Below are 56,847 nucleotides of genomic sequence, written 5' to 3' on the forward strand. Positions count from 1 at the left end.
CCGTTCGACTTGCATGTGTTAAGCATACCGCCAGCGTTCATCCTGAGCCAGGATCAAACTCTCCGTTTTGATTCTGGAGTAGATCCGTTCCACCGGAACAGATCTACTGTCTTGATTTCTTTCTTGGTTTAACCCAATTTAAGTTTCTTGACGAGGATTTCTTTCGTAAAAGCTTTCAAACTATTGATTTTTCTCGGTTCGGTTGCCGTCTTTCTTGTCGGCACTTATCTAAGATAACTATTCCTTAGCGAAGTGTCAAGGGTTTGGCAAAAATTTTTTCGTTTTTTTTTGAATAAGTAATTATGCTCAAGGTAAACTAGATCTACAAACTACCTAAAATGATTGCTATGAGACGCTTTCAAACTAATTCTTTGTCTTTTTTCGCTTTGGCTTAGTCGTTGAGTCCATATATATTATAGTATTTCAAAATTTACTTAATCCATATACTCAATCAATAGGAGGATGGATATGGGTAATTGAGTTTCTAGTCAATGGCAGTAACAGAACAAGAGTGCCTCCAGATGATTCAAGCTTGCCGCGATCGCAATGTCAACTTGATGATTGCCTACCGTCTGGTGCCCAAAGGTGGGCAGATATTCGCATTATCAGTGCAATTTATTCAGTCAGCGCAAACAGGTAAGCCCGTGCAACTAGGTGAATTCAAGCAGCAGCATCGACTTGGAACTGAGCAGGTAATTGAGCGCCTAGCAACTGAACAGCCAGAAGAATTGATCCACGCTACAGATCCTTCAGGTAAGGTACGTACGCGAGATTTAGCAAACAAATACCAACAAATAATAGGTCTTCTTCAATGGAAGACCTATTATTTTCAGTTATTTACATGACTAAGTTAACTACAAGCCAGTAACCAACAAGCAATGTAAATACGCCCAACCACAAAGTGGTTATGTTCAATTTCAGTCTATTCATAAGCTGATAATTAAAGTCAGTTTTTCAAGTTAAGTGAGTGGGGAAGTCAATTCCAACGCAACATCTCCTCACAAAAGTGCCAGTAATTAAGGTGCTTAACCTTTAGTTCCGATACCACAATGCACTTTATCTTTAACACTATTCTAGCGATTGAAGTAAATTTTTGCAGGTTACAAGTATCTGTCTAACCCGTATTAATTAAGTTGCATTCTGCATTTTCATACAACTTTGGTCGTATTCTTATGGGAATATTCAATCTATTTAAGCCTATTTTAAGTTATTTGTCATCATTCACTAGAGAGAGCTAAAAAGTATATTTAATAGAAAATATTTAAAATCTATTAGTTTTATTAATCATAATTTACCATCTTAAGGTAGAAGAAAACTATATAGAGAACAAACTAAAGTATTAAGTAACAAAGACTTAATAAAGTCATCGCAAAAATTAACACGCCCTTAGTGTTAGTGATGAGAATTAATTCGTTAGTCAGAAAGTAAACACTTTTAGTTTAAAACTTACTTCTTGGGAGGTTTTTTATGCGGATTGCTCAGGTAGCTCCCCTATGGGAGAGAGTACCGCCTCCAGCTTACGGTGGCATAGAGCTAGTAGTGGGGTTACTGACTGATGAACTAGTCCGGCGTGGGCATGAAGTAACGCTATTTGCATCGGGTGATTCTATCAGTTTGGCTAAACTTGAATCAGTTCATCCCTGTGCGCTAAGGCTCGACTCTACTGTGAAGGAGTACGGCGTTTATGAAATGTTGCACCTGAGTCGGGTGTATCAGTATGCAGACGAGTTTGATATTATTCACTCGCACATGGGGATTGCCGCATTGCCCTATGCCAACTTGGTAAAAACACCCACTGTTCACACCTTGCACGGGATTTTTACCCCTGACAATGAAAAGATGTTTAAATACCATAAACATCAACCCTATGTCAGTATTTCCGATGCACAGCGGGAACCAAGGTTAGAACTAAATTGTGTAGCAACAGTCTACAACGGTATTGACATCAGCAGTTATGAGTTTTATGCCCAACCTGAAAATCCGCCATACTTAGCGTTTCTGGGTAGAATCTCGCCAGAGAAGGGAACGCACAAGGCGATCGCCATTGCTAAAAAAGCAGGTTGGCACTTGAAAATGGCAGGTAAAGTAGACGTAGTTGATGTAGAGTATTTTGAACAGGAAATCAAGCCGCACATTGATGGTAAGCAGATTGAGTATCTCGGTGAAGCAAACCACGAGCAAAAAAATGCATTAATGGGTGGCGCAGTAGCAACTTTATTCCCCATCACTTGGCGAGAACCTTTTGGATTAGTAATGGCTGAATCAATGGCTGCGGGTACACCAGTTATTGCTATGAATCTAGGCTCGACAAAAGAAGTAATCCTTCACGAAAAAACAGGTTTCCTTTGCAGTAACGTTGACGAATGTGTTGAAGCAGTTAGCAAAGTTGCCGAACTTGATCGCTATACTTGTCGCAAGCATGTCTCTAACCTTTTTGGTGTTGCGCACATGACAGATGGTTATGAAGCTGTTTACCGACAAATTTTAGCCGAGCGATTTGCTAAAACTAATGGACACCTGCGCAGTGGAGTTGTTCTCAGCAATAGCCGCAACTAAGTAGAGCTAAGCACGTTTTTCAAATCCAATATACTTTTGGGGGCGAACAACAGTTTGCCCTTACAATAGTATTAGCTCATGATTCTCTCTCATTGCTTACCCGTTCCGCTCGGTTTTGCTCACCCTGCCTAATTTCGCGCTCTAAAAAGTAATTCAGTAAAGTTCGTAACAAGACGATCGCCCCCAAGTTTAAAATATCCTGACGATTAGGCGCAACCGCTGTACGCAGAATATCACTAGCAACGGTAAATTCTAATCCCAATGCCAGCCCCCGTCCCAATTTGAGGCGGATTAATTCGGTAGAATCAAAATGTTGTTTAGCGCGAGAGAATAATTGACGTACATAGGCAGTAATTCCACGGATCACAGCACCAGCAACTACTACTGCGGCGGCAATTTCTGTTGCAGCAGCTAAATAACCAGCAATCAACCTGAGCCATAATTCCAAAGGACTTTCAAACGTTGCGGCTTCGTTGCTTTGCCCAACGTTAAGATTTAACAGTAGAATTAAACCGAAAATTAAGGCTACAGGTAGCAGAATATCGGCTAGAGAATCACGCAATGGCTCTCGTTTCATATTAGTTTTGTCAGACTCAATCAAAAACTTTACGGCGATCGCTGCTTCTCTCTACAAAAAGAGTAATTTACTTTTGACCAAGTATAAAGTTTTATAAACAAAATCAATTTCTACTTCATCACTGCCTAGTGGTTCAAAATCGTATTCAATCGGTTTGAGTTCTTGACGCTGTTGAAAAGCTGCGTAAGCACGAACCATAGATATAACCTCTGTTGTGGAAATAAATGCCTGGTGATTAATTCTTTAATTATGATCGCGATCGCCCTATTTTATACTGGGACTGAGTGTAGGGGACGACATAACAACTGTGACAAGACGCTTTTGAATATGAAGATTTGTTTCCATCTCCTCCAAATAAATCTTATCCGAAGTCATATCGAGTATAGGTTAAAAACAAACTCATAACGACTACAAGTAAAACAACGATCTGTAAGTTCATGCTCAATCGGCTGAACGGAAGTGTAAAAGGAGAGAAAAAGCACCCACTATGGCTAATCCTAAAATACTAACAACCGCTGAAGGTATTCCAGTTTCAGATAATTAGAACTCGTTAACGGCGGGTGATCGCGGTCGTGTGCAGCAGGTTTAGGGATTGCGATCGATCCATCTATGATTCCAACTTCTGCTCAGCCAATTGGGGTATAGCAAGCTGAGGAAACATCGTTTTTCTCTTGCTTAGAGGAATAAGTTGCCCGTTAGAATAAATGTCAAACTGGCAACTTGTTCCTTCAAAATAAAACCGATCATAGCTTTTTAACTCAACTGCCGTCGGAATTGACGAATACTAAGAGTCATCAAAACTGTGGCGAAAAGTAGTAAAATTAGTACTTGAGGCCAAAGCGTTTCGATGCCAACTCCCTTAAGTAACATCCCGCGACAGACTTCGATAAAATAGCGCAGGGGATCAAGATAAGAGAGCCATTGGATAAAGGTGGGCATAGAGGAAATAGGGGTAGCAACTACTGTGGTCATGCCGGATGTTGCTGCTAGCTGTGCTAAAATGTCCCAAAATTCACGCCGTGATACTGGATCTACGCCTGTGGTAGGCTCGTCTAAGAGTAAGATTTTCGGTTGGTGAATTAGCGCACAGCATAAGGCGAGTTTCTGTTTCATTCTCCGGATAGTTTTCCGGCTAGGCGTTGTTTGAATTGTGCTAGGTCTAGTAAGTTTAGGTAATGTTGGCTACGGGTTGTGAAGGTGGTTTCGCTAACTTCGTGTAATCCTGCTGCATAGCGCAAGTTTTCCCAGATGCTCATGTCTTGGTAGAGACTAAAGCGTTGGGTTAGGTAGCCCATTTGCAGACGCACGTTTGCTGGTTGGGAGTTGAGAACTTCGACTATGCCGCTTTTTTGTAGCATTACGCCTGAAAGGATTTGGAATGTTGTGGTTTTGCCGGCTCCATCTGGTCCGACTAGTCCGAATATTTCGCCAGCGTATATGTCTAGGTTGATTCCTGCTACGGCTTCGGTTGTTTGTTTGTTGTAGGTGTGATGTAAATCTCGGATGGAGATTACGGGGGGGTTTGTGTGTTTTTGTTGGGTGAGCGTTTGGGGTGAGACTTTCATTTTTTATGAATCGCGAAGACGCGAAGTACGCCAAGAAAGAGTAAATCAGAGTTTATCTGTTTGATTTGAATGGTGGATGTAGAGAAGGAAGAATTTTTCTGCCCTACTCCCCTACTCCCCTACTCCGTTGCTCCTCTGCTATGAGGATTCTGCCATCTGCTGGCATTCCTGGTTTGGCTAATCCTTGGGGGTTTTTGAGGGTGAGTTCTACGCCGAATACTTGGGTGACTCGGTCTTTTTTGAAGTAGGTGTTTTCTGGGGTGAAGCTGGCTTTGGGATCTACACGGGTGACTGTTGCTTGTAGTGGTTGTTTGGGAAAGGCGTCTAGGTATACTAGTCCTGGTTGTCCTAGTTTGACTTTACCTATTTCTCCTTCTGGTATAAAGCCTCGAAGGTAGAGGTTGTCTAGGTTTACTATTGTGATTAAGGGCGCACCTGCTGCTACTACTTCGCCTGGTTCTACTGAACGGGTGATGACGTTGCCTGTGAGGGGGCTGTTGATTTTTAGGTAGTTTAAGTTTGCTTGGACTTGTGCCTGTGTTGCTTGGGCATCGCGCACGTCTTGTTGTGCTACTGTAATATCGGTGCGGGCTTGTGCTATTTGTTTTTCAATTTGTAGGGCTGCTGCGGCACGAATTGGTGGATTGCGCAGTGTGGCTTGCGCTTGTGTTAGTCTTCCTTGAGCAGATTTAACTTGCTGTTGTGCAGCATTTACACGGGCTTGGGCTGTGTTTAATGCTGCATTATCTTCGTCTATTTGTTGGGCAGCGATCGCACCTTGGTTATATAAGTAACTACTGCGTCTTTGTCTGATCTTGGCTAGGCTTAAGCTTTCCCTGGCTTCTGCTAGTTGGGCGCGGGTTGTTGCTACAGCGTTTTCTGCTTCTAATACTCTACCTTGGCTTTCTTGATATGCTTGTTGGGTGATGAGATTGGCTTGCTGTAGTTGTGCTTCGAGTACGGGTAATTGCTGACGGGCACGTTCTAATCTTTCTTGTGCTGCTTTGACTCTGGCGGCTGCTCCCTGAAGTTGGGCGCGTAGTTCAGAGTCGTCTATTTGTACTAAGGGCTGATTTGGTTTTACTACATCTCCTTCTCTAACGGCTACGTTAGTAACCCTACCGCCAATTTTGGCGGATATATCGGTTTCGTAACCTTCTATCCGCCCGCTTAAAAACAAGCCATCGGGTTCGTGGTAAAAAAATCCCCGGTAGATGCCGTATCCACTGCCAGCAAGAAGTGCGATCGCTCCTAAAATCACTACTGGTTTAGGAATACGTCGCTTCTTGGGTTTTTCTGGTTCGGGCTGGGGTGGGGATTGCTGAGAATCACTAACAGAATTAATGGGAGCCTCTTTCGAGACGCGATTCATAGCGTCTGTATTGGTTGGTTCGGTCGGCGTTTGTGTCATAACGACCTGTAGTAATGAAATTTAATCACATGTTTGATTGACTAATTAATCAACTTGATTTAACACAAAAGAATGCTTTTCAGCTTGTTGATAAAAGGTTGGTGTGGGAACCTGCATACCTTGAAGGAAAATCTCCACGGCTCCTGCTACCATCGTATCAATACTAATATCTTGAGAATCAGATTGTAGGAATACTTCACGGGTAAGCATATATACAACTAAAGGACCGATGAAACAGCGTGCTGCTACTCTTGGGTCCATAGGTTTAAGTACTCCAGCTGACATTTGCACAGCCAAATAGCGAGTTAAGAAAGCAATGGAACGACTAGGTCCAATAGTGTTAAACATCTGAGCTATTTGGGGTTGTCGGAACGCTTCAGAAAGTAGGAGTTTCATTAGCGCAACTGATTGTGGATTCTCTGCGACTTTAAGAAACGCTTTAGCAAAGATGAACAGTACCTCTTGGGGAGGTTTACTCATCATTTCCTCTTCACTGTGCGTTAGCAATTGCAGTACAGGTAAGCGTTGCTCAACTACTTGCTGAAATAAGTCACTTTTATCTTTAAAGTAGTGGTAAATCAAACCAGGTGAGCCAATTCCTGACGCCGCTGCAATATCTTTGTTAGTCGCTTTCTCAAAACCCTTGCTGGCAAACACCTGCAATGCACCGTCAATAATCTGCTGTCGCCGACCTTCAAAGTCTTGCTCGTCGCGTTGAGGCATAAACTTCTTGATTGATTGGTTAATCAATAATTTAACATCAGGAGTAAACAAAAGTCAAAGCTATAACAATAATTTGTTATAAATTTACATTTACGCCTAATACAAAATCTACATTTTGACTTATGCCTTTAGAGGTAAGCATAGTATATAGCCATAATTAAACCTTTAATGATAAACTTCAAATTATTCAAATGTTTAGACGATGAAAACTATGCCTTGGCAACCTCGCAACAAGTATTGCTGGGATTTTTGGTTTGCGCAAAAAGAGAAAACACTACACATTTTTTTTCTCCAAGCTTCACAACTTGGTTGTGCTTACAATCCTGAAAAACGACACGATCAAACATCAGTTGGTCATGCTATATTAACAGAACACGGCTGGAAAGAAATAGACGTAAACGAACCAGCGCTACAAAGAAGAGAGGCAAATGTCTGGGATAATCATGTAATTTGGACAGGGAGTATCCTTCACAATGACGGTCTTTACTATCTGTTTTACACAGGTAAACGTAAAGAAGATTTATTAGTGGAAACTCCTCAGGAACGACGTACACCACAAAACATTGGTATCGCCACTTCTTCAGATTTAGAAAACTGGACAAGGACAGCCGCTAGTTTGGAAAAACCTGTGATTCCTAATCCTGGAATTGATAGTGAATTTGATGGTAGTAACTGGCGTGACCCTTATGTTATAAAAGATGATATCAACGGACAGTATTATGCTTTTATTTGCGCACGTCCTAAAGATTCTGCTCCCGATGCGGGGGGTGTGGTAGCAGTAGCCACCTCATCAAATTTGTCTGATTGGCAAGATGAACCTTATAAAATTTTGTATAGAAGTGATGAGTTTTATCTTTTAGAGGTTCCGCAGGTTTTCTGGCGCAAGACGAACGATGGTAATTACTGGCGTTTGTATCTTTTATTTGGTCCTCACTGGAGCCATTTCTTTACACATAAAATACCTATAGGAGTAACTTGTTATGTTCGCTCTCAGCCCATAAAAGATCGAAGTAAGGTTAGTTACGATCGCATTCCTTGGGAGAACGAACCAGCAAACCTACTCTGTCAATACTTATATGCTGGTAAACTTGTTAACCCAGAAACAGAACTTCACCCTGTATTCTATGGGTTTCAAAAAGAAGACGAAGGCGGACATTTTGTCGGCGGAATATCCGATCCACAATGGGCAATTTTTGCTGATGATGGCAAGATTAGCTTAACCGACGCTCAACCAAAATAGCTTTCATTAACCTATGCAGCAAAACCTAAAAAACTTTCACACAAAAGTAAGTCCACTGTATCAAAAAATTATCAGTACCATCGAACCACTACCCCTAAAAAATCCAGTTTTAGATACAGCAAGCTTAGTAGAGCGGAGTCAAATAAAAATAGCAGAAACAGTTACAAAAATATTACGCTTTTTTCGCCAAGGTGAACCAATGAATTGGGATCCTTGGATTTTAAAAGATGGGGATATATATCGCCTATTCTACTTGCGAGGGGTAGAAGGAGCAAATCCTTGGTGGGCAACTAGTAAAATCTGTGGTGCTATTTCTAATGATTTACATAATTGGCAAGATTTAGGAACTATTTTAGAACCAGATCCTAACAATGACTGGGAATCAGGAAGAATATTAGCAGGTTGTGCTTATAAAGAGAAAGATATATACTACTTGTTTTATTCAGCTGGGGGTAAAGAATTTCCTCACAACAAAAATGAAGCAATTGGGTTAGCAATTTCTCAAGATGGTTTGCACTATTCTCGCTATTCTCAAAATTATTTATTAAAAGCAGAAGATGATGACCCTTGGTATGGAAGGAGTAGTTGGACACAACATTATCATTGGCGCGACCCGTATATCTTTAAAGATGAGAATACTGGCAAATATTACATGTTTATTTGTGCATCCTCAAAAGTATCTGGGAACTTTCAAGGATGTGTTGGTTTAGCTTCTGCTTCGGAAATTTCCGGTCCTTATAAATTGCTACCGCCAGTTATAGAAGCACCAACCGATACAGCAGAGCATTGGCCTTACTATCATCTGGAAAGACCACAGGTTATATATAAAGAGGGCAAGTATCACTTATTTTTTTCGTGCTTCAAAATGTTGATGAATCCAAAATGGTTACAACAAGTGAAGCATAAGAGAGTTACAAGTTCGTCACTGTACTGGTATATATCTGATCATATTACTGGTCCCTATCAACCGATTGATAAAGATGAATGTATTGTCAAAGGTAGTGAAAAAACAGGAATGTATGGCACAAATTTTCTTCAAGTGTCCACTAACCCGGATAAATACATTGCTTATGGCTGGTATCATAGATTGCACACGCTAGAAATTTCTCCTACTTTTAGTGTAGTTTGGAAGAATACTGATTACACACACTCGTCTGGTGACCAACAAAAATCTTATTTAGACAGCTTGATTATTGCACGAAACGTAATAAATTATACCAAAAATTTATTATAAATACACAAAAGTAGTAGGTACTATGCTGTACACATCTAGGTTTTGGTGGGCATTGCCTACAAGTATTTCAAAAATTAAATAGTAGCCCTATATCTATCTATTGGTAGAAGAAAGGGACGAGGTGCTTTTATATGCTAATTCAAATGACGGAGATCACCATCGAAAGCTAAATCAATTACGGATTGTGCAAAACCTTGATAATTTAGAGCTTACAGAAGCTAAGCCTTTACCATACAAAAGCACGCAGTTGCGATAATATTTGCAAAATTTAATCTACCGTAACATAACAACCATAATATATTTAAATCTACAAGTCAGAGTTTACAACTATATACCAGATATTGATAATTGTTTTACAGGAAAATAATGCTTGAGCTAATTATGAAAGATGGTTGAAAGCATTAACCTATATACCTTGCAGAAGTTAGTTGTGAAAAAGATTGACATCTGGTATTTTTACAAGTAGAATCTGGAAAAAGTATAAAAGCAGTCTGCCTAATCCTAAGCTTGTTACCAAAACATAACTATGTTCAAGCATGCTGGGAACGGAGGAACCATATATGGGGCGTATCTCTAATATCTATTAGAGAAGGACATCTCTCAGTCCTAGCCCGTCAGCTAACTTCGTCGGCATTGAGGGGAGACTGAACGAGCAGCATTCTTAAAAGTAATGTCTTGTTCTCGTCAGTGTCCTTGGCTGGTTTGTCCGCGCTTCGCTATACCTGCCTTTGATCTAGAAAAAACAATATTGAAGACGTTACATTAACGTCTTTAAAAATCTGGTGTCGGAGGCAGGAAAACTTGCCTAGAGGTGAAGTAAAACTATGCTCCTGACTCAAAAATATCGTATCGCACTCCTGTCTGTTGATGGTGATCCCGCTGCAGAGATTGGTCAAGAAGAGGCTGGGGGTCAAAATGTTTATGTGCGTCAAGTCGGCTACGCATTGGCGCAACAAGGTTGGCAAGTGGATATGTTCACTCGCCGGAGTAATCCTGAGCAAGCAGCCATCATTCAACATAGCCCGAACTGTCGTACTATCAGATTAAAGACTGGACCTGCCGAGTTTATAGGACGAGATGATTTATTTGAATATTTACCAGAGTTTATTGCAGAATTCCAAAAATTCCAGCAAAAACAAGGATTTTATTACCCCCTAATTCACACAAATTACTGGTTGTCCTCTTGGGTGGGTATGGAACTGAAAAAGCACCAGCCGCTGATTCAGGTGCATACATACCATTCTTTAGGAACAGTCAAATATAGAAGTATCAGCGCTATTCCAGCGATCGCCACTCTCAGATTAGCAGTGGAAAAAGCCTGTCTAGAAACTGTAGATCGAGTAGTAGCTACTAGCCCGCAAGAACAAAGTCATATGCGAGGACTTGTCTCTACCCAAGGAAAAATAGAAGTGATCCCTTGTGGTACAGATATTGAAAAGTTTGGCGGAATTCAACGTTCCGACGCACGACAAAAGCTAGGAATTGCCGCAGATGCAAAGATGGTTCTCTACGTCGGACGTTTTGATCCACGTAAAGGAATTGAGACACTAGTGCGAGCGATCGCAAAGTCCAATTTACGCGGACGCACTAACCTACAGTTAGTGATTGGCGGTGGTAGTCGCCCTGGATGTAGTGATGGAATTGAACGCGATCGCATTGCCGCAATTGTGTCTCAATTAGGACTCTTAAATTGCACCACGTTTCCTGGTCGTTTAGATGAGACAGTTCTTCCCTTTTACTATGCTGCTGCTGATGTTTGTGTTGTACCCAGTCATTACGAACCATTTGGCTTAGTCACCATCGAAGCAATGGCTAGTCAAACTCCGGTCATAGCCAGTGACGTAGGTGGGTTACAGTTTACAGTCGTACCTGAAATTACTGGGTTACTCGTACCGCCAAAAGATGAAGTAGCTTTTGCAGCTGCAATTGACCGTATTCTCACCAATACAGCATGGCGAGACGAATTAGGACAAGCAGGTAGGCAAAGAGTAGAAATCGCCTTCAGTTGGCAGAGTGTCGCATCGCGATTGAGTGTACTCTACACTCAACTGCTATCTCAATCTAGAGCTATGGAGCCGTTTATTGCCGCTTAATCTCAAAACACGAATAACTAAAATCAATCAGGGAGCCAGACTATGTTAAAGATCGGAGATTATGCTCATCATCAAACAACTGGACAGGTTGGTCAAGTTGTTGCCTATGGACACCAAGTACTGGACGGAGTTTATCAAACCACTCTGACAGTGCGAATGAACGACAACAAGGATCTTATCCGTCGCAGCACATTTATCGAAGATGTTTACTCGGTATGGGTACTAGCAAATAAAACAGAAATTGCGCAGATACTCTTCCCACAGGCAGCATAAGTGGCTAGATTTTGATTAGAATATAAAAGTTAGAGGGGCAAATTTCACTCATGGTTTGCCCTTCTTGCTGTGTTTTTACAACTCATCCGTTGAGCAGATTTGAAAATTGAGTAGTACCCTACTAAAGTCAGAGGAAAGAAAAGTATTCGCGGTATAATATAGATAACAAAAGAAAACACAGTAAAGGAAAAATACGTGTTAATACTGAGAAAAAAATTTCTTTGACGCTATCAGGAGCGCAACACCATGCAATTTAAAAATCGAAGGTCAGCAGGTCAACATTTGGCTAAAGATTTAGCAGTATATGCTGACAGAGCGGATGTACTGGTGTTAGCTCTACCGAGGGGTGGTGTACCTGTAGCTTTTGAAGTAGCAAAAGCACTCAATGTTCCTTTAGATGTGTTTGTAGTACGTAAACTGGGTGTTCCAGGGCGTGAAGAACTGGCAATGGGAGCGATCGCATCAGGAGGGGTGCAGGTATTAAATGACGACATTGTGCGATCAATACCCGATTTTAATCAAGTTATCACTCTTGTAGCAGCAAAAGAAACAAAGGAACTAGAGCGAAGAGAAACTCTTTATCGAGGGGATCGCCCCTTTCCCACCATACAGGGACGCATTGTGATTTTGGTAGATGATGGTTTAGCAACAGGTGCAACTATGCGTGCTGCCGTAGAAGCATTGCGTAATTACCAACCTGCCTCCATTGTGATTGCTGTACCAGTATCTGCACCAGAAACTTACCAACAACTTCAAGCAAAAGTAGAAGAAATTGTCTGTGCAGTAATACCAAAAAGATTTTACAGTGTTGGTTTGTGGTATGAAGACTTTCCACAAACAACAGATGAAGAAGTCCGTAACCTCCTGACAACAGCGGCAAATGGCAGTCAGTCAGCAGTTGGCGGTGAGAAAACTTAATTAATTTGTGTTATTGGGGTGCTTGAGTTTAAATTTTTTGGATGTCACCAAACTATTTCCCGATGAAGGTTATAGTTCAAAACTTTAGACGCTCAAGAAGTTTATTACCATCCTAACAGCCCACACGAATAGGGTGCAGGTAATCTTGTGTTACCTTAGTATTAATTGCAAAGCCAACTGTTGAAAAATTGAGAGGAAACCATTATCGTCATCCAAAAGCAACTGATTAACTCCCAAATCAAATCACCTCAAGTCTTCTTGATTGATCATGAAAATAACAATCGTGGTCTGATTGATACCCGTGAGGCTCTACAGCTAGCAGAGAGCGTAGATCTTGACTTAGTTGTAGTCTCCGAAAGCAAAGACGCTCCAGTAGCGAAGATTCTCAACTATGGTAAGCTTCAGTATCAAAAGAAAAAACGTCAGAACCAGAGTGCTAGATCCACAGTCAAGGAAGTTCGGTTCCGTCCAAACGTGGGTGTAGCTGATTATCAACTACGCATCGATCAAGCTACCCAGTGGTTGAGTAAAGGCGACTCAGTTAAGTTTGTCATTCGTCTACGAGGTAGAGAAAATCAATATCGAGGTCAAGCGGGAGACATGCTAGATCGTATTGTCACTGACCTCAGTTCAGTCGGTAAAGTCCAATCGCTTGATAAACGTTCACTAATTGTTCAAGTTAATCCCGCATAAATGAAACACTAAAAGCCTCTAATAATTAGAGGCTTTTGGTAAAAGCTGTAGCGTCTTTTATAGTGGGTAACTTGACAACAAAAGTGCTACCTTGGTTGATAGCACTCTCAAAACTAATTGTGCCTTTGTGTAACTCGACACATTGCTTAACTATTGCTAGTCCTAAACCCGTACCTTGAATGTGACCGACGTTACCAGCACGTTGAAAAGGTTCAAAGAGCTTTGCTTGAGATTCTTTTGGAATTCCAATTCCCCAATCTTGTACCTGGAAACAAATAGTATCTTCTTCCCAAAAGAGTGTTAGCGATACTACACCTCCCTTGGGCGAATATTTAATTGCATTAGAAAGTAAATTGTTGAGCAAATGCCATAATAATTTTTCATCAAGATAGGCAATACTACAGTTACCAAGTCTGACAAATCTGATCTGGTATTGCTCGGTAGTACTCAACTGCAAAGCTTCAATCATTTCTGTGCAGAAAGATACTATATCCATTGGTGCAGGATTACACTCAAGTTTACCAGATTCAGCTTGCCCTAATGTTAGTACGTCGTCTAACAAATATTTCAAGCTATTTGTGGCAGATTCAATCCGCTCAATTTGCTTTTGTTTTTTATCTTCTGACATGCGCTCGCCATAGTGTTTTAGCAATTCAGATCCCAGTTTAATTGCTGCTAAGGGATTACGAAACTCATGAACTGCCATACACAAATACTGAGACTTTAATTGATTTTGAGACTCGGCTTCAGCTAAAGCTTTATGCACTCCGACTTCTGCTTGATGACGAGAGAAGGCAATCTCAATTGTGGTAGCAAGTGTTCTTTCATCAAATGGCTTTATGACGTACCCAAAAGGGTGTGTAGCTTTCACTCGCTCTAAAGTTGCCCGATCGGCATTAGCAGTTAAGTAAACCACAGGTACATGGAAGCGAGACTGAATTTCTTGGGAAGCTTCCACACCATCCATCTCACCTGCTAATCGAATATCCATTAATACTAAATCAGGCTGAATCAACTCCACCTGAACAATTGCTTCTTCCCCAGATGCTACTAAAGCAACAACATTATATCCCAGATATTCCAGAGTTTCTCGCAGATCATCTGCAACTAGCTGTTCATCTTCAACAATAATAATTCGCTTCTTTGTCATATTTTTTCAGCATTTAATTTACTTGTTAAGGCTGTCTCCGGACTCCTGTCTCCTAGAAAAAAACTAATGTGAAAGGTAGTACCGTTACTACAGTCAAGGTAAATATTCCCATGAAGTTGTTTAGTTAAATTACGTACAATTCTTAAACCTAGAGAGTTGCTATTTTGCCAATCTAAAGTTTCTGGGATGCCAATACCGCTGTCACTAACTGTTAGAGTAACAGTATTGTTTACAGTTGATTCCAGGAAAATGTTAATCTCGCCTTTGTATCCTGTGGGAAAAGCATATTTAAGAGAATTGGAGACAAGTTCGTTGATAATTAATCCACAGGGAATGGCAGTATCAAGGGTGAGTTTAAGTCCATTAGTTTTAATGTTGAGTGTAATTACCCGGCTGACTCCATAGCAACGAAACAAGTTGTCAGTCAAACTACAAATGTATTCGCTAAAATCTATTTGAGATAAATCCGGAGACTGGTAAAGTTGTTCGTGAATCAAAGCCATTGATTGCACTCGATTTTGAGATTCTTGAAACAAAATCAAAGTGGCTTCATTTAGGGAACGTCTAGACTGCATTCTTAGTAAGCTAGAGATGATTTGCAAGTTGTTTTTCACACGATGGTGAATTTCTTTAAGCAAGGTTTCTTTTTCTTCGAGCGATCGCCTGATTTGTTCCATCGTTTTTTTGCGTTCGCTAATATCGGTAACTCGTACCAACTGCATAGCTCTACTAGCAACACTGATTTGCTTAACAGCTAAGTTTCCCCAGAAGCAATTACCTTTGCGGCTTTGATACTCAATTTCTCGACTCCAAAAGCCATGTGTATTGATTTCGTCTGTGAGTTCTTCTAACTCTTGGTTCGTCAATTGATGACGATGCAATATTTGCCCATTAATATCGAGCAGTTCCTCTTTACTTGATGCTTCAAACAACTCCACTGCACGGCGGTTGCAATCAATTGTCAACAGTGAGTCAGCATCTACCAAAAAAATGGCATCTGCGGATTCATTAAAGATCGCTTCTCGCTCGTGAACTTTAGCTTCTAAGCGTGCATTGAGAGTTTGTAAATTTTGGTAGAGTTCTGCTTGTTGGATGGCGATCGCCAGTTGTACGGAAAGTTGATCTAACAAATCTATTTCTGATTTTTGCCATTGACGTGGTGTAGAACATTGGTGAACGATCAGTAAACCCCAAAGAGGGTTTTCAATATCGCAACTCACATCACCTGGCTCTGATTGCCCAGAGCAGGAAACAATTGGCACAATTAAATGTGCTACAAGCTGAAATTTTTCCAATTGTTGGATTTCACATTGAGAAAGTCCAGCTTTGTAAATATTGTCAACTACACACCGCCTACATTGGCTGTGTTCTCTGCCAGTGTGGTCGCATAAAAACGTATCTTGAAGTTGGACATTAAGAAAACTCTTCCATCCCGGCAGTACAGATTCCGCGACAATCGTGCCACTCATATCAGGGTGAAAGTGGTATACAAGTATGCGATCTGACTTGAGGAAACTACGTATTTCATCTACTGCCGTATTTAAGACGGTATCCAAACTTAAAGATTTACGAATGCGTAAGGCGATCGCCCCAATTAACCTTTGCTGTTCCTGCTGTTGTTCTAGCTGCTGCATCAGGCGCACCCTTTCCATTACAGTATGGCAGGCGCGGTTCAGAGCTTCTAAGCTTAACCTTCCCTTCACCAGATAATCCAGCGCACCGTTTTTCATTGCTTGAACTGCGACGGTTTCGTCCCCCTGTCCAGACATCATTACCACAGGTAGATAATTTTTACCAGTTTGCACTTTTAATTCTTCTAAAAACTCTAGTCCACTAGCATCTGGTAAGAAAAAATCTAATAGAATTAGATCCGGCATAGTCTGCTGACAGCACTGTAGCGCTTCGTGTGCTTCTTCAAACTCGACAATTTCATAATCGTATTGGGTATTACGCTCGAGAAAGCGACGATATACCATTCTGTCTTCCGGCGAGTCATCAATGATAAAAATTGTGCGTTGACTTTCTTTCATAGATTAGTGTTCGCTATTGGGTAGAACAACTGTACCAAACCAGTAACGCAAAAAATCTTGGATGGTTTTTTTGAATGCTTCTACACCCATGGGTTTGAGCAAATAGCTATTAACACCAAAGCAATAACAAGCTTGAATATCCTTGGGACTAAATGAGGTGGTAAGCGCAACAATGGGAATACTTTTCAGTGCTTTGTCTTGCTTAAGAAGCTCAATTACCTCCCGCCCATCGGTTCCGGGCAAATTCAGATCCATTAAAATCACTGATGGACGAGGAAATTTAGCGGCATCGCCATAAGAACCTTGATGGTATAAAAAGTCCAAAGCATCATCGCCATCACAGGCACGATAAACTGGGATGGCAAAAGCTGTTTCTTTAATGACGCGGGTGAAAGCAGTAAAATCTTCATCACTGTCTTCCACCACTAAAAGAGCTTGGTTGGTGTTGAAGGGATCAAAAGGAAATGTAACTGATAAATTTTGCATATCTATTTAACGTGGCAAAGTGAAATAGAAGGTACTGCCCTGAGCGTAGGTAGACTCAACCCAAACATTTCCTCCGTGTCGTTCAATAATTTTTTTGACAATGGTTAACCCCGCGCCTGTACCACCGCCATATTTGCCAGGAGCATGCAGCCGCTTAAAAATCCGAAAGATAGTATCGAGATGTTTTGCACGAATCCCAATGCCATTATCCTGAATGTAAAACGTCCACTTTTGAGTAGGAGAATCCTCTACTTGGTTTTCGTTTGGTGTAGAAGAGGACTCTAAATATCCAACCTCTACCCATTTCTCAGAGCTTTCATTGTATTTGAAGCCGTTACCAATCAAATTCGTTAACACTTCCTCAAGTAAGAGGCGATCGCCACGAATTTTTGGTAAAGTTTTGGGAATGCGGATATCAATACTAACATTGCCTTTGCTCATATGGAAGACTTCAGAAACATTTTTCACCAACTCGTTGAAATCAATAAGTTGCATATTTAACTCTTGTCTTCCCAAACGAGAAAAATGCAGCAGACTATTGATTAAATCTTCCATCCGCTTTGTCAGGCGAACTAAAGTTTCTAACTTAGTAACTCCATCCTCACTCAAAATACTGCTATAATCTTCTAGCAAAAATGTAGAATAGTTGTGAATGCCTCGTAATGGTTCTTTAAGATCGTGAGAGGCAATGTAGGAAAAAGCATCCAACTCGTTATTACTACGTTCTAATTCCAAGTTAATTACCGCTAGTTCTTCGGCTTTGCGAAGTACAATCCCAACAATCGCGCTTCTCAGTTCAATTGCTCCATCAATTTCATACTGCTGCCAAGGTAGAGATTTATGGCGCACCGTTTCTTGCCACTGTTCAAAAGACTTGCGTGGAAAAAGCGTAAAACTGCCATCGGCTTCGTATAAGATTGGCTTTTGCGGATTCCCCGCCCAATTTACGTGCTTTAACATTTCTGGGCGAAACCACAGTACGTAATTGTTCCGAATCCGGTTAATAGAAAGAGCAAGCATTCCCGAACCTACGTCTTTAAATTCCATTGCATAAGAATATTTTTGTGGTAAAGAATCGGTGACAAATAGATAATTCTCAAACTTATCACCCACCCAACTTATTAAGTCATGGATTTGAGACTCTGAAGGTGTTGTACCAATAGTTGTTAAATGTCCATCGACACATACTACCGCACCCTCAGCTTTCACCAGCTTCAGCAAATTTACTCTATCTTGAACTAAAGCATCAAGGAAATCTTGCGCTCGCGCAACATTATCAATAAATTTATTTTGAATAGACTTTAAATATAATTTCTCATCTAAATTTTCATTTTCTTCTTTGGCTGTAAGTTCCAAAGACATCACTTGTCCTAAAAACTCACAAACTGTTCTGATTTCATAGGGTACAAACTTAGTACTTTGATGATGACAGGCAATTAATCCCCAAAGTTGGTTATTTTTAATTAATGAAATTGACATACTCGCTGCCACTTCCATGTTATTGAGGTATTCAATGTGCATTGGAGAAACACTCCTTAATACACTGAAACTTAAATCAAGGGGTGGGGGAGAAATCATGGTTTCGGTAGAGACGCTCCGCCGGAGCGTCTCTACCTCTTTGTGGGAAATAATTGCGACAGGCTTATATTTTACATCGGGGATTAGGCGTAGTGGGTTAATCGTATATAGATGTCTTGCCTGTTTGGGAATGTCAGAGTCTGGGTAGTGTAAACCAAGAAAAGATTGTAACTGTTCTGGTTTATCTTCGGCAATTACTACACCAGAACAGTCAGTGGCAAATCGATATACCATTACTCTGTCAAAACCTGTTATTCTGCGGATTTCTTTGACAATTACGGCACTCAATTCACTCAAAGAAGCTACTTGTTGCATTTTGCTGAGTGCGCTTTTAGTTAAAGAGTAAAAGTTGAAAAATCCACTTTCTTTAACAGTAAATGGTTCAAGCTCTAAAATCAGGTATTTTTGTTGTAAACGATGAATAACTCCATTAAAAGTAGTCGTCTTACCTTGATTAGAAACCAGTATTTTTAAGGGATTGATATATTCAAAATCTTCTTGGAGACAGCTTTCAATGGCAGTGATATATTCTTGATATAGTAAATATGATAAATGTTTTCCTAACAATTGGTAAGGAAAAATTCCAATTAAATTATCAGTGTTATTACTAATTTGAACTATTTCTAATTGTAGTGACAATACCAAGAGTATTCCGTGGGGCTGTATTGAACCGGGAATGTGAATTTGTTCGCGATCGCAATTGGTTAAATTAACATTCTTGTTAGTAATTAATTCTGGTAAATTCATATAGTAAAGCTAATTTAAGTCATAGACGTTTTGACAAAGGTAAGGGCTTAAGCCATATCTTGTCAGGTGGGCAAAAATACCCATCTACAAATGGAAGGGCGCTTATGCCCATCCCACAAGAAAAAGGTTGTACTTCATGGGAAGCAAAATTGCTATACTATAAAAATGCATTTACTTAACAGCTTTTTAAAGCTATACTTTTCAACTTCTAATTTAGACAAATATAATTTATGAATAGAAGCGAATTTTCACTTAATTATTAATTTCCAATTTATCAGTGAAAATACTGAAACAAATAATATGAACTAATTAAATATTACTCTCAGTACCACGCATTGCCAAAAGAGCCGTTCCATAAGCAGCTTCTTTATGTACAGAGCGTAACACAGGAACTTGCAAACAACGCTGCCTAATATGAGTCCAAGTAGGATTGACTGCACCACCTCCAGCAGTATAAACACGAGTTAATCGCTCTGCGCCTAGTTCTTGTAACAGAAAATACCCTCTTGCTTCTATACGCGCAATACTTTCGAGCAATCCATGTAGAAATTCTTCGGGACGATCAGGACGGGGTTCCAGTCTTGGTGGTAAATTGGGATCATTAATCGGAAAGCGATCGCCTGCTTTCAACAAAGGATAATAATCCAACTGACTAGCTATTGACCCATCTATCTCACGACTGAGATTTTCCAACTCGGCATCTGTAAAAAAGTGCCGTAAAACTGCACCTCCTGTATTAGAAGCACCGCCAACTAGCCACATTACAGACTGTATCCCTCCATTAAAAAGAGGGGGAAAGCGATGACTATAAATTCCGTACCTTGCATCTTCTACACGGGTGCGGCTTAATAGCTTTAAGACAAGTGTAGAACCGAGGGAAGTCACTGCTTCTCCTGGCATTTGCGCACCACTGGCAATAAAAGCAGCAATACTATCAGTTGTACCCGCACACACTAGGCAATTACTCGGAAAATCATACTCAACTGCAATATCACGGCGTAACTCGGCAATAGGAGTTCCTGGATTTACTACTTTGGGTAGATGAATTTTTAATTGCAGTTTTTCTAACCATTCTGGATATTTTAGCTCTAACAGATCATAACCTAGCTTTAAAGCGTTATGGTAATCACTGATGCCTAGTTGTCCGTGGAGGAGAAATGCCAGCCAGTCTGCTTGGTGTAGGAAATATTTAGCAGAGGCAAAACTGGGTAATTGCGACAGCCATAAAAGTTTAGCCAGACTAGATGTCGCACTTAGTACTGTATGGTGTGGTGGAGCGATACTCCGCAACTGTTCCATCACCACTGCTCCCCGTGCATCATTATATAGCATTGGTGTATCTACAGGAATTCCGGCACTATCACATAGTAAGACAGTAGAAGAAGTGCCATTGATTGCGATCGCTTTCATCTCGCGTCGGAATTCTCTGGGTAGCTCGGTTAAACAACTAAACAGAGCAGTTTGCCAAATTGTTACGTCAGAGACATTTGACATTGTGAAGGGATAGCGGACTTCTGCCTGGATATTAGCTTGCTCATCAATTACTATGCTGCGTGCGCCAGATGTGCCAAAATCAATGCCTAAATAAAAATTCATATATACTTACACAACTTAATTAAACTCCTGACTCCCGTATCCTGACTCCTGACTCCTGACTCCTGACTCCTTTTATTGCATTCTGTAACAAATTATTCCCCATTCTCTACAAAACAGGGAAAAGTAGTAGAAGTGTAGATCATTTGTTGAGAATGGGAGGTTTACAACCATGTCTTCTATATCCGATTTTCAAGTGTACATTGCTTTGCTGGTAGCGTTGATTCCAGGTGTTTTGGCTTGGCGATTGGCAACAGAACTTTATAAGTAAAGCCGAAACCTTAGTTCATGGGGTGTAGGGGGTAGGAGAGAATTGCTCACCGTAACGCCAGATGCCCACGGAGGGAAACTCCTCCCACAGCACTGGCTCCCCCGTACCCCATGAACTAGATGAAATCATAAATACGTATAAAAACTAGGTTAATTTTTTATCCATTAATACAAGTGTGGCGATCGCAAAAACAATGAAGTAATATGACAGCTAAATAAAACAGTAAATAGTATTAAGAAAGCTGTTTACCTCTTGAACCACACAACAGCAAGATTATCTTCACGATTATGAACGCGATTCAACCATCCGGGCTTCCGCCACAACCAACTCCAAAACGTCGGGTTCCACGTCACAAACGACACCAACGTTTACGCTCATATCAAGTGATGGCTTTGGAAACAACTGCAAAAATCGGTGTAAACATAGTAATTTCCGCAACAGCATTGTCTGCTTTAACACAACTTTTGCCTTATCACTGGTTACAGCAAGAAAAGCTTAGAGAAATTCGTACAGAAATCAAGATCATGGAACTACGAGTTAACAATTTGCACTCACAATTTAGCCGTAGTTTTGATCCCCGCCAAGCGCAGAGTATTATGCAAGAACAAAGTAATAGATTTGCACCCAACCAACGTCAAGTTGTGTTACCAAAGGACGTAACAGAAGTTCAACAGTCAGAAGCACCCTGACAAGTAAAAAGAAAGAACTTTTAACCCTCAAGTTGAAAGTGCTGGGGATCAAGTAGCTCGTGTAACCAGTTTTCTACTTGCACAGCTAAGCGTCTACCAGGCTCATAAGAGCTACCACAAGATGGCAGTTGAGTTAGAGCGCGGCGATAATCAGCAATCGCACAATTCCAGTCGCCCCAAAGATGATAAGTTCTGCCTCGTTCAGCGAAAATGTGACCATTCAATTGACCGAACAGCAGTGCAATCTCAAAGTTCTCAATTGCTTCATAGTACTGCCCCAAGTCACGTAAAGTAATACCTCGGTTAATCCAAGCTCTCCCATGGCTCGGATCTAAATCTAATGCGATTTCATAATCTACAAGGGCTGCAGTTAATTCTCCACATGCCGCATAATAATTTGCCCGATTGTTATATGCACTGACTAATTTGGGATTAAGTTGCAAAGCTGTGTTATAATCTGTAATTGCTTTTTGCTGCTGTCCACTTTGGAAATAAATTAGACCTCTGTTGTTGTAATCTATGGCATTATGAGGAGAGCGGTCAATGAGTTGGCTCAACAGCGTGATCGCTTCTGTATAATTTCCTAATCGAGCTAATTTTAAAGCATAAGAGCGTAAGTAGCTGTCTTGAGCATTCAAGTCACTTTGAGTAACACCCGTATCATTAACAACTTTGCAGAGTTGGTTTTGCTTGTTACAAGATGGAAAAAATGATTGATTCTTCATATCACCGTCCTACCTAAGCTGCTTGCTCTTGTTGATAAACTTATATTTTTCGTTATGGAGTTGGTTTTGCCCCTGTGTCACTTATTAAGGTGTCTGAAAGTACCCAAAGTAACAGCACTCTTTTTTAATTGATGATTCAATCTAATATTTGATACTTCATCCCCAAGTCGAATTCCTGAAAAAATCAAAATAAATCTTGGAGATTACTCCAAAAGGAAGATATTTCCACAAACTGGTAGAATGTCAATAAGCTGTCAAAGTAGTGAGTAGATAGGAGCAAGCACATCTTGTGCCTTGAGTGCTATATCTAACTCAAAACACATGAATTTCCTCATCTGAAATTTTTTAAGCAATTCTTAAGCTTTAAGAGAAATTATAATGACAACTACAACTCCCTACCATAATGCTCCCGATTTAGTACAAGATGATTACATCGTGATTGGTTTAGCAACCTGTTTTGTGAAGTTAGAGGGAGAAGTTCATCAAGTTGAAGTGATAGAACCCATTCCTTCAGCTGCCTTAGAAGCCTTGCTTAAAGGTATTCCAACTTCTTATCAATTTGCTTGCGCCACAACTTTGGGATCTGTAATTAACGGTGAAGAACCCCAAAAATTAGCTCAGTTACCTGAATCGGCTCAATTTTGTGACGAATTTGTGGTAAGAGCGATCGCTACTGCTCGTACATACAAAAGTCATGAACAAGCTAAATCTTTAATTCCTCTTGGCTCTACATATAATGAGTTTAAATACTCAACTGAGCGTAAACGAGTTATAAATGCTACACGAGTTGTTACGAAGGAAGATAACATTAAGCAGCATTCCCATACTCACAAAGTATTGTAATTAGCTATAGATACCCGACTTCTTAAAGAAGTCGGGTATCTGCTGCCTTCTTTCTAACGGTAATTGGTGAATTGCAAAGCAACAGATAAATCTTCTTGCTTCAAGCGTTGAATAACAGATTGCAATTCGTCTTTATCTTTAGCAGTCACACGTACAGCATCTCCTTGAATAGAAGATTGTACCTTTTTAAATTCGTCACGAATCAACTTAGAAATTTGTTTAGCGATTTCTTGAGGGATACCTTTTTTGAGTTTAACTTCTTGACGAACGCGACTACCGCTTGCTGATTCTACTGTAGCAAAATCAAAGATTTTTTGAGAGAGGTTGCGCTTAGCAGCTTTTTCTCGCAATATTGTGTGTACAGATTCTAATGTGAACTCACTGTCAGTATTAATAGTAATACTTTGTTCACCCAATTCAACAGTAGTTTGAGTATCTTTTAGATCGTAACGACCTTTAATGTCGCGCACAGTTTGGTCAACAGCGTTAACTAACTCTTGTCGATCAAAATCACTTACAATGTCAAATGAATACGTAGAAGCCATGGAAGATTAAGTAATGTAAAGTAGTACGGCAGCAGCCGCAATAGAGTATAAAAAAATAGCCATTGCTAATTGTTGATTGTTCTATATCCATTAGCCATTAGCTATTAGCTATTAGCTATTAGCTAAGGACTAATGACTAATCGAAGTAGAATAGTGTTACTACTTTTCTTTGTTCTTCTGCATCTTTACAGCTTTGGAGCAAAGTGCGACTGTCATGAAAAGCAAAGCAAACTAGTTGCTGGCAACGCGAGATAATCTCTTTGTTGCACAAGTAACTAGCTTCGGCGAGGGAAAGATGATCGTTGCCAGGATTTTCCACTAGGTGCATTACCTGTTCTAGATGTTGGCGAGATTCATAAGGTTGGCGTTCCAAACTTTGAGGTAGAATCACTGTCAACAAATTGGCATCAGCCCGCATTGCTCCCTTAATGGCAGCTAAATTGGTTCCTGTCGCACCAGAAGTGATAATTCGATTTCCTGATAAAACCAGCGCGTAGATCATCATCTCAATCAGATTTTGATGGGTGATCGGAACATGGCGCGAACCCAGTACAGCAATGCGCTTAGAACCGGTTTGCTGGATTGTCGCCAGTTCTTGCGCTAGTGTGTCTACGTTAATAAGGTCTATTGATTGGCTCAAAGACGGAAGATTGGCAGATTAAACGACCTAGATATTTTAGCAAACTAAGGGTGGCTACCCTCAAGGTATTTGTTCTAAAAAAGTAGCATTTCTTGATGGAGGGTAGAGGAGTAGGGGAAAGACCCCCACTTCCTGTTAAACTAATTACTATGGCAACGACAACGCCGGATTGAGATCCAATAAAGTGAGTAAGCGTTTGAGGTCAAAATGTTCAGCCATTAGATGCCGAATATAATGAACTTTAATTGGTTCATGAACACGCACGCTACCAAAAGTACGGTCAATAATTTCTACAGTGGTGAGAGTGTCTAAATCAACCGACAAAATCGGAATTTCTAGTTCTTCGGCACGGTGAAGGATAAAAGAGGGAGGAGGTAGTTGTCCAGTCAGGATTAAGCATTGAGTGGAAGTTTCCAAAGCCGCTTGCTGAATTTCTACACGATCGCCTCCTGTAACTACTGCCATATTACGGCGTAGACGGAAATATTTCACCGCCGCATTAACATTCATTGCGCCAATCGCTAAACTTTCGACCATTAAATCTAAGCGATCGCCACGGCAAAGAACTTCTGCCTTGAGCTGGTGTACTAGTTCCCTAACGCTGACACTACGTAACAACTCGCTTTTCGGCAGTATTCCTAGTATTGGAATACCATGCTGTTCTAGAAATAAACGAATATTAGCATTAACCGCTTGTAGTTGTTGTGCGGGAACATCGTTGATGACAGCACCAATTAGGCGATCGCCCAAACGCTGTTTAGCCGACAACAAGGGTTCTACCGAGAGGAGCGATTTATAACGAGCTACCAAAAGTACAGCCGCATCAACAACAGAAGCTACCTGTGGCAAGGACAAGCCAAATAAACTGCCTTCTTCTAGATTACCAGGACCCTCTAGCAATACTAAATTTCCCCAGGACATTTGTAGATATTGCCTTAGAGACTGGTGATAATCGGTTTGATCTTCACCTCGTAGACGTTTTTGCACAGCTACTTCATCTAAAGCCAGCAACGTGGGTGCAACTCTATTTTCGTTGAGATTAAGGTTTTCGACAATGAACTGAACATCTTCCTCAACCAAAGTTCCTTGAAACTCTCGCAAACAAGTACCCAATGGTTTACCGTAGGCAATATCCAATCCTGTCTGCTGTAGCTGATAAGCCAAGCCCAAAACCGTTGCTGATTTACCGCTGTAAGCCTCCGTCGATCCAATTAGTAAAAATTTAGCTGATTTTGGCACACCTGCACTCCTAATTTCAATCTTGTCCACAGAACGCAGCTAGACATTTACTAAATTTTATGTCGAAGTTAGCTTTGATAGGAAAATACTGCCTCGAATGGTAGAGAAGTTCGGCATCTCGTTCCCTGGTTCCACCTGGGAATGCCTGTTTAGTGGCTCTGCCACTTGCTCAGGTGGAGAAGGCAGAGCCTCCAAGGAATGCATTCCCATGCTGAGCATGGGAACCAGATACGGCAAAAACATGGTACACACGTTCCGGCGGAACGTCTCTACGAACTAACTAAATCTTCTATACGCAGCAATTTGCGGTAGAATGTTTGGGAAAAATCAATTACACGATAACGTTTACTATTTTCTAAAAGTTCTATTAAAAAATTAATAAACTCGAAACTTGTAATCATGACTTCATAACTGAGTTCCGCGTTGCCGTCAAACTGTAGGCGGCAACGAGTTAAGTCTAAAGGCAAGGTGGCGACATTCCAACTAGCGACAAAAGGAATGTTATCGCTACCTTCGATTTTACGCTGTCCTTCCAAAACGCCTTTTTGATACACGCTGATTGCGTAAGGTAACAAATTACGTTTACTACCTTGAATATATGGCAAGTAGACACTTGCTTGTTGCGCATTTGCAGGCTGAATTTGTTCTAAAGACACAATTTGTACTCCTCAAGTTGGATGACAAGAGTTCTGTGTTAGTGTTTTTACTAGTATTCCCAAAAAATGTTCAATCAAACATAACTTGCAGATGCAGTCAATCCAAAACCAAAATCCAAAATTGGTTGACTGTTGGTTAACTCCGTTTCAATATGTCTTAAGGAAAACTTTGCGCTTATTTCATAGTATGGCTCCACTGGCTGCAAACTACTACTTGACATACCGCTGTAATGCACGGTGTCATTTTTGTAACATTTGGGCATTAGAACCAGGACAAGAAGCTGATTTTGAAACCATTAAACGTAATTTGACAGATTTACGCCGTTTAGGAGTCAAATATGTGGATTTTACGGGTGGTGAACCTTTGCTACGACAAGATGTTGGAGAAATTTATACGGAGGCGAAAGAACAAGGTTTTTATACCAGCATAACGACGAATACCATTCTGTATCCAAAGAAAGCCACACAGATTCAAGGCTTGGTGGACTTTTTGAATTTTTCTTTGGATGGTGCTGATGCAGAAACTCACGATCATTCACGTGGTGTAAAGATTTTTGACACACTGGTAGAATCGGTGAAAATTGCTAAATCATTGGGAGAATACCCAGTTCTCAATCACACCGTTACTGCCCAAAATTATTCGCGGATTGATGAAATTGGTGAGTTAGGCAAACAACTAGGTGTTCGAGTGTGGCTCAACCCAGCTTTTACAGCACACGATCACTACAACTCAAATAAGAATCCTACCCCCGAAATGGTAGCGGCAATAGAAGCTACTGCTAAGAAATATAAAAATGTCGGGTACAATAAGGCAGCACTGGCTTTTATTGAAGCTGGAGGCAATGACACCAAAAATCCTCGCTGTAAAGCGGTGGATGCTGTCATTGCTATTTCTCCTAATGACGAACTGCTGCTACCTTGTTACCACTTCGCCCAAACCGGAATTCCGATTCAGGGACGATTGTACGATTTATATCGAGAGTCGCAAGAAGTGGAAAATTACCGCACTTCTCAAGGTAAGCTAAAGGTTTGTGAGGGTTGCACTGTTTGGTGTTACCTGATACCCAGCTTCTTTATGGGTGTAGATAAATATTGGTGGTTGAATCAAGTGACCTATGCCAGCGAATTCCTGGCCCGAAAACGATTCCTACAACGAGTTTGAGCCGCTTAATTCTCTATTTTCTGACCTTTCAGAAGAAGAGGAGTCGATGGAAGAGGCACTAAATTCTCTGTCTCTTCCATCCCGGTTTAAAGCTCGTAGACGCAAAGCCGCTCTAGTTTTGACGATGGTCTGGAGCGGTACAATCGCTTTGCATATAGCTTCTTGGGGTTCTTTGTTAGTATTAGGGCTAACCACTATAATCGGGATTCATGCCCTGGTTGTGGTGCTAGCTAAACCCCGCCACGCTAGCGTTGAAATACAAGCGGATTTTCCTTATGTATCCTTGTTAGTGGCAGCGAAAAATGAAGAAGCAGTTATTGGCAATTTAGTCAAGAATCTTTGTAGCTTGGAATATCCCAAAGAACGCTACGAAGTCTGGATAATTGACGATAACAGCAGCGATAAAACGCCGCAATTATTAGCTGAAATAGCACAAGAATACGAAAACCTGAAAGTTTTGCGCCGTAAAAGCAATGCAAGTGGCGGAAAGTCAGGGGCATTGAATCAAGTACTACCACTATGTCAAGGTGACATAGTAGCAGTGTTTGATGCAGATGCTCAGGTAACATCTGATTTGCTGTTGCGGGTAATACCTTTGTTTCAACAAGAAAAACTAGGGGCGGTGCAAGTGCGCAAAGCGATCGCCAATAGCTCAGAAAATTTTTGGACAAAGGGACAAGCCGCAGAAATGGCACTGGATATTTTTTACCAGCAGCAACGAGCAGCAATTGGTGGGATCGCTGAATTACGTGGTAACGGTCAATTTGTCCGGCGCAAAGCACTTATCAGATGCGGTGGCTGGAATGAGGAAACTATTACAGATGATTTAGATCTGACTTTCCGTTTACATCTAGATCAGTGGGATATTGACTGCTTGTTATATCCAGCTGTCAATGAAGAAGGTGTAACTAGTGCGATCGCTTTGTGGCATCAGCGTAACCGTTGGGCAGAAGGCGGATATCAGCGGTATTTGGATTACTGGGATCTCATTTTGCGCAACCGTATGGGTACACGCAAAACTTGGGATCTGCTCATGTTTATGTTCATCCAGTACATCTTACCTACTGCTGCATTACCAGATCTTTTAATGGCAATTACCCGTCATCGTCCTCCAATCCTCAGCCCTGTAACTGGTTTAACAGTTACTTTGTCTATGGCATGGATGTTTGCTGGATTAAAGCGAATACGTCAAAATCAAGATCTCAAAATTTCTACTTATTTTCTGTTATTATTTCAAACGCTTCGTAGTACTTTATACATGATTCATTGGGTATTAGTAGTTACCAGTACTACTGCCCGCATGTCAGTTAGACCAAAGCGATTGAAATGGGTGAAAACAATTCACCAAGGAAAGTAGCTTATGGTTAATTGTTGATTGTTAATGGTTAAGATTAATTAACAATTAACAATTAGCAATTAGCAAATCTTAAAATTCCTCATCGATTTCTAATTCATCTGTCAATTCAGATGTAGCTAAATTGTCTACAGCGGTATCATCTATAAATGGGATGATTTCTCCGTCAAAAAATTGTGCTAGACGTTGTACTGCGATCGCTGCTTCATCAGTTTCCCAATTATCTTGAGCGGCTGGGGATGATGGTGGTGGAGATGGCGGTGTCGTAGGAGGATTTACTGTAGATTCAGTTTTGATTGTTGGTTTTGGTGCTGGGTTTGAAACTTCAATAGCAGGAGTAATAGATATATTTTTACTGGGAGTTGTCTGCTGATTTTGTGAAGTTGGAGGTGGGTTAGAAGTTGATGACGCTAATTCTAAATTTACTTTAACTTCACTCTGAAAAGTTTCCTTAAACGCTGCAACAATTTTCGGTAAATCAGCTTGTACTTTTTTATACCATGCTTGCTTAACAGTAATTCTAGCTACAGTACCGTCAAACTCAGTTAAATTGCACATTTGACGTAGTAACTCGCGTCGTGAAATCGGCTGAAAATTGGCAAGTATCTGTTGCCAGACTTGGCTCTTGTCAACTGGTGTCTCCGCTGTATCTTCCTCTGATGGAGATGCTGATGATAATGCTTCGACTTGAGTAGGTGGCGATTGTGGGGGAGTTGGTGAGTTTGTGAGTGGGGAAGTTGGTGAGTTTGTGAGTTGGGGAGTTTGTGAGTTTGTGAGTTTGTCAGTTGGGGAGTGGTTTGTTTGGGGTTGAGGGTTGGGGGGATCTGCTGATTTTGTTTCGTGCGGTGATGATGGTGGTTTTCTACTGTTTTGTATAACGTTAACATTAGCTGAGGGTAATAATCCTAGCAATGTTATCTCTAACCACAAACGTGGTTGAGTGGTGTTTTTTAGTAAGGCTTCAGCAGTTCGTAAATTTTGCTGTCCGACTAAAATTGTATTTATTTCTAATTGTTGAGCAAAATCAACTAGTTCTTTCCAGGTTTGATGAGTACAAGCAATTAAGTCATTGCGGTTAGGTGCTGTTTTAGCGATGAGTAAATCGCGATAGAAGGAGGCTAGATTTTGAAGAATAGTTAAGGGTTCACGACCACGATCTAGGATTTTACGGGTATAGTCAAGCACAGCTTCGGGGGTGTCAGAGGCGATCGCACTTAACAGTGTCAGCAAGTCTTTTTCGCTTACTGTTCCAACTAAGTCCCAAACTTGCTCTGGTGTCACTTCCCCTGGTAATAAACTTAACTGGTCAAGGAGACTTTCTGCATCACGTAATCCCCCTTGCGCAATTTGGGCAATTAAAGTTACCGCTTCAAGGTTAATATTAATACTTTCTTTAGAGGCGATCGTCTTTAAATGTACTACCATTGCCTCTAATGGTATCCTGCGAAAATCGAACCGTTGACACCGAGAAATTATTGTTGGTAATACCCTTTGGGGATCAGTTGTCGCTAAGACAAACACTACTTGCTTAGGTGGTTCTTCTAGTGTCTTAAGTAGCGCATTGAACGCCTGACTACTTAGCATGTGGCAGTTATGAACGAGAAGCCCATTTGCAACAAAGTTGTGATTATCTTCAACTTCAATGTCATAGACAAGTTCAACTCCAGCGAGGTGAACAGATTCGACCGTTTCCAAACTTGTAGTCCATTGAGGGAATTGAATACTGTCTAAGGTCTGCCAACAATTTTCTACTGGCGTCTGCGCCCATCCGAATATAGTGATATATCTTACCTGTGCTACTCCTTGTGTAAAATCTTGTTTTTGTTGGGTATCCAACTGTTGTAAGCCCATCGGCAATAATTTGATTTTCTTCGCCCGAGAATCCTTCTGTGTGCAATTGGATCTGTGGACTTCCTTCTGGACTAAGGCTGAGCGATCCATCATCACAGAACCACCAAGCAATTCCCTCTGGGGTAATTCTATTGAGCCACTCCATAGAGACAAGTTTTTTATCCCCATTTGGTTTAACAATGTCAAAAACATCTTTGAGTTGGGGATGACACAAAGTTTTGCAGGTAACTGATTCTTTACCGTATCCTTTGTTAAGTGTGAATTGTAGCTTTGGTCGCAGTACTTAAAGACGATGGGCTTTATATTCCAACCATTCCTGCTGCTTTTGAGCGTGTGTCCAAGCCAATCTGGGGAATCGACTGTTTTTATTTGGGTAAGTGATTGAGCCATCTCCAAGTAGGGTTCCGTAGATAAGTCCGAGTGTTTCTGGTGAAAGCACTTCGGCATCGGCAAGGAAATTTTTTGTTCTAAGTTCCCATATTCCGTGTCCTTTTTTGTACGGGTGTCTTTTCCAGTAAGACTGTATACTGGTAAGTCCTTTACCTTTATTTTGTAAGAAGGCAGGGACATCAAGTTTTTCTCCGCAACCGCAGGCACATAAGGGACACAGTAATTCAGCTTGTACCAAGATTGATTCCAAATTGTACGATTTTTGCCCGTAGGTATTACCCTTAAACTGGTGTCCTGAAACGAATTTCCGGAGACGTCCATCTGTGCCAAATTTGTAGATGAGCGTACTACAGCCGCATTCACAGGGGATAGTATCCTCATTCCTTCTTTTACGTCTCTTGCTGCTGTCCATCCCCTGTCCGTCCTAATTAAGTGATTACCAGTGCATCTAATTACACGGTTAGTTGTTGTTATGATAAGTGTTTGGCGTTCACCCTGATCTAACCACCTGAGAACTTTTTTGAATTCCCACTCTCCTCTGGAGTCGTTATAGCTGAGAACTTGTTTTCCTTTGATGTTGGGGTCATCAATTCGCATTACTCCAACACTTGTTTGTACCAGCGAGTCACCGGTTAAGCATTCATCGACGACATAAACCTTGTAGCGACATTGAACGGGGGCGAATTGCGCCCGTTCGATCATTTCGCGAATGTTGTCTACGCCTGTGTTGCTAGCAGCGTCAATTTCAACTACATCTAAAGAGTAGCCTTTGGTGATCCCCTGACAAACATCACAGACGCCACAGGGTTTTTCTGTGGGTTTGTCACTTTTGAGGCAATTAAGCGATTTTGCCAGAATTCTGGCGCTAGAGGTTTTACCTGTACCCCTTGGACCTGTAAATAAATAGGCGGGGGCGATTTTGCTGCTCCGGATGGCGTTAGTGAGGGTAGTGGCGATCGCCTCTTGCCCCACTAGTTCAGCAAAACTCTTTGGGCGATACTTGTGGTGCAGGGGTTCGTAAGACATGGATGAGTCAGTTCGATGACTTTAAAGGTTCATGAGTAGCACCCAGGGAAATTTGGGATTAGACCATTTTAAACGTAGAGGCTCGATGAGCAAATGAATAAATTACTTATTTTAGTACAAAGATACCATATTGAACCCAAACAAATTCTCTAACAAGAAAAAGTTTTGATCTTTTAGTAATAGGGGTGTGGAATCTGAAACCGCATGCAGCTACGATCAGTCTTAGACGTGTAAAAATCTTATGGTAAACAAATCTTAGGGGTGCAAATGCTCCAGCGGCTAATTCAATGGCTTAAAAAGTTTTTTCAACGTTTGTTTGGCGGAAAACAAACTTTAGCAAAAGGTAGGGAACATGTCCGCCAAACACCTCCTCCACCCCTAAGCGATGCGGACTTAGAATTTTTGTTCACAGAACTGTTAGAAGGAGTGCATCAGGTAAGAGGGCAAGCTTGGGCGCAAAAGTGGCTTCACAATATTGAACACCGCGTTCCTACTGAACGTTGGATAGAGTGGTTGCGACGCTTTGGCAGCAAACTACTAGCATCACCTACACCCAATAACGAGTTAGCTTACCGAATGGTACAATTGGGTGAGCTAGGGGTTGGAGAAGTTGGAGACGAGGCATATGATATTGGAATGCAATTGTTGACGCGCAACCAAGGTGAGCCAATCTTAGAGTATGAAGGTCCAGATGCTAAACCGTCAACGCACCCCCCAACCCCCCCCTTGGGAGGTGAGCAAGCACAAATATTAGAAAATCCAGAGGAAGGAGAATTTCAAACCATTACTCTCGATCAGTTATTTGTCGCATTGCAGCAAGATGAAAATATCCGCCAACAAGTTGCTGAACAATTGGGAATTCAGACAAATGATCCAGAAGTAATTATGCAGGCATTACTAAATCAATTTAGCGATCATCAACCACCTACAGACCAAGCATAGGAACAATTAAACTATGGAATCTGAAAGTGGAATGTCTTTGCAACTTGAAGGTTTGGGAAAATCCTTCGGCACAAAACAAGTACTACAAGGCATAAATTTACAAGTTAAACCAGGAGAATTTGTGGCGGTTGTCGGTCGCAGTGGTTGTGGTAAAAGTACACTACTACGGTTAATTGCTGGACTAGAAAATCCAACTGCCGGAGCAGTAATTTTAAATGGTAAAAAGTCTCATAAAATTCACCCAAGAGTACGGATGATGTTCCAAGATGCACGTCTATTACCTTGGCAGCGAGTACTGGCAAATGTCGAACTAGGCTTGCGTGGCTCTAAAATATTTGTACAACAAACTGCTTTACAAGTTCTTCGTTCTGTCAAACTAGAAGATCGTGCTCACGATTGGCCTAGTGTACTATCTGGAGGACAACGTCAGCGAGTGGCTTTAGCAAGGGCATTGGTAAGTAAACCTTTGTTGTTACTTTTAGACGAACCCCTTGGTGCGCTAGACGCATTGACTCGCATCGAAATGCAACAATTAATAGAAAATTTGTGGCAAGAGCAAAAGTTTACCGCTTTACTGATTACCCATGATGTGGAAGAAGCTGTAGTTTTAGCAGACAGAGTGATTTTAATTGAAACTGGTCAAATAGCTACAGATTTATCAATTTCTTTACCACGTCCTAGAGCTAGGGGAGATGTAGTATTTGCTCAAACAGTAGACAAAATTTTACAACGTGTTATGGGTAACAAGGGAGAGGACAAGGTCAGACAAAATTTAATATAGCAACTAACTATTTTATCTCTATGAAAAACCCCGATTTGCTCGGGGTTTAAGGTGTGTCACAATTATTTTTTAGGGCTTAATGTATTTCAGTGTTACTTACGTATTTTTCCTTACTAAATACAGTTGTGCCTCACCCAAAAGATATACTTTAAAAATAGTAAACATATATACGTATATTATTTTATCAACACTAATTAATCTATTGAGAAGCTTTTGTGCTTATCGCTCTACGATCACTGGTGTTCCCAAATTAACTTGAGTGAATAATTCCTCTACATCTTTGTTATACATCCGAATACAACCGTGTGAGGCGGCTTTACCAACTGACTCTTGATTTGGTGTACCGTGAAAACCTATCCAGTGTTTACCATTTGTCCAAAACCCAATCCAATAGTTACCTAATGGATTCTCAGGGTTTCCACCAGGGATCGCTTCTCCTGTCCAAGGATGTATCCAAGTGGGCTTTTCCATCATATCCATTACCCGGTATTTACCAACTGGTGTTTCCCATCCTGGACGTCCTATTGCGATCGCATAACTCTTAATTGGGGCGTTTCCTTTATAAAGTGTTACTTGACGACGACTAAGACTAATCTTTAAGTGTGTTAATTTATCAATCAAATCATTATACTTTTTTGGTATAATTTCTAACTCATTCCATAAATCATGAGAAATATTTGGCTCATCCGCAGCATACGAAATTTCGGGACTGCAATATAAAGAGCAGAAACAAATGAATGCAAATAACTTCCCTGAAAAAGATTTGAATTTCATCTATTTATAGATATAGAATTTAATATACTTAAAAAAAGTAAGTATTTTTTATACTATTGCTACCATATTTAAGCAGGTTGGGTTAAACGAAGTGAAACCCAACCTTTAAGTATATAAGTTGGGTTTCGTTCCTCAACCCAACCTACGTACTTTTACCACAATGCGCTGACACCTTTATTATTATTTTGTCCGCTTGTGTTGTTGTTAACACCTGTATTGTTTGTGGGTGTTGTGGTGTCATTTATATTTTGGCTACGCTGGTTTCTAGGAGTAGTATTGTTCTGGTTATTGTACTGATTGCGTTGAGTTCCGCTAGTTCCAGTTGTGCCTGTTTGGTTGTACTGGCTTTCGGTAGTTCCATTTGTGCTATTAGTACGTCTGTACTGAGTTGTGCCAGTATTTGAGGTAGGAGTGCGTCGGTTTCCGTTAGTAACACTATTTTGTTCCCGCTCAGTACCAGTGATACGGGGATTTTGGGTAGGCTGGTTTTGTTGGTTGCTGGTGTTAGAACGGTTGTACTGAATTGTGCCGCTTGGAGTACTTTGATTACCGTTGGTAACACCATTTTGGTTACGCTCATTACCAGTGGTGCGGGGATTGGAATATGTCTCAGCCCGGTTTATAGGGCTATTGTTTTCATCTTGTACTCTCTGTGTATTACTATTACCACTGTCATTAGTTGTTGTGCGACTTTGAGAGATAATGGTACTATTGTCTGGAGCCTCACTAATCAATATCTCTTTAGAGTTAGAATTAGGCATTGCCAAGGCTGGCACACTAATTAGTACACTGGCAGTAGCAACTCCAGCGAAGCTGACTAGCTTTTGAATTATTGTGTTGTTTCCGCTCATTAGTATCTCCTCCAAGTGAACCTAAATGGCATTTTGATTGCTGCGTTTTTTAAAAACTTATGACAGCAGTTTTAAGTCTGATTTAAGTATTCCAGTCAAAAATGCTGAACTTGTGTTCTCGTTTCTTTATAAAAGTTAACTCTAATATTTTCTTGAAGCTTCTACCTAAAGCATGGTCTAATCAGCAGCTATTGTGTAACTTAAAGTACAGTAGTTGTTCTTTTTTGGTATGGATTTTTATCATTAAGTACAGATGTGTTTTGAGAGATATGTGCTATAGTCGTCATAAATAAATTTTAATTTGATAAAAAAATATAAGGTGAGTAGAATTAGATCTCAGGGAAGATTCATAGATGAAAATGTATGCATAAGATATCCCGAAATACCTTATTAATTTATTCTTAAACTTAGAATTAGTTATTTAGTATTCTGTTGTACTTAGATTAAATTGAATCAGGGCTAAAGTCTTATGCGTAAGTTAGAACTTACTCAAACTGTTCATGCACTAAAGGAATGGGCGATCGCGATTAATGCCTTAGAAGCTGGAAAAACAATCATGCTCCTACGTAAAGGCGGTATTCACGAACGAGGAGGACGTTTCCATGTTGAGCAAGATCAAATTTTGCTCTACCCAACATATGAACATCAACAGTCATTCATGCTCAAACCAGAATACGTCGATCTCGGACACCAGTTAACATCTGGTTGGCGTCCAGAAACAGTAATCTTTAGCAGTTGGGCGAAAATTACTGATATTTTTCCAGTTACTGAAGAGTCAATAGTCAACGCCTTACTCCCGTTCCATATCTGGAATGAGTACTTTATCAGCGATCGCTTGAAATGGAAACCGCGACAACCACTATATATTCTGCTATTACAGACTTACAAACTACCCCAACCACAGGAAATTCCCTATCGTAATGAATACGGCGGCTGTAAGTCATGGATTGATATAGCTTCACCAATTAATTTGCAAGGATCTCAACCAGTTTTGTCTTCAGACTACAACCAATTAGTAGCAGAAATTCGTAGCATTGTTGGCAACAAGTCATATGCTGCATTTTCATAATGCACCCATTGATGTTACAGAAAAAAGTAGTCACGCATACATACACACTCTTAAACTACAGATACGATGAGATGCAATACTGCCAGAAAGATTTTGTAAAAAATTACCCTCCAGGGTGATGTGTTGCTTGACAAAAGTGCGTCATTATGCTTTTTATAGAAAAAACAACAAAGGAGTTTGCCATGTATCGACAAATGTGTTGGTTATCTAAGTCTGGAGACAATGGAGAGAAAATTTTGCATTTGCAGACTGCACCCAACGAACCTTGGCGTCCTTACACAGCTTTTGCACAATATGCAGTACCAGATTACCAAATACCAAGTGGTTCTAAAGGTTGGGCAACATATCAAAAACTCCTCAAAGCAGGTTGGACTTTAGTACCTAATGCACGGGCAAATGAATTCTCTTCATCAGCCGCCACTGTTGAATTGTAGAGACGTTACGACGGAACGTCTCTACAGAAATCGGGCAACAGATTCAGATCGCAAAACCCGAAACAAGCCTGAATTTTATACATTAGAATTACGAATTGATATTACCACCCTCTGGGAGAACCTTCACCGCGTGGATCGGCTGCTCCTTCTAGGGTTCCGTTGGGTGTAATGACAATTGCATTAATATTACCCCAAGGCTGAGTCTGCTTAATATTATGTCCTCGGCGTTTTAACTCGGCAAGAGTGAGAGCATCTAAACCAAGTGGTTCCACTCTTAACTCATCTGGTAACCACTGGTGATGTATGCGTGGTGCAGAAATGGCTGCGCCAACATCCATACTGTATTCAAGTACATTGAGTACAACCTGTAGTACTTGGGTAATAATAGTGCCACCGCCAGGAGCGCCCACAATCATTTGTAGACGTCCGTTTTTGGTGACAATAGTGGGAGTCATGCTAGATAAAGGTGTTTTACGTGGTGCGATCGCATTTGCTTCATTACCCACTAGCCCAAATGCATTAGGTACACCCGGTGCTGCCGCAAAATCATCCATCTCATCATTTAACAGAATACCAGTTCTTGGCACTACCACCCCAGAACCAAAACCGTAGTTTACTGTAAAAGTTAGACTAACAGCGTTGCGTTGTTCATCAACAACATTCAGGTGGGTGGTTTCGGGAGACTCATAGGATTTTTGATTAGTGCGTGTTGAATCAGGTACAGCTTGGTTAAACTGCAAAAGAGTATCCCTGTCTACGGGCTTGACTTCAGTTGAAGGTTTAGCCATATTCATGGTAATTTCTTGACGGCGTTTTTTTGCATAGGCTGGGTTAATAAGTTGTGCTATGGGGACTTTGACAAAATCTGGATCACCTAGATGTTTTGAGCGATCGGCATAAGCAATCTTCATCGCTTCTGTGATTAAATGTAGAGCATCGGGATGATGCCATCCCAAAGATTTTAAATCTGTGTCACCGATAATATTCAGAATTTGTAATAGATGGATACCTCCTGAAGAAGGTGGTGGCATAGAGCAAATTTTCGAGTCACGGAAATTGCCACATACAGGAGTACGCCAAATTGGTTTATATGCTTTCAAGTCTTTAATAGTGATTAAACCACCATTTTTTGCCATATCATTGGTGATCGCACGAGCAATTCTGCCATTATAAAAACTTTGGGGATTCTTGGCAATTTCTGCTAGAGTTCTAGCCAAGTCGCGCTGCACTAACTTTTCCCCAGCACTGTAAAATTCTCCGTTGCGAGTAAAAATTGCTCGTGCTGCTGGATTAGCAAGAATTACTTTCAAGCGTTCTGCGTACACCTGTATTGATCGCCAAGTTGGTATTTGACTTAAAATAAAACCATTTTGAGCTAGTGCGATCGCAGGTTTTACAACTTCAAACCAAGGCAGCTTACCATATTGACGATGCACCTCATAAAGTCCTGCCACTGTGCCTGGTGTTGCTGCCGCCAAATAACCATTAACACTTGCATTTGGAACTACCTTACCTTGTGCATCCAAATACATATTTCTTGTCGCTTTCAACGGTGCGCGTTCCCGGAAATCTAAAGCCTTAATTTCTCCCTTTGCGGAATGTATCAGCAAAAAACCACCGCCACCAATTCCTGCTGAAAAAGGCTCCACAACTGAAATCACGAAAGCTGTAGCTACTGCGGCATCAACAGCATTACCACCCTTACGTAACATTAATAAACCTGCATCACTAGCAAGAGGATGAGCCGAAACCACCATCCCTTTTTTAGCGCGTACAGGAAAAACAACAGTAGCTTCAGCTACTTGAGTGCATAACAAAATACTAAAAGAAAAAACTGCAAAAGCAACCCGTGTGTATTTTTTAAAGATACTCATTTTTTATTTTTGCATGGTGTGAATTATACTAAAACTTATAAATAATAACAATAATTGTTGATTTAAGTAAAAAAGAATAATCACAAAATTATGGCAGCAAATAGCGATCGCATAGAATCTTTCATAGCTTTAGCACTCCAAGTTACTTGCCACGCAGTCAACTCGGCAACTAACCGCTCAGAAGCCCGTTCTTTAATGCAAAATACCATCAACCGCTTAGCAAAACAAATCGCTGCCAGTATTGCTTTTATTGGTTCTGACTGTCGTTTAATTGTCTTACCCGAATACTTCCTGACAGGTTTTCCCATGGGAGAGTCACTCGCTGTGTGGGCGGAAAAAGCTTGTTTAGAAATGGCTGGTGCTGAGTATGAAGCTTTAAGTGAAATTGCCCAAAAACATGGTATATTTATTGCAGGTAACGCTTACGAATTAGACCCGAACTTTTCTGGGTTATATTTTCAAACTTGCTTTGTCATCGACCCATCAGGGACAATTGTTTTACGCTATCGCCGACTGAATTCCATGTTTGCACCGACACCCCACGATGTTTGGGATAAATATCTCGACTGCTACGGCTTGGAGGGGGTGTTTCCGGTAGCAAAGACAGAGATTGGGAATTTAGCGGCGATCGCATCTGAAGAAATCTTATACCCAGAAGTAACTCGATGTTTAGCAATGCGAGGAGCCGAGATTTTTCTCCATACGACTTCCGAAGTATATGGCGGAACAACCCTCAAACCCAAAGATGCGGCAAAAATCACTCGCGCTGTGGAAAATTTAGCATACTTAGTCTCAGCAAACACAGCAGGCATAGTTAATATCCCCATTCCAGATGCTTCGGCTAATGGCGGCTCCAAAATCATCGACTATAAAGGAACGGTAATAGCAGAAACAGGTGCAGGCGAGAGCATGGCAGCATTTGCAGAAATAGACTTAGCTGCATTACGCCGCTACCGCAAAAGACCTGGGTTAAATAATTTACTTGCGCGACAACGGTTTGAACTCTACGCTGAAAGTTATCGCCAATCCCATTTTTACCCGGCTAATACTATGCTGGAAAAAGAGGTAGACCGCAAACATTTTTTGCAAACTCAGCTTGAAACCATTGAGCTATTAAGCAAACAGGGAGTAATATGACGGATGTCCAAAACAATCGAAGTCCGCAACCCCCGCACTGGAAAATTTGACTATGTAATTATCCCGCCGCCCCCCAAGCTGCTGGCGCAACAATGTGGGCGTCTACGCAGAGCGCAAAAAAGCTGGCTTTCTCTTGGTGTAGAGGGAAGAATTGAAGCGTTGCAGCAGTGGAAGAGCGCGATAATTTCTGGACGCGATAAATTGACTGAAGCTTTAGTCAATGATACGGGAAGATTATCAATCACGATACTGGAAATTGACTCTTTCCTTTCGACAATTGATAGATGGTGTAAATTAGCACCAGAATTGCTGCAAGAATCGGCAAAAGAAACAGCAATTCCTTTTATTGAGTTGCAACAAACATTGGTTCCTTACCCTTTAGTTGGGGTAATTAGCCCGTGGAATTTTCCGCTGTTACTTTCGACAATTGATACAATCCCAGCATTGCTTGCGGGTTGTGCTGTGATTGTTAAACCGAGTGAGATTGCTCCTCGCTTTGTCGCACCACTATTGGCGGCAGTTAACACTGTGCCAAAATTGCGCGATGTGTTAAGTTTTGTTGAGGGAGCAGGTGAAACGGGCGCTGCTCTACTTGAGTATGTGGATTTTATATGTTTTACTGGAAGTGTGGCGACGGGAAGAAAGGTGGCAGAAGTTGCGGCTAGACGCTTTATTCCGGCTTGTTTGGAATTGGGCGGGAAAGATCCGGCGATCGTCCTCCAATCTGCTAATTTGGATTTAGCTAGCTCGGCAATTTTGTGGGGTTCTGTTGTCAACACCGGACAGTCTTGCCTTTCTATTGAGCGAATTTACGTTGCTGAATCTATCTTTGAGCAGTTTATTGCCCAATTGGTGACGAAAGCTAGACGTTTGAAGTTAGCTTATCCTACTCTGGAAAGTGGCGAAATTGGTCCGATTATTGCAGAAAGACAAGCGGCGATTATTAGCGATCATTTGTTGGATGCCCAGGAAAAAGGGGCGGTGATTCACTGCGGTGGGGAGGTTGAGGAGCATGGTGGTGGTTGGTGGTGTTTTCCTACTGTGATGACTCAGGTGGATCATTCTATGAAGGTGATGACTGAGGAAACTTTTGGTCCTATTATGCCTGTTATGTCTTTTTCTAGTGTTGAGGAGGCAGTTAGTTTGGCGAATGATTCTGTTTATGGTTTGAGTGCTGCTGTTTTTGCTGGGTTGGAGGGGGATGCTTTGCTGGTTGCTCGTCAGGTTGATGCTGGTGCTATTAGTATTAATGATGCTGCTCTGACGAGTGTTTTGCATGAGGGTGAGAAGAATTCTTTTCGGTTTTCTGGTTTGGGTGCTTCTCGTATGGGTGCTTCTGGGTTGAGGCGGTTTTTGCGTTCTAAGGCTTTTTTGGTGAAGACTAAGTTGGTGGGTGATCCTTGGTGGTTTGAGGGTTAGATTTATGAACCGCGTTCGCGAAGCGTCTCGAAGAGAAGGCGCGAAGTGCGCGAAGGGAAGAGGAAGAGGAAGAGAGGGTGTTTTTGAAGGGGGTTTTTATGTCTGGTATTCGTGAAAATATGCCTGTTCTTGTTCGTCATGAGGGGGATTGGGTTGGTACGTATATTGTGGTTGATGGGGAGGGGAAGGTTGTTGATAGGCATGAATCTCATTTGAGTTGTCAGTTTCCTGATGATGGTTTGTTTTCTTATTATCAAATTAATCGGTATACTTGGTCTGATGGTAAGCAGGAGGAGCATCGGTTTCCTGCTAGCTATCGCGATGGGAAGATTTGGTTTGATACTGAGCGGATTGAGGGGAAGGCTTGGGAGGTTGATGATTCGACGATTATTTTATGGTTTGCTTATAAGAATATGCCGGGGTTTTATTTGTATGAAATGATTCAAATTAGTCCTTGTAATAATTATCGATCGCGTACTTGGCATTGGTTTAAGAATGATCAACTTTTCCAACGTACTTTGATTCAAGAGGAACGTTTGAGATAAAACATATTCATTTATGAAAAAAAAACCACAGATAAACACAGATGCACACAGATAAATTATCTGTGTTTATCTGTGTGCATCTGTGGTTCAAAATATTCAATATCTGACTGGGAACGCAAGAACTCTATTTCAATCTACAATTGGGATTAAGGCATGACGAAGGCTGATAAAGTGAATTTTTCTACTCCTAGTGGTTTCCCTGAGTTTCTTCCTGGTGAAAAACGTTTGGAAGTGTATCTCTTAGATACTATCCGGAGGGTGTTTGAAAGTTATGGTTTTACGCCGATTGAAACTCCGGCGGTGGAACGTTTGGAGGTTCTACAAGCAAAGGGGAATCAAGGTGATAATATTATTTATGGTATAAGTCCGATTCTGCCTCCTAATCGACAGGCGGAAAAGGATAAGGCTGGGGAAACTGGTTCGGAAGCTAGGGCTTTGAAGTTTGACCAAACTGTTCCTTTGGCTGCTTATATTGCTCGTCATTTAAATGAGTTGACTTTTCCTTTTGCTCGTTATCAAATGGATGTTGTTTTTCGCGGAGAAAGGGCAAAAGATGGTCGTTTTCGTCAGTTCCGTCAGTGCGATATTGATGTTGTTGCTCGTCGTGAACTGAGTTTGCTTTATGATGCGCAAATGCCTGCTATTATATCGGAAATATTTACATCTGTCAATATTGGTGATTTTCTGATTCGCATCAATAATCGCAAAATTCTCACTGGTTTTTTTAAGTCGGTAGGTGTGGAGGAAAATAAAATTAAATCTTGTATTGGTATTATTGATACTTTAGAAAAAGTCGGGGAAGCTAAAGTAAAACAAGATTTAGAGAAAGAAGGTGTTTTGGCGGAGCAAACTCAACAAATTATTGAGTTTATTAAGATTAATGGTACTGTTGATCAGGTATTGGATAAACTCAAGTATTTGGCTCAAACTAGAGAAGCTGAAGAATTGAGTATCGGTGTGACAGAGTTGGAAACGGTGATTGCAGGTGTTCGGAATTTGGGCGTGGCGGAGAATCGGTTCTGTATTGATTTGGCGATCGCACGTGGTTTAGATTACTATACGGGTACAGTTTACGAAACTACTCTAGTCGGACACGAAGCTTTGGGTAGCATTTGCTCTGGCGGTAGATATGAAGAATTGGTAGGGACATTTTTGGGTGAGAAAATGCCTGGTGTGGGCATTTCCATCGGTTTAACCAGGTTAATTAGTCGTTTGTTGAAAGCTGGTATTTTGGATACCTTTGCTGCTACCCCAGCGCAGGTGATGGTAGTAAATATGCAAGATGATTTGATGCCAGTTTACTTAAATGTGTCGCAACAATTGCGACAAGCAGGAATTAATGTTATTACTAGTTTTGAACAACGTCCGTTAGGTAAACAATTCCAACAAGCTGAGAAACAAGGAATTCAATTTTGCGTGATAATTGGTTCTGAAGAAGCAGCAGCGCAAAAGTCTTCTCTCAAAGATTTGAAAACCCGCGAACAAGTAGAAGTACCTGTAGAAAATTTAGCACTAGAAATTAAACGCAGACTAGCGTAGTCTCGGGAGCATCTTCGTTTTTCGCCACACCCTGAAGGGTGCGGCTACACGTACAAAGCCTGCCGTAGCTCCGGCTAGAAACATCTCTCGTTCCCACGCTCCGCGTCTCTCCTCGTCTCCTCGTTCCCAGCCTCCGGCTGGGAATGCCATCCTGGAGGCTCTGCCTCCCAAAAATTGATATGAACAAACCAATCAAGCGAGCCTTTTTAGACACCGAAGACGGGCAGATTCTTTACCGCATAGGCGGTGAAGGAAATCCTCTGGTTTTACTACATCAGAACCAAACAAGTAGTAACGAGTATAGAGAGTTAATGCCTATTTTGGCAAAAAATCGATGTGTCATTGCTATGGACTTTCTGGGTTTCGGTGATTCAGATAAACCCCCAAGAATGTATTCAATTGAAGACTATGCTAAAACAGTCATCCTCCTGTTAGACAAATTAGGCATAAAAACCACAAGCATCTTGGGAAACCATACAGGTGCATTTGTCGCAGGAGAGGTAGCGGCAGAATATCCGGAAAGAGTCGAAAAACTTATCTTATCTAATCCGGTTGTCTTTGGTGAAGCAGGCAAAGCAGCCCTATTAAAAAGATTTTCTGAAGGTTTTCACATAAAAACAGACGGCTCCCACCTGATGGAAAGATGGGCAGCCCGTGCAAAGTATGTAGAATCTGCTGAATTAAATCACACTTTGGTATTAGATGATTTAAAATGCTTTGGTTATCCTTTATATGCAGTTTGGGCTGTAGCAAACTACTGTCTGGAGGCAGAAGAAAGATTTCGACGCATAAAATGTCCCTCCCTAATTATCTGGGGAACTGAGGACATGAAACAGTTTCAACAGCTAGGTTTAGCAAATGCAGAAAATCAGCATTTGATTTTAACAGCAATTCCTCAGGGAAAAGTGGTTGAGATTGAAGGCGGAACTATATGCATGATGAACCAGAGATCTGAAGAAATATCGCAGCATGTAATCGAATTTCTTGATGATAAAGATTAACACTACACGGATATTGTCAAAAACATTATGGCAAGAAAGCACGTTGAATTCATTCAATCAGGGGATGTCGAGCAGAAACCTTGGGTTGTGGATGGGATCAAGGAAGTTCACCAAACAAGGATTCTGAGCTTCGATACCGAAACTGGCGCGTCCACCGAACTTGTCGAGTGGACACAAAACTGGGAGAGCAGTTCAGGTTATTTCAACTGCGACGTGGAAATTTTTGTACTTAGCGGACAGTTGCGGATAGGGCAACTCCGTCTCGGACGCTACACTTACGGCTTCATTCCAGAAGGTGTTTGCATCGAAGCATGGAGCGCTCAGGAAAATACTATAGCTCTTTGGATGCCCGAACGTCATCCCTGCTTTGTGACATCATTAACCGATGCGCCGGGAGCAAAAAGAGAATTATATATTCCTTCGTCGAGTTCTGAACTAATCCCTTGGACTTCAACTCTCACCCCAGGCTTTCCACTAGGCGCGATGAGAAAAACTTTACGTAAGGGATCTGAGGGTGGAAGAAGTACTTGGCTGCTAGGGTGTTTGCCGCAGTTTGCCGAAACTGTTGCGGAGTATCATCCGATTCCTGAGGAGGAGTTTGTACTTCAGGGAAGCATGACAACACAGGCTGGTTATATGACCCCAGGCTGTTACTTTTGGCGTCCAGAATTAATTCCACATGCCCCAGCATATACTGAAACAGGATACTTTGCCTTTGTGCGCGGAGGCAATCCCCATCTTTCATACCATACTTGGGAACCGCCGTTTCACACTTACTATCCTTGGCATTGGAACAAATGAGTTCAAGCACATACAAAAAACTAGTTGCAAAACAGTTTGCTCAAGATTTTAAATCAGCTATTGAAATTGTCGAACTTCCCATACCCGAACCTGCACCAGATGAAATTGTGATTCGGAACAAGTTTGCTGGAGTTAACGCTGGGTTCGACACTTTACTTTGCCGAGGCGATGTGAGTTACGTTAACTTAACTCCTCCCTTTGATTTGGGTGTGGAAGCGGTGGGAGAAGTAGTAGCAGTGGGAAGTAATGTTACATTTCAAGTTGGTGATGCTGTGGTGACTACCATACGTGGGGGAGGTTATCGTGAGTACCAGACAATCAATGCCAATTTAGCATTCAAAGTGCCTGAAGCTACGCCAGAGGTACTAACTCTGATGCCTACTGGTGTATCAGCTTTGGTGGCATTAGAACAAGTGGGGGAGATGAAAAGCCAAGAAGTTGTTTTGGTGACGGCGGCAGCTGGTGGAACTGGACATATTGCAGTACAGTTAGCAAAGTTAGCAGGTAATCATGTGATTGGTACTTGTGGATCGGATGCAAAGGGACAGTTGCTGAGTGAGTTGGGATGCGATCGCATGATCAACTACCGTAAGGAAGATCTAAATCTTGTCCTCAAGCAAGAATATCCCAATGGCGTTAATCTAGTTTTTGAATGTGTGGGTAAACAAGTCTTCGACACCTGTGTAGATAACTTGGCAATTCGGGGGCGTTTAGTTGTGGTTGGTTTTGTGTCAGAATATGGTAATAATTTTGCGCAAGTAACACAATCGCGAATTTATCAAAAACTTTTCTGGAAAGCAGCTTCGGTGCGGGGATTTCTCATGCCACTATATAAAGAGTATATGGTAGAGGCACGTGATCGCCTATTCAACTTATTCTACTCTAACAAGCTCAAAGTAGTTGTTGATCCTACCGAGTTTTTGGGATTAGAATCCATTCCGGCTGCTGTAGAATACCTGCTCAGTGGTAGAAATTGCGGTAAGGTAGTTGTTCGATTTATATATAATCTACCATAATCGCCAATCATTTCTCAAAATAGAAGCATACTTAATAAGCTAATACCAACAAGACCATGTTCACGCCTTTTATTGAAGACACTGCCCGACTTGTTCCCCATTCTACAACCAAGGTTCTACACGGCAGCCCTCTAATGTATCTACGCGATCCCAAACTTTACGCCGAAACCTTGCTACAATACCTGCAATCTTAATTAGTCAACTTCTCAATCAGAAAAACAATGAATTCACAAGATCAAAACTGGGAAAATTTATTTGGACATATCACGACATCCGGTGTTGCTTGGCACGGAATATGGACGGTGTATTCTCCAGATCAAGAAGTTCTGAATTCATTTAAAGCTGTGAGGAAATTTCAAGCTAATGAAGAGAAAACATTAATTACCCATACTAATAAATACACTAATGATGGAACAGAATCAGAAAAAACCTGGCAGATTGAAAAGCAAATTTGTAGTCAACCCGATGGAGTCATTCACCCAGCATTTTTGTCTATGAGGGCATTATCCTTTGGTGAGGATAAGAATGCCTGGGTAGCAAAAAAACTAGAAGCTGGAAAAAAATTTGGTACAGAGTTATTTTTTCGATATCAAGATTGGCGAACTAGTGTAGCTAGTATCTATGCTGAGAGTGGCGATTTGGAGAAAATTACGATAATTCGCGAGCATCTCAATAGCTTTGCCAATGAACCAGCCAAAGCAGAAATAGAATTGTCGGGATGGCGCGGACGAAAAGAGTATATGAATAGTGATTTAAGTATTTCGTTAGCAGAAAATCAAGATTTTGTGTTACCAACAGAACAAAAAAATAATCCGATATATTTGCAAAATGATATTAGTGTCAATGTACCTAAAAAGGTGAAGATTGGAGAAGAATTTGAGATAGTAGTTGGTAAGCTAGTTACGACAAACGAGTACCAAAGACTGATAGTTCAATATGATAATTTGGGAGCATTTACCACGTTGATTTCCGAAGTTTTTAGGCGACAAGATTAAGCAAAAAGTGAAAGGAAAAATTTACGAGGACAGATGCTTGAAAGAGCGCTCACCTCTTTTTGATTAAAACTTTACTTCCTTCAAGTAGCTTAAATTATACTTATTAAATAAATCTGGTGCTATTACGAATTTAAATTTATCTTTGGAAATACCCAGAATGTCAAGACGTACTGCTTCGTTTTTTGCCTGCGTTTCAGTTAGCAAAGAGATGGTGAGCATAAGCATCTTGCTCTCGTAAAAAATTGTCATGAGCGTGAACGAAATGCCCATCTCACCAACAATACCGCTATGGTTGCACCTATTGCCCCAAAAAAACTCTCCAGACTAAATAATTTACTCAAAAAATTTTCATGAAAACTAATAATTGCCTAACACTTACTAATCAGCATACTAAAAAAGGTAGTCATTCATTTTAGCATTGAATTAAAGTTATTGTCGTGAACGAACAACGAGATATATTATTACAATATTAAGTAATGATCGCGAGCCGAGTAGTTTAGGAGGTTCTCATAGTCAGAGTAATTGTTTCAAACATTGTACTAATATTAACAATTGTAGTATTGCTAGGAGCGATATTTGTCGCACTTGCTAAGCGTGCGTTTGAAGTCTCTTAAGCAAGGTGTTTGAGGTAAGGGTCATGTTTCCCTCCCAGATTCAAAATCAAATTGTTGTTCTAATCTGTCTTGTTCCTCTTTGAGCCACTTTTTGAGAGTCTCCTCTGAGGGGAGAGCAACTAAATAGCGGGAAACAAATAATTGATTATCTAATCCAGCAGTGGCATAGTGAACGGCTTCGGCATCTTTTTCAGCACAGAGGAGAATTCCAACGGGTGGGTTTTCATGCGGATAGATAATGTTTTCTCTTAAGTAGTTGAGGTAGAAGTTCATTTGTCCTGCGTATTCGTGGCGGAACTTCCCCAGCTTTAGATCAATAGCAATAAGACATTGCAAGGCACGATGGTAGAATAGAAGGTCAAGAAAGTAATGTTCTGCTGCTACTGTGATGCGAAACTGGCGGTCAACAAAGCAGAAATCTCGACCCAGTTCATGCATAAAATCTTGCAGGTGGTCAATTAAAGCTTGTTCTAAGTCAGATTCCGAATAAGTATTTCGTTCTTCTAGTCCCAAAAACTCTAAAACGTAGGGATCGCGTAAAACAGTTTTAGGGCTGTCGAGGATTTGTCCATGAGTAGTAAGAGCAAGGATTGCATCCTTATCTTTAGAAAGACCTACTCTTTCATAAAGCATACTGTTGATTTGACGCTTAAGCTCCCTAGTAGACCAGAAACCTTTTATACTTTCTATTTCATAAAAAGCCCGTTTAGTAGTATTGTCGATCCGGGTGAATTCCAGTATGTGTGACCAAGACAGGGTAGTAAATAAGCGCTGGTAATAGTTACTGTCTTGCCATGAAAGAGAAGGTTGTTGTAGCTCGCGTGCTCGAAGTGCAGGGAATAGGTTTTGTGGTATGGTTTTAAATTCGGCATACACTGTCTGCCGAATTATCATATTATTTACTGGTAAGCTAATTAATGGTAAAAAAGCTGACAAGTTTTCATCACTAGCCAAGCCTGGATAAGTCAAAGCGAATTGTCGAAAGTTTTTTAAATTACGGTCTGATAGCCCTTCAAGGTTTCGATTTTTTAAATCTTCAGCAAGTTTTTTGAGCAACTGCGTGCCATATGCAGCTCGGTCTACTCCGTTTTGTTCATACTCCACAATATAAGCACCGATAAACCAGTTACGAATTGTCTGAATTTGGTTAACTGCTCGTACAACTACTGTTTGAACTGTATTATTTATATGGCTAATATCATTAATTAGTTCTTCATAGTTCATTATTCATTCTCCCCGTCTTCATTGATTTTGTCGATAGTGCCATTGAATTAAAGTTATTGTCATGAACGAACAACGAGATATATTATTACAATATTAAGTAATGATCGCGAGCCGAGTAGTTTAGGAGGTTCTCATAGTCAGAGTAATTGTTGCAAACCTTGTACTAATATTAACAATTGTAGCATTGATAGGAGCGATATTTGTCGCACTTGCTCTGGTACGTTTGAAGTCTCTAAAGCATGGATTATTAATATTTTTACAGTCAGTTTTTGTTAGTTTACTTGGTTCTAGTGCTGGTTATTTCATCGGTTGGTTGTGGTATAAGTTGACGGTAATAACCGAGCCAAGCTTCTCAAATCCTCGCCTAAGTGGTATAGCTACGGGGATGATGGCAGCATATCTAAGTGTCATTTGGGATTTCTGTATTTATATTGGAACAATTTTGGGCGCGATTTGGGGTGGAATCAGTGGCTTAAAGTACTATAAGTTGCGTGGTAAACGTGACTGACTTGGAAAGTCAATCATCAACAGGCACGGCGCAGAACCTTGAAAGTCAGCTAGAATACGATTGAGAAATCCTCTTGCTTTAATGTTCCCATGATTGCAACCCCAATCACGCCACCAACAGAGATTATTCATCTTTCCGGGATTAGTTGGCAAACCTACGAAACCCTATTGGCGGAACTTAATCATCGCCGTTTGCGCCTCACTTACAATCGGGGTAATTTAGAAATTATGGCTCCTTCTCCAGAACATGAACTAGGCAAAACAGTAATGGGGCGCTTTGTGGAAACTTTGGCTGAAGAACTAGAAATTCAAATTTATCCCCTTGGCTCAACTACTTTTAAACGCCCCGAACTTAGTGGTGCAGAGCCAGATGAATGCTTTTACATTCGTAATATTGATGCTGTTCGAGGGAAAAAACGGTTAGATCCATTTGAAGATCCAGCACCAGACTTGGTAATTGAAATTGATATCACCAGTAGTTCTCTTAATCGTCTCCAGGTTTATGCTGATTTACGAGTTGCTGAAGTCTGGATTTACGACGGTAATTCATTGGTAATTAAGCAACTCCAAAATCAAGGTTATATCTCCTCCCAAGAAAGTCAATTTTTTCCCAATTTACCCGTTGCAAAAATTGCCGACTTCTTACAACAAGCACCGAACATTGACTATCTAGAGTTGGTTAAAGCATTTCGGCGTTGGGTGAGAAATCAGCTGGGAAGATAAAAGTGCGATCGCTACTACAAAATCAAATTCAAATCTCCGAACTCGTGCCACAGATAACCACGCTGCACAGCATCAGAGTAAGCTGAGCAAATTTGCTCTGCTGGTAGAAACGCCGTAAGTAAGTCGAGGTGACTGGCTTCTGGTTCGTGCAAACCTGTTAGTAATCCATCCAGCGTCTTAAGTTTATGCTCAGCAGTAATACGTAGTTTTGTGTAACCATGTTGGGGTTGCACCTTCCCAGTTGCATCTGCGACTGATTCCAAAGCCCTAACTACAGTAGTACCTACCGCAATCACTCTTCCTCCTTCCTCATGGGTGCGGTTAATCTTTTGTGCCGCCGCTTCACTAATCAAGTATTCTTCTTCCGAGGCGAGATGTTGAGCGTCTATTTCATCATCCATATAAGAAGATAAACTGGTATGCAGCAAGATGTGTGCTGTTTCTATTCCACGACGCTTTAAATTAAACAGCAGCTTCCAAGTAAACGCCCGCCCTGCTGAAGGCATTTCCGCAGAACCCGGTTCTTTGGCGTAGACTGTTTGATAGTAATCCAAATCCCAAGGTGCAGACACATACTCATAACGAATCGGACTTCCCAAACGATAGAGTAAATCCATAAACTCTTTGCCTGATTTAGAAAAGCGTACTTGCCAAAGTCGGGGAATACGAGTGTCTCGATTTTCAACTGTAGCAGTTAACCCTTGACCAAAATCAATCTGCATTCCACTTTGTACACAGGTAAAGAGATTACCCTGTTTGCACATCAGCAAAGCCAGCCAAGAATCATTACTGAGATGTTGTGCTAAACGGATTTCTACGCATTCTCCTGCATGGGCATCACAACCATCAAGTGCAGCCGGAAGAGTACGACTTGTATTAAAAACAAGTAAATCACCAGGGCGCAAGAAATTACCCAACTCGTTGAAACGAGTATGTTCAACTTGATCGGTGTGACGATTAATAACCATCAACCGCACGCCATCGCGGGCAATTCCTCTTCGCTCTGGTGGTTCTTTGGCGGAGAGTTCCGCCGGAAGTACAAAAGTAAAGGGTTTGGTCAGCATATAATATTTACCCCTGATGTATTGTATAAACGCGCACTATTTTGCCCCACACTTTAGGGGAGGCGGAGCCTCAAGAGATGCATTCCCAGGCTGAGCCTGGGAACGAGACACTCAAACCAGTGCGGGTGCTTCTAATTCCCTACCCCAATTTTCCTCTTGAGCTTGGAATCTTTGCCCATTGACGTGGCGTGATTCATCAGACGCTAAATAGACAAATACCTCAGTAACATCTGCTGGATTAGCCCACTCGGTAGGATCTTCATCAGGCTCTGCCATTCGATGCATCAGGGTGTTCATATCACCAGGATCTACCCAATTGACACGCACACCACTGTCTTCAAGTTCTGCCGCCCATGTCTGCGACATCCCTTCAATACCAAATTTTGAGATTCCGTATGCCCCCCAACCAGGATAACCATTTACCCCTGCATCACTTGTAACGTTGATAATGGAACCACCATTCTCAATCATCGCAGGTAATGCCTTTTTAATTAATAAAAATGGGGCGATTAAATTGGTGTTGATAACATCACGAAAATCCTCAAGTGGGTAGTCGAGTAAGTAAGGCATGGGAGAAGGACCAATACTTGATGCATTATTCACTAATACATCAAGATGACCATTAAATTCACTCAAAGTTGTGGCAACTACACGCTCAATATCTTCGTGCTTTGTTAAGTCAGCACTCATGACTAAAACTTGAGTTAATGGTGCTATTTCATTGATAGTATTACGTACTTCATTGAGCAACTCAACATTACGCGCCACAATAGATATTCCCGCTGCGTCTTCACGGGCAAAATCAATTGCTAATTGTCTCCCCAAACCTTGCGATGCCCCTGTAATTAAGATATACTTGCCTTGTAATCTGCTCATTTTCTGCTCCTTATTTACCAATCAATTGGTTGGCGATCGCGAAAAAATCCACCTGAACTTCCACCATCAGGATGAGTCGCCAACCAGACAATAGTATCCACACCTTGTTCTGGTGTAAGGGGCGCATTTGCACCACCCATTTCTGTTTTCACCCAACCAGGACAAACTGAATTCACTAATATATTTGTGCCTTGTAATTCACTAGCCAAAATTCGTGTCAAAGCATTCAAACCAGCTTTAGAAATCCGATATCCAGTGTAACCACCACCCATTTCACTCAATTGTCCCATGCCAGAAGAAACATTCACTATTCGTCCATAATTTTGTTTCTTCATCAACGGAATCAACGCTTGATTAACTCGCAAAACACCGTAAACATTCGTTTCCATAGTTTCGCGCAAAGTGTCTATTTTGGCATCGAATACACTATTATTACCTGCCTGAGCATCAATATATAAACCAGCATTATTTACCAATGCATCAAGACGAACATACTTCTCACCAATGAACTCAGCTAATTTTTGGCTGCTTTCTTCACTCGTTACATCAAGAGGATGATAAGTTACATCCAAACCTTCTGCTTGTAACTTTTCTGCTGCAGCTTTCCCTTTCGTCTCATTTCGACTGGTAAGAACTACCTGATATCCAAGTTTAGCTAATTGACGAGAAGCTTCAAAACCCAAACCGCGATTTCCGCCAGTTACTACTGCCACTTTTTTGGTTGTGTTCATAAGGTTTTATTGTTACTAATCAAGCTCCTAACTGTTGATTGCTAATTGTTGATTGCTAATTGTTAAGAATGCTATTAGCCATTAACCATTAACTATTAGCCATTAGCCATTAGCTATTTTCAAATTACTTCAAAGCGTATTCTGGCTGATATTCTACCAATTCAATTTCATTACCATCTGGATCGTTGAAGTAAATTCTGTGCTTGGTTTCAGGGGATGTGTATGTGTAATACTCAATGCCCTCATCTTCCAGTAGTTTCTTCATAGCTTCGCCATCTTTAATCACCAAGCCAATGTGATTAATTCCAATGCTTTCGTAAGCTGTATGTACCCGCTGTTGTTGAGGCGCATCATTGAGAGCAAGATAAAATTGGTTATTGCCAAAATGCATCCAACGCCCTTCATCAGTTACGCCTTCAACCCGCACATACCAGTCAGGAAACAAAGTTTGATAAAACTTCTTTGTTACCTCCACATCCTGACAAGAAAGATTAATATGTTCAAACCTAATCAAATCCATTTTTTTCTCCTTTTCTTGTTCCTAGTCTCTCGTTCCCAGGTAGAACCTGGGAGTGCCTTCCGTGAGGCGGAGCCTCACCTTATCCCCAATCACCCCAAAGCAATATCTAAAAACATCATCACAACAAACCCCACCATCACACCAATAGTTCCTTCTTTTTCTAAACCCTTACGATGAGATTCAGGAATAATTTCATCACTAATTACAAACAACATTGCCCCCGCAGCAAATGCCATTGCCCAAGGCAAAATAAAATTAGCCACACTCACCACACCAGCACCAACTAAACCACCAATTGGCTCTACCAAACCCGTAAGCAGAGAAATCCACAAAGCATAACCTGCTGAATACTTCTCTGCTACCAAAGATAACGCAACTACTAAGCCTTCAGGAATATTTTGCAAGCCAATCCCCAAAGCAACGGGAATGCCATCGCTAATATTATTATTACCAAAATTCACTCCTACTGCCAATCCTTCGGGGAAGTTATGAATAGTAATTGCCGCAATAAACAGCCATATCCGCTTTAAATTACTGCTTCGCTCGCTATCCTCTTGCTTGAAAAAGTGTTCGTGGGGTAAAAGCCGATGCGCCAATTGTAGAAATGCTCCTCCCAACAGAATACCCACCACAATAATTAAAGCTGCACTTGTTTTACCGTAGCCTTGAGACATTGCCGCCTCTGTACCAGGTATAACCAACGAAAATGATGTCGCCGCCAACATCACTCCCCCACCAAACCCCAACATGATGGCTTGCGATCGCTGCGTTAAATTGATTGGCAGTAAAATAGGCAATGCACCTACTACTGTAGCAAGTCCTGCACATAAGCTGGCAAAGACGCCAATTACTAGGCTTTCCATAGGGAGGCTTCATATTACATTTCTCTATCAATAATCATAGTCGAACTGATTATGAGTTGCAACTAATTGGAAGAAATAGTTGTGGGTTGAGCGAGATGTTTTTGCTCCGCACCAAATATTTGGTGCAGATTAACGCAAAAGAATTTCATCAGCACCACCGTAATACTACTGTTAGCAAAGTAATGGTGCATACTGTACCATGATGATGAAGACAGCACCATTAATGCACTACCAATAATCATGAATCAAGAAAAAACCGTGAGAGACAAAGTCTTTGAATGCTGCGCTCAGTTAGAGTCCGAGAATAAAAGTATTACGAGAAATGTGGTGCGCTTACGCACCGGAGGAAGTAATCGGGATGTCTCAAAATATATTACCGAGTGGAAAGAACAGAATAATACAGCGATTACAGTTGCAACAAATACCGATATTTCTCAACAAACTGGGGAATCAGCTGCAATAAGCTCAGAGGCTGCACCAACCAATGCACCAATTCAACCAGCAATCAGCCAAGCTGACATTGAGCAAATTAAGTTAGAAGCGCAGCAGCGAGTTAAAGCAAAGCGGTTAGCTGTGATTAAAGTTGCACAATATTACGAGGAAAATCCTAATTTACTACCAGAAGAAATGAGAAAAGAGATTGAGGCAGAAGAAATGGCAGCAATATCATGTTCTCTCTCACATCGATCTTATTACGACCCAAACGCGCTAACCCAAGCGGTGATAACCAGCATGTAACACCGCTTGGAAGTAGCAATACACCTCAAGCAATAGCGTCAGTCTGGGCAACTCATATCTGGTCAAATTTTTTTGTCATGCTTTTGGTGAGTGGATTTGTTGCTGTGAACGGTGTTTCCGTATTATCAGTGCTTGCAATAGTTGCTGGGGCAATATCGCTTGCGCCGAAAAAGCAAACCCCAACAAGTAGCCAACCTGACTCCACCGCAACGTCATCAACCACTGCCAGCCCTAACCCAGAAATACCAGCAGCGCCAACACAGATGCGGCTTTACCGCCAAAAAACCCTAGAACAAATAAAAGCAACCTTGTTAGCAAACAATGCAGCTGTTGTCGCTGGGGAACAAGGTAGCGGTAAATCTTTACTAGCACAGACTGTAGCAGAACAATTGCGCAACGATGGATTTATAGTGGCGTTGATTGAGCCAGCAACTCCTAAACAAATGCTCTTAGAAATTGCCCAACAGTTGGAAATAGACACTCATAATATAGAAGGTAAAGCGCTCACAGCCGAGCAGTTAAAACGGGCGATCGCATCCTATTTTGACAGTAATACGGCATTTTTAATCATCGATGATGCGCAGCTTTGTGAGAGTAAATTTCGACTTTGGCTCAAACAATTACGTCGTCAGGGTATACCGATGATGCTTTTTGCAACCGATCCGCCACGTACCGACGTTTTCATGAGTCTTCCGCCAATTGTGCTTCACCCACTCCCAGAAAAACCAATTCGCGAGATTATGGAGCAGGCAGCATTAGAAAGAGGACTAGAGTTGAAAAATTCAGACTTTGCTAGATTACAAGAGCGTGCAGGAGGAAATCCCATGCTGGCACAACGTGTGATTGATGAAGAATACTTAGGATTAGAAATTGAGGAGGGAGATCATCACAGATACTTAGATATTACACCACTAATTTTGCTGGCAGGAATTGCCTTTGTCGTGATCCGGTTTATCGGACTGGGTACTGGCGATCAAGCGCTTTATATTTTTGGTGGAATTGCTGCTGCAATTTTCTTAGGTGTATCGCGTATGCTTTACAACTTACCGCCGGAAAGTAAGAAGATTGGCAGATGATTATAGCGGTTCTCACGGACGTGAGGTACAAGAAAAAGTAATTAACCACAGATGAACACAGATAAACACAGATAAATTTGTACCTCTGTAGACTAGGAAACGCTATAGTCTTTGCCACTGCCCAAAATGTCACGCTTGACAAGACAATGCGAGCGCATTACTTTAGAGATGTTTAACTGATAAGTTTAAAGGTTAGCTATGGCTGTAATACCAGTACCATGCGCAGAATCTACTCTTACTGATCGCTATCAGACGACAATTCCCGATGCCGTTCGCAAGGTTCTGGGCTTGAATAAGCGTGATAAAATCTGCTATACTATTCAGCCTGACGGTCAAGTAGTGATTTCTCGCGCTGATAACACCGAGAGCGATCCTGTACTTGGGCAGTTTTTGAATTTTCTGGCAAGAGATATCGAAAAGAATCCTCAACACATACAAGTGATTAGCTCTGATTTAGTCAGCCATGTTCAATCCT

Annotated in this window: 60 protein-coding genes, 1 rRNA gene and 1 riboswitch (1 of these 62 only partly in view); of the genes, 31 read left to right on the plus strand and 30 right to left on the minus strand. The window is 41.2% G+C overall.

Features of this window, described 5'->3' with window-relative positions; translation table 11 throughout:
* Positions 1-69: ribosomal RNA gene (locus ICL16_RS29740) — 16S ribosomal RNA — on the minus strand; the annotation flags it as partial.
* A gap of 422 nt (positions 70-491) precedes the next feature.
* On the opposite strand from ICL16_RS29740, the gene ICL16_RS29745 reads away from it, so the two are divergent.
* A complete protein-coding gene (locus ICL16_RS29745; protein ID WP_190835207.1) occupies positions 492-845 on the plus strand; it encodes a hypothetical protein in 354 nt (117 codons plus the stop codon).
* 622 nt (positions 846-1,467) lie between these two features.
* Positions 1,468-2,556, plus strand: a complete 1,089-nt coding sequence (locus ICL16_RS29750) for a glycosyltransferase family 4 protein (RefSeq protein ID WP_190835208.1) — start codon at positions 1,468-1,470, stop codon at positions 2,554-2,556.
* 76 nt (positions 2,557-2,632) lie between these two features.
* On the opposite strand, the gene ICL16_RS29755 is transcribed toward ICL16_RS29750, so the two are convergent.
* The 6 genes from ICL16_RS29755 to ICL16_RS29780 form a co-directional block, all read right to left on the minus strand.
* Positions 2,633-3,133 (minus strand): DUF1622 domain-containing protein, encoded by a 501-nt coding sequence (locus ICL16_RS29755; protein ID WP_190835209.1) that lies wholly within the window; start codon positions 3,131-3,133, stop codon positions 2,633-2,635.
* Between the two features lie 51 nt (positions 3,134-3,184).
* Complete coding sequence (locus ICL16_RS29760; protein WP_190835210.1) at positions 3,185-3,331, minus strand: hypothetical protein; 147 nt, start codon at positions 3,329-3,331, stop codon at positions 3,185-3,187.
* Positions 3,332-3,886: 555 nt separating this feature from the next.
* Positions 3,887-4,246 carry an ABC transporter permease gene (locus ICL16_RS48035; protein WP_475579978.1) on the minus strand — a complete coding sequence of 120 codons (360 nt, stop codon included), beginning with the start codon at positions 4,244-4,246 and terminating at the stop codon, positions 3,887-3,889.
* Positions 4,243-4,698 carry an ATP-binding cassette domain-containing protein gene (locus ICL16_RS29770; protein ID WP_475579979.1) on the minus strand — a complete coding sequence of 152 codons (456 nt, stop codon included), beginning with the start codon at positions 4,696-4,698 and terminating at the stop codon, positions 4,243-4,245. The genes ICL16_RS48035 and ICL16_RS29770 overlap by 4 nt, the downstream gene beginning before the upstream one ends.
* 103 nt (positions 4,699-4,801) lie before the next feature.
* The gene (locus tag ICL16_RS29775; RefSeq protein ID WP_190835211.1) at positions 4,802-6,109 is read right to left on the minus strand and encodes an HlyD family secretion protein; all 1,308 of its coding nucleotides are present in this window, start codon (positions 6,107-6,109) and stop codon (positions 4,802-4,804) included.
* Positions 6,110-6,154: 45 nt separating this feature from the next.
* Complete coding sequence (locus tag ICL16_RS29780) at positions 6,155-6,832, minus strand: TetR/AcrR family transcriptional regulator (protein ID WP_190835212.1); 678 nt, start codon at positions 6,830-6,832, stop codon at positions 6,155-6,157.
* A 211-nt stretch (positions 6,833-7,043) separates the two neighbouring features.
* On the opposite strand from ICL16_RS29780, the gene ICL16_RS29785 reads away from it, so the two are divergent.
* The 6 genes from ICL16_RS29785 (at position 7,044) to infC (ending at position 13,283) form a co-directional block, all read left to right on the plus strand.
* A complete protein-coding gene (locus ICL16_RS29785; RefSeq protein WP_190835213.1) occupies positions 7,044-8,072 on the plus strand; it encodes a glycoside hydrolase family protein in 1,029 nt (342 codons plus the stop codon).
* 13 nt (positions 8,073-8,085) lie between these two features.
* Positions 8,086-9,306: a family 43 glycosylhydrolase gene (locus ICL16_RS29790; RefSeq protein ID WP_190835214.1), complete on the plus strand. Its 1,221-nt coding sequence runs from the start codon at positions 8,086-8,088 to the stop codon at positions 9,304-9,306.
* A gap of 517 nt (positions 9,307-9,823) precedes the next feature.
* Positions 9,824-9,954: riboswitch (cyclic di-AMP (ydaO/yuaA leader) on the plus strand.
* A gap of 176 nt (positions 9,955-10,130) precedes the next feature.
* Positions 10,131-11,399 (plus strand): glycosyltransferase, encoded by a 1,269-nt coding sequence (locus ICL16_RS29795; RefSeq protein ID WP_190835215.1) that lies wholly within the window; start codon positions 10,131-10,133, stop codon positions 11,397-11,399.
* A 42-nt stretch (positions 11,400-11,441) separates the two neighbouring features.
* A complete protein-coding gene (locus ICL16_RS29800; RefSeq protein ID WP_190835216.1) occupies positions 11,442-11,672 on the plus strand; it encodes a hypothetical protein in 231 nt (76 codons plus the stop codon).
* Between the two features lie 246 nt (positions 11,673-11,918).
* On the plus strand, positions 11,919-12,590 hold the full coding sequence (locus tag ICL16_RS29805) for a phosphoribosyltransferase (RefSeq protein ID WP_190835217.1): 672 nt from the start codon (positions 11,919-11,921) through the stop codon (positions 12,588-12,590).
* A gap of 225 nt (positions 12,591-12,815) precedes the next feature.
* Entirely contained in the window at positions 12,816-13,283 is a 468-nt protein-coding gene (gene infC, locus ICL16_RS29810) for a translation initiation factor IF-3 (RefSeq protein WP_337907154.1), read from the plus strand.
* A 25-nt stretch (positions 13,284-13,308) separates the two neighbouring features.
* On the opposite strand, the gene ICL16_RS29815 is transcribed toward infC, so the two are convergent.
* The 5 genes from ICL16_RS29815 to ICL16_RS29835 all read right to left on the minus strand — a co-directional run bounded on the left by ICL16_RS29815 (position 13,309) and on the right by ICL16_RS29835 (position 20,870).
* A complete protein-coding gene (locus ICL16_RS29815) occupies positions 13,309-14,433 on the minus strand; it encodes a hybrid sensor histidine kinase/response regulator (RefSeq protein WP_190835218.1) in 1,125 nt (374 codons plus the stop codon).
* The gene (locus ICL16_RS29820) at positions 14,430-16,463 is read right to left on the minus strand and encodes a histidine kinase dimerization/phosphoacceptor domain -containing protein (RefSeq protein WP_190835219.1); all 2,034 of its coding nucleotides are present in this window, start codon (positions 16,461-16,463) and stop codon (positions 14,430-14,432) included. The genes ICL16_RS29815 and ICL16_RS29820 overlap by 4 nt, the downstream gene beginning before the upstream one ends.
* A 3-nt stretch (positions 16,464-16,466) precedes the next feature.
* A complete protein-coding gene (locus ICL16_RS29825) occupies positions 16,467-16,949 on the minus strand; it encodes a response regulator (RefSeq protein WP_190835220.1) in 483 nt (160 codons plus the stop codon).
* A gap of 6 nt (positions 16,950-16,955) precedes the next feature.
* Positions 16,956-19,274 (minus strand): ATP-binding protein, encoded by a 2,319-nt coding sequence (locus tag ICL16_RS29830; RefSeq protein ID WP_190835221.1) that lies wholly within the window; start codon positions 19,272-19,274, stop codon positions 16,956-16,958.
* A gap of 309 nt (positions 19,275-19,583) precedes the next feature.
* Positions 19,584-20,870 carry an FGGY-family carbohydrate kinase gene (locus ICL16_RS29835; protein WP_190835222.1) on the minus strand — a complete coding sequence of 429 codons (1,287 nt, stop codon included), beginning with the start codon at positions 20,868-20,870 and terminating at the stop codon, positions 19,584-19,586.
* Positions 20,871-21,039: 169 nt separating this feature from the next.
* On the opposite strand from ICL16_RS29835, the gene psaM reads away from it, so the two are divergent.
* Both psaM and ICL16_RS29845 read left to right on the plus strand, forming a co-directional pair.
* Positions 21,040-21,138, plus strand: a complete 99-nt coding sequence (gene psaM, locus ICL16_RS29840; protein ID WP_190835223.1) for a photosystem I reaction center subunit XII — start codon at positions 21,040-21,042, stop codon at positions 21,136-21,138.
* Positions 21,139-21,425: 287 nt separating this feature from the next.
* On the plus strand, positions 21,426-21,827 hold the full coding sequence (locus ICL16_RS29845) for a slr1601 family putative cell division protein (RefSeq protein WP_190835224.1): 402 nt from the start codon (positions 21,426-21,428) through the stop codon (positions 21,825-21,827).
* Between the two features lie 20 nt (positions 21,828-21,847).
* On the opposite strand, the gene ICL16_RS29850 is transcribed toward ICL16_RS29845, so the two are convergent.
* Positions 21,848-22,552 carry a tetratricopeptide repeat protein gene (locus ICL16_RS29850; protein WP_190835225.1) on the minus strand — a complete coding sequence of 235 codons (705 nt, stop codon included), beginning with the start codon at positions 22,550-22,552 and terminating at the stop codon, positions 21,848-21,850.
* 378 nt (positions 22,553-22,930) lie between these two features.
* On the opposite strand from ICL16_RS29850, the gene ICL16_RS29855 reads away from it, so the two are divergent.
* Entirely contained in the window at positions 22,931-23,395 is a 465-nt protein-coding gene (locus tag ICL16_RS29855; protein WP_190835226.1) for a hypothetical protein, read from the plus strand.
* Between the two features lie 53 nt (positions 23,396-23,448).
* Here ICL16_RS29855 and ICL16_RS29860 read toward each other — a convergent pair whose 3' ends face one another.
* The 5 genes from ICL16_RS29860 to ebsA form a co-directional block, all read right to left on the minus strand.
* Positions 23,449-23,940, minus strand: a complete 492-nt coding sequence (locus tag ICL16_RS29860) for a YajQ family cyclic di-GMP-binding protein (protein ID WP_190835227.1) — start codon at positions 23,938-23,940, stop codon at positions 23,449-23,451.
* A 136-nt stretch (positions 23,941-24,076) separates the two neighbouring features.
* The gene (locus ICL16_RS29865) at positions 24,077-24,580 is read right to left on the minus strand and encodes a DNA-processing protein DprA (RefSeq protein WP_190835228.1); all 504 of its coding nucleotides are present in this window, start codon (positions 24,578-24,580) and stop codon (positions 24,077-24,079) included.
* Between the two features lie 147 nt (positions 24,581-24,727).
* Complete coding sequence (locus ICL16_RS29870) at positions 24,728-25,819, minus strand: DRTGG domain-containing protein (protein WP_190835286.1); 1,092 nt, start codon at positions 25,817-25,819, stop codon at positions 24,728-24,730.
* A 57-nt stretch (positions 25,820-25,876) separates the two neighbouring features.
* Positions 25,877-26,062, minus strand: a complete 186-nt coding sequence (locus tag ICL16_RS29875; protein WP_190835229.1) for a hypothetical protein — start codon at positions 26,060-26,062, stop codon at positions 25,877-25,879.
* 26 nt (positions 26,063-26,088) lie between these two features.
* The gene (gene ebsA / locus ICL16_RS29880; RefSeq protein WP_190835230.1) at positions 26,089-26,475 is read right to left on the minus strand and encodes a type IV pilus biogenesis protein EbsA; all 387 of its coding nucleotides are present in this window, start codon (positions 26,473-26,475) and stop codon (positions 26,089-26,091) included.
* A gap of 187 nt (positions 26,476-26,662) precedes the next feature.
* On the opposite strand from ebsA, the gene ICL16_RS29885 reads away from it, so the two are divergent.
* Together ICL16_RS29885 and ICL16_RS29890 are read left to right on the plus strand one after the other, a co-directional pair.
* Complete coding sequence (locus ICL16_RS29885; RefSeq protein ID WP_190835287.1) at positions 26,663-27,637, plus strand: radical SAM protein; 975 nt, start codon at positions 26,663-26,665, stop codon at positions 27,635-27,637.
* Complete coding sequence (locus tag ICL16_RS29890) at positions 27,591-28,994, plus strand: glycosyltransferase family 2 protein (RefSeq protein ID WP_190835231.1); 1,404 nt, start codon at positions 27,591-27,593, stop codon at positions 28,992-28,994. Before ICL16_RS29885 ends, ICL16_RS29890 begins: the two co-directional genes overlap by 47 nt.
* A 69-nt stretch (positions 28,995-29,063) precedes the next feature.
* Here ICL16_RS29890 and dnaX read toward each other — a convergent pair whose 3' ends face one another.
* Positions 29,064-32,258 carry a DNA polymerase III subunit gamma/tau gene (gene dnaX / locus ICL16_RS29895; RefSeq protein WP_190835232.1) on the minus strand — a complete coding sequence of 1,065 codons (3,195 nt, stop codon included), beginning with the start codon at positions 32,256-32,258 and terminating at the stop codon, positions 29,064-29,066.
* A gap of 267 nt (positions 32,259-32,525) precedes the next feature.
* On the opposite strand from dnaX, the gene ICL16_RS29900 reads away from it, so the two are divergent.
* Positions 32,526-33,200 carry a hypothetical protein gene (locus ICL16_RS29900; RefSeq protein WP_190835233.1) on the plus strand — a complete coding sequence of 225 codons (675 nt, stop codon included), beginning with the start codon at positions 32,526-32,528 and terminating at the stop codon, positions 33,198-33,200.
* Positions 33,201-33,213: 13 nt separating this feature from the next.
* Complete coding sequence (locus tag ICL16_RS29905; protein ID WP_190835234.1) at positions 33,214-33,981, plus strand: ATP-binding cassette domain-containing protein; 768 nt, start codon at positions 33,214-33,216, stop codon at positions 33,979-33,981.
* 219 nt (positions 33,982-34,200) lie between these two features.
* Here the strand turns inward: ICL16_RS29905 and ICL16_RS29910 are convergent, their stop codons facing one another.
* Together ICL16_RS29910 and ICL16_RS29915 are read right to left on the minus strand one after the other, a co-directional pair.
* Entirely contained in the window at positions 34,201-34,755 is a 555-nt protein-coding gene (locus tag ICL16_RS29910; protein WP_190835235.1) for a L,D-transpeptidase, read from the minus strand.
* A 152-nt stretch (positions 34,756-34,907) separates the two neighbouring features.
* Entirely contained in the window at positions 34,908-35,606 is a 699-nt protein-coding gene (locus tag ICL16_RS29915) for a hypothetical protein (RefSeq protein ID WP_190835236.1), read from the minus strand.
* A gap of 469 nt (positions 35,607-36,075) precedes the next feature.
* On the opposite strand from ICL16_RS29915, the gene ICL16_RS29920 reads away from it, so the two are divergent.
* Both ICL16_RS29920 and ICL16_RS29925 read left to right on the plus strand, forming a co-directional pair.
* A complete protein-coding gene (locus ICL16_RS29920; RefSeq protein WP_190835237.1) occupies positions 36,076-36,675 on the plus strand; it encodes a DUF1802 family protein in 600 nt (199 codons plus the stop codon).
* A gap of 182 nt (positions 36,676-36,857) precedes the next feature.
* Positions 36,858-37,109: a hypothetical protein gene (locus ICL16_RS29925; protein WP_190835288.1), complete on the plus strand. Its 252-nt coding sequence runs from the start codon at positions 36,858-36,860 to the stop codon at positions 37,107-37,109.
* A gap of 101 nt (positions 37,110-37,210) precedes the next feature.
* On the opposite strand, the gene ggt is transcribed toward ICL16_RS29925, so the two are convergent.
* The gene (gene ggt / locus ICL16_RS29930) at positions 37,211-38,983 is read right to left on the minus strand and encodes a gamma-glutamyltransferase (RefSeq protein WP_190835238.1); all 1,773 of its coding nucleotides are present in this window, start codon (positions 38,981-38,983) and stop codon (positions 37,211-37,213) included.
* 90 nt (positions 38,984-39,073) lie between these two features.
* Here ggt and ICL16_RS29935 point away from each other — a divergent pair, with 90 nt between their 5' ends.
* The 9 genes from ICL16_RS29935 (at position 39,074) to ICL16_RS29980 (ending at position 47,436) form a co-directional block, all read left to right on the plus strand.
* Positions 39,074-40,120, plus strand: coding sequence for a nitrilase-related carbon-nitrogen hydrolase (locus ICL16_RS29935; protein WP_190835239.1), 1,047 nt, complete (start codon positions 39,074-39,076; stop codon positions 40,118-40,120).
* Between the two features lie 3 nt (positions 40,121-40,123).
* A complete protein-coding gene (locus ICL16_RS29940) occupies positions 40,124-41,539 on the plus strand; it encodes an aldehyde dehydrogenase family protein (RefSeq protein WP_190835240.1) in 1,416 nt (471 codons plus the stop codon).
* A 98-nt stretch (positions 41,540-41,637) separates the two neighbouring features.
* Complete coding sequence (locus tag ICL16_RS29945; RefSeq protein WP_190835241.1) at positions 41,638-42,084, plus strand: DUF3598 family protein; 447 nt, start codon at positions 41,638-41,640, stop codon at positions 42,082-42,084.
* Positions 42,085-42,237: 153 nt separating this feature from the next.
* Complete coding sequence (gene hisS / locus ICL16_RS29950) at positions 42,238-43,623, plus strand: histidine--tRNA ligase (protein WP_190835242.1); 1,386 nt, start codon at positions 42,238-42,240, stop codon at positions 43,621-43,623.
* Between the two features lie 179 nt (positions 43,624-43,802).
* Complete coding sequence (locus ICL16_RS29960) at positions 43,803-44,624, plus strand: alpha/beta fold hydrolase (protein ID WP_190835244.1); 822 nt, start codon at positions 43,803-43,805, stop codon at positions 44,622-44,624.
* Between the two features lie 27 nt (positions 44,625-44,651).
* Complete coding sequence (locus ICL16_RS29965) at positions 44,652-45,425, plus strand: DUF4437 domain-containing protein (protein WP_190835245.1); 774 nt, start codon at positions 44,652-44,654, stop codon at positions 45,423-45,425.
* Positions 45,422-46,441, plus strand: a complete 1,020-nt coding sequence (locus ICL16_RS29970; RefSeq protein WP_190835246.1) for a zinc-binding dehydrogenase — start codon at positions 45,422-45,424, stop codon at positions 46,439-46,441. Before ICL16_RS29965 ends, ICL16_RS29970 begins: the two co-directional genes overlap by 4 nt.
* Positions 46,442-46,497: 56 nt before the next feature.
* Positions 46,498-46,635 carry a hypothetical protein gene (locus tag ICL16_RS29975; RefSeq protein WP_190835247.1) on the plus strand — a complete coding sequence of 46 codons (138 nt, stop codon included), beginning with the start codon at positions 46,498-46,500 and terminating at the stop codon, positions 46,633-46,635.
* Positions 46,636-46,662: 27 nt separating this feature from the next.
* Positions 46,663-47,436 carry a DUF3598 family protein gene (locus ICL16_RS29980; RefSeq protein ID WP_190835248.1) on the plus strand — a complete coding sequence of 258 codons (774 nt, stop codon included), beginning with the start codon at positions 46,663-46,665 and terminating at the stop codon, positions 47,434-47,436.
* A gap of 63 nt (positions 47,437-47,499) precedes the next feature.
* Here ICL16_RS29980 and ICL16_RS29985 read toward each other — a convergent pair whose 3' ends face one another.
* Positions 47,500-47,655, minus strand: a complete 156-nt coding sequence (locus tag ICL16_RS29985; RefSeq protein ID WP_190835249.1) for a hypothetical protein — start codon at positions 47,653-47,655, stop codon at positions 47,500-47,502.
* A gap of 416 nt (positions 47,656-48,071) precedes the next feature.
* Complete coding sequence (locus tag ICL16_RS29990; protein ID WP_190835250.1) at positions 48,072-49,274, minus strand: PDDEXK nuclease domain-containing protein; 1,203 nt, start codon at positions 49,272-49,274, stop codon at positions 48,072-48,074.
* Positions 49,275-49,458: 184 nt separating this feature from the next.
* Here ICL16_RS29990 and ICL16_RS29995 point away from each other — a divergent pair, with 184 nt between their 5' ends.
* Together ICL16_RS29995 and ICL16_RS30000 are read left to right on the plus strand one after the other, a co-directional pair.
* Positions 49,459-49,782, plus strand: a complete 324-nt coding sequence (locus ICL16_RS29995) for a hypothetical protein (protein WP_190835251.1) — start codon at positions 49,459-49,461, stop codon at positions 49,780-49,782.
* A gap of 89 nt (positions 49,783-49,871) precedes the next feature.
* Positions 49,872-50,504 (plus strand): Uma2 family endonuclease, encoded by a 633-nt coding sequence (locus ICL16_RS30000; protein ID WP_190835252.1) that lies wholly within the window; start codon positions 49,872-49,874, stop codon positions 50,502-50,504.
* Between the two features lie 14 nt (positions 50,505-50,518).
* On the opposite strand, the gene ICL16_RS30005 is transcribed toward ICL16_RS30000, so the two are convergent.
* The 6 genes from ICL16_RS30005 to ICL16_RS46200 form a co-directional block, all read right to left on the minus strand.
* Positions 50,519-51,568, minus strand: coding sequence for an S-adenosylmethionine:tRNA ribosyltransferase-isomerase (locus ICL16_RS30005; protein ID WP_238361023.1), 1,050 nt, complete (start codon positions 51,566-51,568; stop codon positions 50,519-50,521).
* 111 nt (positions 51,569-51,679) lie between these two features.
* A complete protein-coding gene (locus tag ICL16_RS30010; RefSeq protein WP_190835253.1) occupies positions 51,680-52,444 on the minus strand; it encodes an SDR family NAD(P)-dependent oxidoreductase in 765 nt (254 codons plus the stop codon).
* Between the two features lie 14 nt (positions 52,445-52,458).
* Positions 52,459-53,175: an SDR family oxidoreductase gene (locus ICL16_RS30015; protein ID WP_190835254.1), complete on the minus strand. Its 717-nt coding sequence runs from the start codon at positions 53,173-53,175 to the stop codon at positions 52,459-52,461.
* Between the two features lie 124 nt (positions 53,176-53,299).
* Entirely contained in the window at positions 53,300-53,695 is a 396-nt protein-coding gene (locus ICL16_RS30020; RefSeq protein WP_190835255.1) for a VOC family protein, read from the minus strand.
* 89 nt (positions 53,696-53,784) lie between these two features.
* Positions 53,785-54,558 (minus strand): ZIP family metal transporter, encoded by a 774-nt coding sequence (locus ICL16_RS30025; protein WP_190835256.1) that lies wholly within the window; start codon positions 54,556-54,558, stop codon positions 53,785-53,787.
* A 62-nt stretch (positions 54,559-54,620) separates the two neighbouring features.
* Entirely contained in the window at positions 54,621-54,800 is a 180-nt protein-coding gene (locus ICL16_RS46200) for a hypothetical protein (protein WP_238361024.1), read from the minus strand.
* Between ICL16_RS46200 and ICL16_RS30030 the strand changes: the two genes are divergently transcribed.
* From ICL16_RS30030 to ICL16_RS30040, 3 genes are all read left to right on the plus strand, one after another.
* The gene (locus ICL16_RS30030) at positions 54,799-55,296 is read left to right on the plus strand and encodes a DNA-binding protein (protein WP_190835257.1); all 498 of its coding nucleotides are present in this window, start codon (positions 54,799-54,801) and stop codon (positions 55,294-55,296) included. The two genes, ICL16_RS46200 and ICL16_RS30030, sit on opposite strands and share 2 nt — an antisense overlap.
* Before the next feature lie 77 nt (positions 55,297-55,373).
* Entirely contained in the window at positions 55,374-56,372 is a 999-nt protein-coding gene (locus ICL16_RS30035; RefSeq protein WP_190835290.1) for an ATP-binding protein, read from the plus strand.
* A gap of 198 nt (positions 56,373-56,570) precedes the next feature.
* Positions 56,571-56,847 carry the 5' portion of a type II toxin-antitoxin system PrlF family antitoxin gene (locus tag ICL16_RS30040; RefSeq protein WP_190835258.1) on the plus strand. 56 nt of this gene lie beyond the right edge of the window, so only the first 277 of its 333 coding nucleotides appear in the window; the start codon lies at positions 56,571-56,573; its stop codon lies beyond the right edge, outside the window.

This window comes from Iningainema tapete BLCC-T55 (genome assembly GCF_014698965.1).
In the GTDB taxonomy this organism is placed as follows: domain Bacteria; phylum Cyanobacteriota; class Cyanobacteriia; order Cyanobacteriales; family Nostocaceae; genus Iningainema; species Iningainema tapete.

Coding starts and splice junctions, on each gene's coding strand:
- ICL16_RS29745 (WP_190835207.1), top strand. CDS start 492: ATGGCAGTAACAGAACAAGAGTGCCTCCAGATGATTCAAGCTTGCCGC.
- ICL16_RS29750 (WP_190835208.1), top strand. CDS start 1,468: ATGCGGATTGCTCAGGTAGCTCCCCTATGGGAGAGAGTACCGCCTCCA.
- ICL16_RS29755 (WP_190835209.1), bottom strand. CDS start 3,133: ATGAAACGAGAGCCATTGCGTGATTCTCTAGCCGATATTCTGCTACCT.
- ICL16_RS29760 (WP_190835210.1), bottom strand. CDS start 3,331: ATGGTTCGTGCTTACGCAGCTTTTCAACAGCGTCAAGAACTCAAACCG.
- ICL16_RS48035 (WP_475579978.1), bottom strand. CDS start 4,246: ATGAAACAGAAACTCGCCTTATGCTGTGCGCTAATTCACCAACCGAAA.
- ICL16_RS29770 (WP_475579979.1), bottom strand. CDS start 4,698: ATGAAAGTCTCACCCCAAACGCTCACCCAACAAAAACACACAAACCCC.
- ICL16_RS29775 (WP_190835211.1), bottom strand. CDS start 6,109: ATGACACAAACGCCGACCGAACCAACCAATACAGACGCTATGAATCGC.
- ICL16_RS29780 (WP_190835212.1), bottom strand. CDS start 6,832: ATGCCTCAACGCGACGAGCAAGACTTTGAAGGTCGGCGACAGCAGATT.
- ICL16_RS29785 (WP_190835213.1), top strand. CDS start 7,044: ATGCCTTGGCAACCTCGCAACAAGTATTGCTGGGATTTTTGGTTTGCG.
- ICL16_RS29790 (WP_190835214.1), top strand. CDS start 8,086: ATGCAGCAAAACCTAAAAAACTTTCACACAAAAGTAAGTCCACTGTAT.
- ICL16_RS29795 (WP_190835215.1), top strand. CDS start 10,131: ATGCTCCTGACTCAAAAATATCGTATCGCACTCCTGTCTGTTGATGGT.
- ICL16_RS29800 (WP_190835216.1), top strand. CDS start 11,442: ATGTTAAAGATCGGAGATTATGCTCATCATCAAACAACTGGACAGGTT.
- ICL16_RS29805 (WP_190835217.1), top strand. CDS start 11,919: ATGCAATTTAAAAATCGAAGGTCAGCAGGTCAACATTTGGCTAAAGAT.
- ICL16_RS29815 (WP_190835218.1), bottom strand. CDS start 14,433: ATGACAAAGAAGCGAATTATTATTGTTGAAGATGAACAGCTAGTTGCA.
- ICL16_RS29820 (WP_190835219.1), bottom strand. CDS start 16,463: ATGAAAGAAAGTCAACGCACAATTTTTATCATTGATGACTCGCCGGAA.
- ICL16_RS29825 (WP_190835220.1), bottom strand. CDS start 16,949: ATGCAAAATTTATCAGTTACATTTCCTTTTGATCCCTTCAACACCAAC.
- ICL16_RS29830 (WP_190835221.1), bottom strand. CDS start 19,274: ATGAATTTACCAGAATTAATTACTAACAAGAATGTTAATTTAACCAAT.
- ICL16_RS29835 (WP_190835222.1), bottom strand. CDS start 20,870: ATGAATTTTTATTTAGGCATTGATTTTGGCACATCTGGCGCACGCAGC.
- psaM (WP_190835223.1), top strand. CDS start 21,040: ATGTCTTCTATATCCGATTTTCAAGTGTACATTGCTTTGCTGGTAGCG.
- ICL16_RS29845 (WP_190835224.1), top strand. CDS start 21,426: ATGAACGCGATTCAACCATCCGGGCTTCCGCCACAACCAACTCCAAAA.
- ICL16_RS29850 (WP_190835225.1), bottom strand. CDS start 22,552: ATGAAGAATCAATCATTTTTTCCATCTTGTAACAAGCAAAACCAACTC.
- ICL16_RS29855 (WP_190835226.1), top strand. CDS start 22,931: ATGACAACTACAACTCCCTACCATAATGCTCCCGATTTAGTACAAGAT.
- ICL16_RS29860 (WP_190835227.1), bottom strand. CDS start 23,940: ATGGCTTCTACGTATTCATTTGACATTGTAAGTGATTTTGATCGACAA.
- ICL16_RS29875 (WP_190835229.1), bottom strand. CDS start 26,062: ATGTTTTTGCCGTATCTGGTTCCCATGCTCAGCATGGGAATGCATTCC.
- ICL16_RS29885 (WP_190835287.1), top strand. CDS start 26,663: ATGGCTCCACTGGCTGCAAACTACTACTTGACATACCGCTGTAATGCA.
- ICL16_RS29890 (WP_190835231.1), top strand. CDS start 27,591: ATGCCAGCGAATTCCTGGCCCGAAAACGATTCCTACAACGAGTTTGAG.
- dnaX (WP_190835232.1), bottom strand. CDS start 32,258: ATGTCTTACGAACCCCTGCACCACAAGTATCGCCCAAAGAGTTTTGCT.
- ICL16_RS29900 (WP_190835233.1), top strand. CDS start 32,526: ATGCTCCAGCGGCTAATTCAATGGCTTAAAAAGTTTTTTCAACGTTTG.
- ICL16_RS29905 (WP_190835234.1), top strand. CDS start 33,214: ATGGAATCTGAAAGTGGAATGTCTTTGCAACTTGAAGGTTTGGGAAAA.
- ICL16_RS29910 (WP_190835235.1), bottom strand. CDS start 34,755: ATGAAATTCAAATCTTTTTCAGGGAAGTTATTTGCATTCATTTGTTTC.
- ICL16_RS29915 (WP_190835236.1), bottom strand. CDS start 35,606: ATGAGCGGAAACAACACAATAATTCAAAAGCTAGTCAGCTTCGCTGGA.
- ICL16_RS29920 (WP_190835237.1), top strand. CDS start 36,076: ATGCGTAAGTTAGAACTTACTCAAACTGTTCATGCACTAAAGGAATGG.
- ICL16_RS29925 (WP_190835288.1), top strand. CDS start 36,858: ATGTATCGACAAATGTGTTGGTTATCTAAGTCTGGAGACAATGGAGAG.
- ggt (WP_190835238.1), bottom strand. CDS start 38,983: ATGAGTATCTTTAAAAAATACACACGGGTTGCTTTTGCAGTTTTTTCT.
- ICL16_RS29935 (WP_190835239.1), top strand. CDS start 39,074: ATGGCAGCAAATAGCGATCGCATAGAATCTTTCATAGCTTTAGCACTC.
- ICL16_RS29940 (WP_190835240.1), top strand. CDS start 40,124: ATGTCCAAAACAATCGAAGTCCGCAACCCCCGCACTGGAAAATTTGAC.
- ICL16_RS29945 (WP_190835241.1), top strand. CDS start 41,638: ATGTCTGGTATTCGTGAAAATATGCCTGTTCTTGTTCGTCATGAGGGG.
- hisS (WP_190835242.1), top strand. CDS start 42,238: ATGACGAAGGCTGATAAAGTGAATTTTTCTACTCCTAGTGGTTTCCCT.
- ICL16_RS29960 (WP_190835244.1), top strand. CDS start 43,803: ATGAACAAACCAATCAAGCGAGCCTTTTTAGACACCGAAGACGGGCAG.
- ICL16_RS29965 (WP_190835245.1), top strand. CDS start 44,652: ATGGCAAGAAAGCACGTTGAATTCATTCAATCAGGGGATGTCGAGCAG.
- ICL16_RS29970 (WP_190835246.1), top strand. CDS start 45,422: ATGAGTTCAAGCACATACAAAAAACTAGTTGCAAAACAGTTTGCTCAA.
- ICL16_RS29975 (WP_190835247.1), top strand. CDS start 46,498: ATGTTCACGCCTTTTATTGAAGACACTGCCCGACTTGTTCCCCATTCT.
- ICL16_RS29980 (WP_190835248.1), top strand. CDS start 46,663: ATGAATTCACAAGATCAAAACTGGGAAAATTTATTTGGACATATCACG.
- ICL16_RS29985 (WP_190835249.1), bottom strand. CDS start 47,655: ATGCTCACCATCTCTTTGCTAACTGAAACGCAGGCAAAAAACGAAGCA.
- ICL16_RS29990 (WP_190835250.1), bottom strand. CDS start 49,274: ATGAACTATGAAGAACTAATTAATGATATTAGCCATATAAATAATACA.
- ICL16_RS30000 (WP_190835252.1), top strand. CDS start 49,872: ATGATTGCAACCCCAATCACGCCACCAACAGAGATTATTCATCTTTCC.
- ICL16_RS30005 (WP_238361023.1), bottom strand. CDS start 51,568: ATGCTGACCAAACCCTTTACTTTTGTACTTCCGGCGGAACTCTCCGCC.
- ICL16_RS30010 (WP_190835253.1), bottom strand. CDS start 52,444: ATGAGCAGATTACAAGGCAAGTATATCTTAATTACAGGGGCATCGCAA.
- ICL16_RS30015 (WP_190835254.1), bottom strand. CDS start 53,175: ATGAACACAACCAAAAAAGTGGCAGTAGTAACTGGCGGAAATCGCGGT.
- ICL16_RS30020 (WP_190835255.1), bottom strand. CDS start 53,695: ATGGATTTGATTAGGTTTGAACATATTAATCTTTCTTGTCAGGATGTG.
- ICL16_RS30025 (WP_190835256.1), bottom strand. CDS start 54,558: ATGGAAAGCCTAGTAATTGGCGTCTTTGCCAGCTTATGTGCAGGACTT.
- ICL16_RS30030 (WP_190835257.1), top strand. CDS start 54,799: ATGAATCAAGAAAAAACCGTGAGAGACAAAGTCTTTGAATGCTGCGCT.
- ICL16_RS46200 (WP_238361024.1), bottom strand. CDS start 54,800: ATGATTATTGGTAGTGCATTAATGGTGCTGTCTTCATCATCATGGTAC.
- ICL16_RS30035 (WP_190835290.1), top strand. CDS start 55,374: ATGCTTTTGGTGAGTGGATTTGTTGCTGTGAACGGTGTTTCCGTATTA.